Source organism: Actinomadura alba (genome assembly GCF_014323705.1).
GTDB lineage: Bacteria > Actinomycetota > Actinomycetes > Streptosporangiales > Streptosporangiaceae > Actinomadura_C > Actinomadura_C alba.
The window spans coordinates 53,376-111,046 of sequence record NZ_JABVEC010000007.1 but is presented as its reverse complement, the minus strand read 5'-3'; the positions used below and the strand labels follow the sequence as shown (position 1 = coordinate 111,046).

General features: G+C 68.9%; 53 protein-coding genes and 1 tRNA gene (1 of these 54 only partly in view). 26 read left to right on the top strand and 28 right to left on the bottom strand.

Going from position 1 to position 57,671, the window contains the following annotated elements; genetic code table 11:
- Positions 1-492 precede the first annotated feature (492 nt).
- Positions 493-915, top strand: a complete 423-nt coding sequence (locus HKK74_RS11865) for a tyrosine-type recombinase/integrase (RefSeq protein WP_376771523.1) — start codon at positions 493-495, stop codon at positions 913-915.
- A 64-nt stretch (positions 916-979) separates the two neighbouring features.
- Here the strand turns inward: HKK74_RS11865 and HKK74_RS11860 are convergent.
- From HKK74_RS11860 to dnaA, 9 genes are all read right to left on the bottom strand, one after another.
- Positions 980-1,053: transfer RNA gene (locus HKK74_RS11860), tRNA-Ile, on the bottom strand.
- A gap of 101 nt (positions 1,054-1,154) precedes the next feature.
- Complete coding sequence (locus HKK74_RS11855; RefSeq protein ID WP_187243205.1) at positions 1,155-1,703, bottom strand: DUF3566 domain-containing protein; 549 nt, start codon at positions 1,701-1,703, stop codon at positions 1,155-1,157.
- Between the two features lie 879 nt (positions 1,704-2,582).
- Positions 2,583-5,087 (bottom strand): DNA gyrase subunit A, encoded by a 2,505-nt coding sequence (gene gyrA / locus HKK74_RS11850; RefSeq protein WP_187243204.1) that lies wholly within the window; start codon positions 5,085-5,087, stop codon positions 2,583-2,585.
- Positions 5,088-5,146: 59 nt separating this feature from the next.
- The gene (gyrB, locus tag HKK74_RS11845) at positions 5,147-7,087 is read right to left on the bottom strand and encodes a DNA topoisomerase (ATP-hydrolyzing) subunit B (RefSeq protein ID WP_187243203.1); all 1,941 of its coding nucleotides are present in this window, start codon (positions 7,085-7,087) and stop codon (positions 5,147-5,149) included.
- A 271-nt stretch (positions 7,088-7,358) separates the two neighbouring features.
- Positions 7,359-8,117, bottom strand: coding sequence for a DciA family protein (locus tag HKK74_RS39790; protein ID WP_312881428.1), 759 nt, complete (start codon positions 8,115-8,117; stop codon positions 7,359-7,361).
- Complete coding sequence (gene recF / locus HKK74_RS11835) at positions 8,107-9,252, bottom strand: DNA replication/repair protein RecF (RefSeq protein ID WP_187243202.1); 1,146 nt, start codon at positions 9,250-9,252, stop codon at positions 8,107-8,109. Before recF ends, HKK74_RS39790 begins: the two co-directional genes overlap by 11 nt.
- 134 nt (positions 9,253-9,386) lie before the next feature.
- Positions 9,387-10,265, bottom strand: a complete 879-nt coding sequence (gnd, locus tag HKK74_RS11830) for a phosphogluconate dehydrogenase (NAD(+)-dependent, decarboxylating) (RefSeq protein WP_187243201.1) — start codon at positions 10,263-10,265, stop codon at positions 9,387-9,389.
- A gap of 72 nt (positions 10,266-10,337) precedes the next feature.
- Complete coding sequence (gene dnaN, locus HKK74_RS11825; RefSeq protein ID WP_187243200.1) at positions 10,338-11,465, bottom strand: DNA polymerase III subunit beta; 1,128 nt, start codon at positions 11,463-11,465, stop codon at positions 10,338-10,340.
- 490 nt (positions 11,466-11,955) lie between these two features.
- Entirely contained in the window at positions 11,956-14,046 is a 2,091-nt protein-coding gene (gene dnaA, locus HKK74_RS11820; RefSeq protein WP_187243199.1) for a chromosomal replication initiator protein DnaA, read from the bottom strand.
- Positions 14,047-14,518: 472 nt separating this feature from the next.
- Here dnaA and rpmH point away from each other — a divergent pair, with 472 nt between their 5' ends.
- The 5 genes from rpmH (at position 14,519) to HKK74_RS11795 (ending at position 16,969) form a co-directional block, all read left to right on the top strand.
- Positions 14,519-14,656: a 50S ribosomal protein L34 gene (gene rpmH / locus HKK74_RS11815; protein WP_312881427.1), complete on the top strand. Its 138-nt coding sequence runs from the start codon at positions 14,519-14,521 to the stop codon at positions 14,654-14,656.
- Between the two features lie 134 nt (positions 14,657-14,790).
- Positions 14,791-15,180, top strand: a complete 390-nt coding sequence (rnpA, locus tag HKK74_RS11810; RefSeq protein WP_187243198.1) for a ribonuclease P protein component — start codon at positions 14,791-14,793, stop codon at positions 15,178-15,180.
- On the top strand, positions 15,177-15,503 hold the full coding sequence (gene yidD, locus HKK74_RS11805; RefSeq protein ID WP_187243197.1) for a membrane protein insertion efficiency factor YidD: 327 nt from the start codon (positions 15,177-15,179) through the stop codon (positions 15,501-15,503). Before rnpA ends, yidD begins: the two co-directional genes overlap by 4 nt.
- Positions 15,493-16,458, top strand: a complete 966-nt coding sequence (gene yidC / locus HKK74_RS11800; RefSeq protein ID WP_187243196.1) for a membrane protein insertase YidC — start codon at positions 15,493-15,495, stop codon at positions 16,456-16,458. The genes yidD and yidC overlap by 11 nt, the downstream gene beginning before the upstream one ends.
- Positions 16,459-16,486: 28 nt before the next feature.
- The gene (locus HKK74_RS11795) at positions 16,487-16,969 is read left to right on the top strand and encodes a Jag family protein (protein WP_187243195.1); all 483 of its coding nucleotides are present in this window, start codon (positions 16,487-16,489) and stop codon (positions 16,967-16,969) included.
- Positions 16,970-17,147: 178 nt separating this feature from the next.
- On the opposite strand, the gene HKK74_RS11790 is transcribed toward HKK74_RS11795, so the two are convergent.
- On the bottom strand, positions 17,148-17,651 hold the full coding sequence (locus HKK74_RS11790; RefSeq protein WP_187243194.1) for a DUF6458 family protein: 504 nt from the start codon (positions 17,649-17,651) through the stop codon (positions 17,148-17,150).
- 170 nt (positions 17,652-17,821) lie between these two features.
- Here HKK74_RS11790 and rsmG point away from each other — a divergent pair, with 170 nt between their 5' ends.
- From rsmG to HKK74_RS11770, 4 genes are all read left to right on the top strand, one after another.
- The gene (gene rsmG / locus HKK74_RS11785) at positions 17,822-18,508 is read left to right on the top strand and encodes a 16S rRNA (guanine(527)-N(7))-methyltransferase RsmG (RefSeq protein WP_187243193.1); all 687 of its coding nucleotides are present in this window, start codon (positions 17,822-17,824) and stop codon (positions 18,506-18,508) included.
- Between the two features lie 317 nt (positions 18,509-18,825).
- Positions 18,826-19,740, top strand: a complete 915-nt coding sequence (locus HKK74_RS11780; protein WP_312881426.1) for a ParA family protein — start codon at positions 18,826-18,828, stop codon at positions 19,738-19,740.
- A gap of 121 nt (positions 19,741-19,861) precedes the next feature.
- Positions 19,862-20,809: a ParB/RepB/Spo0J family partition protein gene (locus tag HKK74_RS11775; RefSeq protein WP_187243192.1), complete on the top strand. Its 948-nt coding sequence runs from the start codon at positions 19,862-19,864 to the stop codon at positions 20,807-20,809.
- Positions 20,810-21,060: 251 nt separating this feature from the next.
- Positions 21,061-21,678, top strand: coding sequence for a GNAT family N-acetyltransferase (locus HKK74_RS11770; protein ID WP_187243191.1), 618 nt, complete (start codon positions 21,061-21,063; stop codon positions 21,676-21,678).
- A gap of 98 nt (positions 21,679-21,776) precedes the next feature.
- Here HKK74_RS11770 and trxA read toward each other — a convergent pair whose 3' ends face one another.
- From trxA to HKK74_RS11730, 8 genes are all read right to left on the bottom strand, one after another.
- A complete protein-coding gene (gene trxA / locus HKK74_RS11765; RefSeq protein ID WP_187243190.1) occupies positions 21,777-22,091 on the bottom strand; it encodes a thioredoxin in 315 nt (104 codons plus the stop codon).
- A gap of 42 nt (positions 22,092-22,133) precedes the next feature.
- Positions 22,134-23,090 carry a thioredoxin-disulfide reductase gene (gene trxB, locus HKK74_RS11760; RefSeq protein ID WP_187243189.1) on the bottom strand — a complete coding sequence of 319 codons (957 nt, stop codon included), beginning with the start codon at positions 23,088-23,090 and terminating at the stop codon, positions 22,134-22,136.
- A 104-nt stretch (positions 23,091-23,194) separates the two neighbouring features.
- Positions 23,195-23,995: an RsmA family anti-sigma factor gene (locus tag HKK74_RS11755; RefSeq protein WP_187243188.1), complete on the bottom strand. Its 801-nt coding sequence runs from the start codon at positions 23,993-23,995 to the stop codon at positions 23,195-23,197.
- Complete coding sequence (gene sigM / locus HKK74_RS11750; RefSeq protein WP_187243187.1) at positions 23,992-24,618, bottom strand: RNA polymerase sigma factor SigM; 627 nt, start codon at positions 24,616-24,618, stop codon at positions 23,992-23,994. Before sigM ends, HKK74_RS11755 begins: the two co-directional genes overlap by 4 nt.
- Positions 24,618-26,282 (bottom strand): protein kinase family protein, encoded by a 1,665-nt coding sequence (locus HKK74_RS11745; RefSeq protein WP_187243186.1) that lies wholly within the window; start codon positions 26,280-26,282, stop codon positions 24,618-24,620. Before HKK74_RS11745 ends, sigM begins: the two co-directional genes overlap by 1 nt.
- Before the next feature lie 220 nt (positions 26,283-26,502).
- Positions 26,503-28,221 (bottom strand): murein biosynthesis integral membrane protein MurJ, encoded by a 1,719-nt coding sequence (murJ, locus tag HKK74_RS11740; RefSeq protein ID WP_246491467.1) that lies wholly within the window; start codon positions 28,219-28,221, stop codon positions 26,503-26,505.
- Positions 28,187-30,403, bottom strand: a complete 2,217-nt coding sequence (locus HKK74_RS11735) for a DUF6049 family protein (protein WP_187243185.1) — start codon at positions 30,401-30,403, stop codon at positions 28,187-28,189. The genes murJ and HKK74_RS11735 overlap by 35 nt, the downstream gene beginning before the upstream one ends.
- Before the next feature lie 114 nt (positions 30,404-30,517).
- The gene (locus HKK74_RS11730; protein WP_187243184.1) at positions 30,518-31,072 is read right to left on the bottom strand and encodes an aminoacyl-tRNA deacylase; all 555 of its coding nucleotides are present in this window, start codon (positions 31,070-31,072) and stop codon (positions 30,518-30,520) included.
- A 68-nt stretch (positions 31,073-31,140) separates the two neighbouring features.
- On the opposite strand from HKK74_RS11730, the gene HKK74_RS11725 reads away from it, so the two are divergent.
- Complete coding sequence (locus HKK74_RS11725; protein WP_187243183.1) at positions 31,141-32,589, top strand: CCA tRNA nucleotidyltransferase; 1,449 nt, start codon at positions 31,141-31,143, stop codon at positions 32,587-32,589.
- 50 nt (positions 32,590-32,639) lie between these two features.
- Positions 32,640-33,941: an adenosylmethionine--8-amino-7-oxononanoate transaminase gene (locus tag HKK74_RS11720; RefSeq protein ID WP_187243340.1), complete on the top strand. Its 1,302-nt coding sequence runs from the start codon at positions 32,640-32,642 to the stop codon at positions 33,939-33,941.
- A 21-nt stretch (positions 33,942-33,962) separates the two neighbouring features.
- Here the strand turns inward: HKK74_RS11720 and HKK74_RS11715 are convergent, their stop codons facing one another.
- From HKK74_RS11715 to HKK74_RS11705, 3 genes are all read right to left on the bottom strand, one after another.
- Complete coding sequence (locus HKK74_RS11715) at positions 33,963-35,348, bottom strand: MFS transporter (protein ID WP_187243182.1); 1,386 nt, start codon at positions 35,346-35,348, stop codon at positions 33,963-33,965.
- Between the two features lie 149 nt (positions 35,349-35,497).
- A complete protein-coding gene (locus tag HKK74_RS11710) occupies positions 35,498-36,577 on the bottom strand; it encodes an inositol-3-phosphate synthase (protein WP_187243181.1) in 1,080 nt (359 codons plus the stop codon).
- Between the two features lie 47 nt (positions 36,578-36,624).
- Complete coding sequence (locus HKK74_RS11705; RefSeq protein ID WP_187243180.1) at positions 36,625-37,233, bottom strand: PadR family transcriptional regulator; 609 nt, start codon at positions 37,231-37,233, stop codon at positions 36,625-36,627.
- A 187-nt stretch (positions 37,234-37,420) separates the two neighbouring features.
- On the opposite strand from HKK74_RS11705, the gene HKK74_RS11700 reads away from it, so the two are divergent.
- The 4 genes from HKK74_RS11700 to HKK74_RS11685 all read left to right on the top strand — a co-directional run bounded on the left by HKK74_RS11700 (position 37,421) and on the right by HKK74_RS11685 (position 43,149).
- Positions 37,421-37,816: a DUF5318 family protein gene (locus tag HKK74_RS11700; protein ID WP_187243179.1), complete on the top strand. Its 396-nt coding sequence runs from the start codon at positions 37,421-37,423 to the stop codon at positions 37,814-37,816.
- A 519-nt stretch (positions 37,817-38,335) separates the two neighbouring features.
- Entirely contained in the window at positions 38,336-40,525 is a 2,190-nt protein-coding gene (locus HKK74_RS11695) for a transglycosylase domain-containing protein (RefSeq protein WP_187243178.1), read from the top strand.
- 9 nt (positions 40,526-40,534) lie between these two features.
- Positions 40,535-42,013, top strand: a complete 1,479-nt coding sequence (locus tag HKK74_RS11690) for a glycosyltransferase family 87 protein (protein ID WP_187243177.1) — start codon at positions 40,535-40,537, stop codon at positions 42,011-42,013.
- A gap of 11 nt (positions 42,014-42,024) precedes the next feature.
- Positions 42,025-43,149: a mannosyltransferase family protein gene (locus HKK74_RS11685; RefSeq protein WP_312881424.1), complete on the top strand. Its 1,125-nt coding sequence runs from the start codon at positions 42,025-42,027 to the stop codon at positions 43,147-43,149.
- A gap of 89 nt (positions 43,150-43,238) precedes the next feature.
- Here the strand turns inward: HKK74_RS11685 and HKK74_RS11680 are convergent, their stop codons facing one another.
- Complete coding sequence (locus HKK74_RS11680) at positions 43,239-44,126, bottom strand: oxidoreductase (RefSeq protein WP_187243176.1); 888 nt, start codon at positions 44,124-44,126, stop codon at positions 43,239-43,241.
- Between the two features lie 144 nt (positions 44,127-44,270).
- On the opposite strand from HKK74_RS11680, the gene HKK74_RS11675 reads away from it, so the two are divergent.
- Entirely contained in the window at positions 44,271-44,939 is a 669-nt protein-coding gene (locus HKK74_RS11675) for a helix-turn-helix transcriptional regulator (RefSeq protein ID WP_187243175.1), read from the top strand.
- A 163-nt stretch (positions 44,940-45,102) separates the two neighbouring features.
- Positions 45,103-45,570, top strand: coding sequence for a barstar family protein (locus HKK74_RS11670; protein ID WP_222722165.1), 468 nt, complete (start codon positions 45,103-45,105; stop codon positions 45,568-45,570).
- Between the two features lie 40 nt (positions 45,571-45,610).
- Here HKK74_RS11670 and HKK74_RS11665 read toward each other — a convergent pair whose 3' ends face one another.
- Positions 45,611-46,381 (bottom strand): deoxyribonuclease IV, encoded by a 771-nt coding sequence (locus HKK74_RS11665; protein ID WP_187243174.1) that lies wholly within the window; start codon positions 46,379-46,381, stop codon positions 45,611-45,613.
- Between the two features lie 30 nt (positions 46,382-46,411).
- A complete protein-coding gene (locus HKK74_RS11660) occupies positions 46,412-46,714 on the bottom strand; it encodes a hypothetical protein (protein WP_187243173.1) in 303 nt (100 codons plus the stop codon).
- Between the two features lie 132 nt (positions 46,715-46,846).
- Between HKK74_RS11660 and HKK74_RS11655 the strand changes: the two genes are divergently transcribed.
- The 7 genes from HKK74_RS11655 (at position 46,847) to HKK74_RS11625 (ending at position 50,785) form a co-directional block, all read left to right on the top strand.
- On the top strand, positions 46,847-47,017 hold the full coding sequence (locus HKK74_RS11655; RefSeq protein ID WP_187243172.1) for a hypothetical protein: 171 nt from the start codon (positions 46,847-46,849) through the stop codon (positions 47,015-47,017).
- 120 nt (positions 47,018-47,137) lie between these two features.
- Positions 47,138-47,428, top strand: a complete 291-nt coding sequence (rpsF, locus tag HKK74_RS11650) for a 30S ribosomal protein S6 (RefSeq protein WP_187243171.1) — start codon at positions 47,138-47,140, stop codon at positions 47,426-47,428.
- Positions 47,429-47,469: 41 nt separating this feature from the next.
- Positions 47,470-48,039 carry a single-stranded DNA-binding protein gene (locus HKK74_RS11645; RefSeq protein WP_187243170.1) on the top strand — a complete coding sequence of 190 codons (570 nt, stop codon included), beginning with the start codon at positions 47,470-47,472 and terminating at the stop codon, positions 48,037-48,039.
- A 137-nt stretch (positions 48,040-48,176) separates the two neighbouring features.
- Positions 48,177-48,413: a 30S ribosomal protein S18 gene (gene rpsR / locus HKK74_RS11640; RefSeq protein ID WP_187232226.1), complete on the top strand. Its 237-nt coding sequence runs from the start codon at positions 48,177-48,179 to the stop codon at positions 48,411-48,413.
- 17 nt (positions 48,414-48,430) lie between these two features.
- Positions 48,431-48,877, top strand: a complete 447-nt coding sequence (rplI, locus tag HKK74_RS11635) for a 50S ribosomal protein L9 (RefSeq protein WP_187243169.1) — start codon at positions 48,431-48,433, stop codon at positions 48,875-48,877.
- 163 nt (positions 48,878-49,040) lie between these two features.
- Positions 49,041-49,859, top strand: a complete 819-nt coding sequence (locus HKK74_RS11630) for a peptidoglycan recognition protein family protein (protein WP_187243168.1) — start codon at positions 49,041-49,043, stop codon at positions 49,857-49,859.
- 113 nt (positions 49,860-49,972) lie between these two features.
- Positions 49,973-50,785, top strand: coding sequence for a peptidoglycan recognition protein family protein (locus HKK74_RS11625; RefSeq protein ID WP_376771522.1), 813 nt, complete (start codon positions 49,973-49,975; stop codon positions 50,783-50,785).
- Here the strand turns inward: HKK74_RS11625 and HKK74_RS11620 are convergent.
- A complete protein-coding gene (locus HKK74_RS11620) occupies positions 50,782-50,970 on the bottom strand; it encodes a hypothetical protein (RefSeq protein WP_187243167.1) in 189 nt (62 codons plus the stop codon). The two genes, HKK74_RS11625 and HKK74_RS11620, sit on opposite strands and share 4 nt — an antisense overlap.
- 53 nt (positions 50,971-51,023) lie before the next feature.
- The gene (locus tag HKK74_RS11615) at positions 51,024-52,352 is read right to left on the bottom strand and encodes an MATE family efflux transporter (protein WP_187243166.1); all 1,329 of its coding nucleotides are present in this window, start codon (positions 52,350-52,352) and stop codon (positions 51,024-51,026) included.
- Between the two features lie 331 nt (positions 52,353-52,683).
- On the opposite strand from HKK74_RS11615, the gene dnaB reads away from it, so the two are divergent.
- Positions 52,684-55,092, top strand: coding sequence for a replicative DNA helicase (dnaB, locus tag HKK74_RS11610; protein WP_187243165.1), 2,409 nt, complete (start codon positions 52,684-52,686; stop codon positions 55,090-55,092).
- A gap of 132 nt (positions 55,093-55,224) precedes the next feature.
- Here dnaB and HKK74_RS11605 read toward each other — a convergent pair whose 3' ends face one another.
- Together HKK74_RS11605 and HKK74_RS11600 are read right to left on the bottom strand one after the other, a co-directional pair.
- A complete protein-coding gene (locus HKK74_RS11605; RefSeq protein WP_187243164.1) occupies positions 55,225-55,959 on the bottom strand; it encodes a dienelactone hydrolase family protein in 735 nt (244 codons plus the stop codon).
- Between the two features lie 592 nt (positions 55,960-56,551).
- On the bottom strand, positions 56,552-57,671 hold the 3' portion of the coding sequence (locus tag HKK74_RS11600) for a sensor histidine kinase (protein ID WP_187243163.1). It continues 53 nt past the right edge of the window; the window shows 1,120 of its 1,173 coding nt (coding positions 54-1,173); its start codon lies off the right edge, out of view; it ends in the stop codon at positions 56,552-56,554.

Below are 57,671 nucleotides of genomic sequence, written 5' to 3'. Positions count from 1 at the left end.
TAGGGGCGACCGGAGGGAGTCAGAGCGCGTTGGGGTATCGCCACGCCGCAGCCGAGACTCCTACCATGGGGCAAGATCCGCGACGACCGTTGGAGCAGCGATGACCCCATCCGAGAAGCGCATTCCTGGGCAGAGCAACGCCGAGTACGAACGACGCCAGAATCCCAACGCGGACTTCACCGGCACACACTCGGTGCACGGTGGCGGTGACCCTTCCTTTGTGATCAGGATCTCTCAAGCTTTCTTCGCTTGGCTCGGTCGCCGTAGAGGCCGCAAGTCGAGTTAGGCGCAGCGCGACCCGCGGCTGCGGCTCGCGCTGGCAGGGTTGGGGCCGGTCGATGGCCGTCGGCCACCCCGTAAGGACGACCGGAGGGAGTCAGCCGGCGCCGTGTCGGCAATTCCGTCTCAAGCGTCGTCCCGGGTAGAAGCCGCTGCCTGGTTTCGAACCGGCCAACCTCGGCGGCGCGACCCCGCAGCGCGTCGAGAGCCAGCTTGTGCGCACTGAGGTCAAGACGGCGGCGGGATCTGCCGATGCTGCCCCTCGTGTGGGATGGCTTCATCGAGTTGGCCGAACGGCAGATGTTCGCCCGGCGGCGGGCCGGTGATGGCTGGCATGAGACAGGACTCGTCTTCACCACCAAGAGTGGGCGGCCGATCGAGCCGCGCAACCTGGCCCGCGTCTTCGAGCGGATCTGCGTCAACGCGGGACTTCGCCATATCCGGTTGCATGATCTCCGGCACACCACGGCGTCATTGCTCAAGAGGCTTGGGGTTCCGCCGAGCGACGCCAAGGAGATCTTGGGTCATGCTCGGATCGCGGTCACGTTGGAGATCTACACGCACGGAGACAACGAGAGCCATCGGGATGGGCTCGGGAAGGTGGCGGGGGAGCTGTTCGGTGAGTCGGAGAGCTAGCCGTTGCTGTCACCGTTGCTGTCAAAAGCCCCCACCAGTGATCTGGTGGGGGCTTTGAGCTGGGTGGGCCTAGGAGGACTTGAACCTCCGGCCTCATCCTTATCAGGGATGCGCTCTAACCGACTGAGCTATAGGCCCGGGGTGCTGTCGCCGTAACCGGCGACGAGATGGGAGATTACCCCATCGCGCCGGGCAACGGAAATCGGATTACCCGCTACGCAGCAGCATACCCGGCGGTGCTACTCGGCCTCCTTCAAGGTCACCTCGATGCCGCCAACGAGATCGGCCGTCATGTTGTAGATCATGGCGCCGACCGTGGAGAGCGCGGTGATGAGGAAGACGTTCAGCGCGCCGACCAGTGACGCGTAGCCGAAGACGCGGGCGAAGGAGAACCAGCCGGCGGCGTCGAGACCACCCTGGTTGGAGCCCTGCTCCCGGGTGAGGTCGTTGACGGTCGAGCTGATCGCGTCGAAGACGCCGAGGACCGACAGGACCGTGTAGAGCACGATGACCGCGACCAGCAGGACGACGAAGCCGACCAGTGACATCACGAAGCTGAACTTCATCACCGACCACGGCTCCAGGCGAGACAGCTGGAGGTGGGCCTTGCGGGGGGACTTACCGCTCGGCTTGCCGGCCTTGGCGGCCTTCGCCGCTTTGCCGGCCTTGTTGGCCAGGCCCGCCAGCCGGTCCTTCGACCGCCCGGTGGACGGCGGGGCGACCGGAGGGGCTCCGGCGGCCGCGCCGATGTCGTCCCGGGGGTCGTACGACATGGAACCGCCGGACATGCCGCGATCGTGCGACGGACCGCCGGCGTCCGGCGCCGGGCTCCACAGCGGGCTTCCGCCGCCGGGCCGTGGCCCGGGGCCGCTGGCGCCGCTGCCGCTCGTGCCGGGCCTGGAACCGGGGGAGTTCCCGGTGGGTGCGGCACCGCCGGCCGGCGGCCCACCGGCCGAGTACGACCGGTCGGTGGCGGACGGGCTCGCGGGCGACGAGCTTCCTGAGAACGGGCTTCCCCCGGACGGGCTTCCCGGCGAGGAGCTTCCCCCGGAGGGGCTTCCCGGCGACGCGGCTCCTGCCGACGAACTTCCCACGGACGAGCTTCCCGCCGATGAACTTCGTGCGGAGGGGGTTGCCGCGGATGTGGACTGCTCGATGATCGACGACGGGCCGGCTGGGACCGATCCGTCCGGCCCGTCCTCCTCGGCGGGCACGCCGGCCGGGCCAGAGGCCGACTTGCCGGCGGCCGACGCCACACCGGAGGCCGAAGCACCCGAGGCCGGACCGGATGACGGGCTCGAGGTCGCGCCCGAGCCGGGCGAGTCGTTCGACGCGTTCAACTCGCCGGGCTCTGGCTTCTTCTCATTGGTCACTGATTCCCCCGGGACCTGCGTTCCGTTCGCGGACGCGTCATCGCCTGGAGCATCGGCCGTGGGACGATCGGACGCGGGGAGCATGCGCTCCGGAGCCGGGACCTTGATGGTGGCCTCGTCTCGGGCGGAGCTGGCCGCAGTGGTCTTCCGGGGGGGCTTGCGGCCCCCCGACTGGGAACCCCCGGCACCGGACTTGGACGTGCCACGACCACCTCGGCCTTTACCCTGGTTGGGCTGGGCACTCACGCGTCCTCCTCGCCTGATGGGCCGAAGACCTCCTGGGGGCGAGGTGAGTCACTCACCCTCGACCTCTTCGACGGTCTCCGCGTCCACTATCGACTCAACGTTCCTCGCGATGGCTACGATGCTGTCGCCGTCGGCGAGGTTCATGAGACGGACTCCCATGGTCTGTCGTCCGGACTGCTTGATCTCCGCGGCACTGGTTCTGATGACGCCGCCGTTCGAGGTCATGGCGAAAACCTCATCATCCAGACGAACCATGAGTGCCCCTACCAACCTGCCGCGGGTTTGCACGATCTTAGCGGTCAGAACTCCCTTACCCCCACGGCCCTGCAAGGGGTACTGGTCGATCGGCGTGCGCTTCGCATACCCGCCCTCGGTGGCCACAAGCACGTCTTCTTCGCCGTTGTGGACGACGTGCATGTCGAGCATTTCCTGACCATCGTCGAAACGCATACCGATGACACCGCTCGTGGCCCGGCCCATCGGCCGCAGCGACTCGTCCGAAGCCCGGAACCGGATCGCCTGGGCGCCGGTGCTCACCATGAGCAGATCGTCCTCGGGCCCGACGAGCCGGGCGGCGATTACCTCGTCGTCCTCTGTCAGGTTGATCGCGATGATGCCGCCGGAGCGGGGCGAGTCGAAGTCCGACAGCGCCGTCTTCTTGACCCGCCCCTGCTTGGTGGCGAGCACGAGGTACGGCGCCACGTTGTAGTCGCGCAGGTCGAGCACCTGGGCAATGTGCTCGTCTGGCTGGAAGGCCAGCAGGTTGGCCACGTGCTGGCCGCGCGCGTCCCGGCTGCCGTCGGGCAGTTCGTAGGCCTTGGCGCGGTAGACGCGTCCCTTGTTGGTGAAGAAGAGGATCCAGTGGTGCGTCGTCGTCACGAAGAACTGGTCGACGATGTCGTCCTGCTTCAGCTGCGCGCCGCGCACGCCCTTGCCGCCGCGTCGCTGGGCGCGGTACTGGTCGGTCCTGGTGCGCTTGGCGTAGCCGCTGCGGCTGATGGTGACGACGACGTCCTCTTCGGCGATGAGGTCCTCCATGGACACGTCACCGTCGAAGGGGATGATCTCCGTGCGCCGCTCGTCGCCGAACTTCTCGACGATCGCCGTCAGCTCCTCGCCGACGATCCGCCGCTGCCGCTCCGGCGAGGCCAGGATGTCGTTGTAGTCGGCGATCTCCGACATGAGCTTGTCGTACTCGTCGGTGATCTGCTGACGCTCGAGGGCGGCCAGCTTGCGCAGCTGCATGTCGAGGATGGCCTGCGCCTGGACCTCGTCGATCTCGAGCAGCCCCATCAGGCCCTGCTGGGCGGCCGAGGCGGACGCTGATCCGCGGATCAGCGCGATGACCTCGTCGATGCGGTCGAGCGCCTTGAGCAACGCGCGCAGGATGTGCGCCCGCTCTTCGGCCTTGCGGAGCAGGAACTTCGTCCGGCGGACGATGACGTCGATCTGGTGCGTCACCCAGTGACGTACGAACTGGTCCAGAGGGAGCGTGCGCGGCACGCCGTCGACGAGCGCGAGCATGTTCGCGCCGAAGGTCTCCTGCAGTTGGGTGTGCTTGTAGAGGTTGTTGAGCACGACCTTGGCGACCGCGTCGCGCTTCAGCACGATGACGAGGCGCTGCCCGGTCCGGCCGGACGTCTCGTCCCTGACGTCGGCGATCCCGGTGATCTTGCCTTCCTTCACCTGCTCCGCGATCTTGAGAGCGAGGTTGTCCGGGTTGACCTGGTACGGCAGCTCGGTGACGACCAGGCAGGTGCGGCCCTGGATCTCCTCGACCTCGACGACCGCGCGCATGGTGATCAGGCCGCGGCCGGTGCGGTAGGCGTCCTCGATGCCGCGCCGGCCGACGATCAGGCCGCGGGTCGGGAAGTCCGGCCCCTTGACCCGCTCGATCAGGGCGTCGAGCAGCGCCTCGTCGGAAGTCTGGAAGTTCTCCAGGTACCACTCGACGCCGGCCGCCACCTCGCGCAGATTGTGCGGCGGGATGTTCGTCGCCATGCCGACCGCGATGCCGGCCGCGCCGTTCACCAGCAGGTTCGGGAAGCGCGACGGCAGGACGTCGGGCTCCTGGCTGCGGCCGTCGTAGTTCGGCGAGAAGTCGACGGTCTCCTTCTCGATGTCGCGCAGCATCTCCATGGCGAGCGGCGCGAGACGGCACTCGGTGTAGCGCATCGCCGCCGCAGGGTCGTTGCCCGGCGAGCCGAAGTTGCCGTTGCCGTCGACCAGCGGGTAGCGCAGCGACCACGGCTGGGCCAGCCGCACCACGGTGTCGTAGATGGACGCGTCACCGTGCGGGTGGTAGTTGCCCATGACGTCGCCGACGACGCGGGCGCACTTGAAATAGCCGCGGTCGGGACGGTACCCGCCGTCGTACATCGCGTAGAGCACTCGGCGGTGCACCGGCTTGAGCCCGTCGCGCACCTCCGGCAGCGCCCGCGCGACGATGACCGACATCGCGTAGTCGAGATAGCTGCGCTGCATTTCGACCTGGATGTCGACCGGTTCGATGCGGTCGTGCGGGACGCCGCCCTCGGTGGTCACTTCCGTCACGTGGAGAACCTCTTCTTAATAGCGTGGAAGGTCATGCGATCGCGTCTGCCCGGCGGCGACTAGACGTCCAGGAAGCGGACGTCCTTGGCGTTGCGCTGGATGAAGGACCGCCTGGCCTCCACGTCCTCGCCCATCAGGACGCTGAACAGCTCGTCGGCCTGTGCCGCGTCATCGAGCGTCACCTGCAGCAGCACCCGGTTGGCGGGATCCATGGTGGTGTCCCAGAGCTCGTTGGCGTTCATCTCGCCGAGGCCCTTGAACCGCTGCACCTGGTCACGGGGACGCGGGTCGCGCTTGCCGGCCGCGATGCCGGCCTCGATGACCGCGTCGCGCTCCCGGTCGGAGTAGGCGTAGGCCGAGTCCTGCCCCCGGGCATCCCACTTGATCTTGTAGAGCGGCGGCTGGGCCAGGAAGACATGGCCCGCCTCGACCAGCGGCTTCATGAAGCGGAACAGCAGGGTGAGCAGCAGCGTGCGGATGTGCTGGCCGTCGACGTCGGCGTCGGCCATCAGGATGACCTTGTGGTACCGGAGTTTGGAGATGTCGAACTCATCGTGGATGCCGGTGCCCAGCGCGGTGATCATCGCCTGGACCTCGTTGTTCTTGAGGACCCGGTCGATTCGGGCCTTCTCCACGTTGAGGATCTTCCCGCGGATCGGCAGGATCGCCTGGGTCACCGCGTCGCGACCGCCCTTGGCGGAGCCGCCCGCCGAGTCGCCCTCGACGACGTAGATCTCCGACTTGGACGGATCGGTCGACTGGCAGTCCGACAGCTTGCCCGGCAGCGACGTGGACTCGAGCAGGCTCTTTCGCCGGGTCAGGTCGCGGGCCTGCCGGGCGGCGATGCGCGCCCGCGCGGCCTGCAGCGACTTGTTGATGATCTCCTTGGCCTCGCCGGGGTTCCGGTCGAACCAGTCACGCAGGTGCTCGTTGCACGCCTTCTGCACGAACGACTTCGCCTCGGTGTTGCCCAGCTTGGTCTTGGTCTGCCCCTCGAACTGCGGGTCGGCCAGCTTGATCGAGATGATCGAGGTCAGGCCCTCGCGGACGTCCTCGCCGGAGAGCCGGTCGTCCTTGCCGTCCTTGAGCAGCTTCTGGCCGAACGCGTAGTTGTTGACGATGGTCGTCAGCGCGGACCGGAAGCCCTCCTCGTGGGTGCCGCCCTCGGCCGTGTTGATGGTGTTGGCGAAGGTGTGGACCGACTCGGAGTACGAGGAGTTCCACTGCATGGCGATCTCGACCGACATGCCCTCGACCTCGTCGGCGAACGCCACGACCGAGTTGTGGACGGCGTCCTTGGAGGCGTTGATGTGCCGGACGAAGTCCTCGATGCCGCCCTCGTAGTGGTAGGTGACCATCCGAGGCTCGCCGTTGGCATGGCCGGGGCGCTCGTCGCGAAAGGTGATCGACAGGCCGCGGTTGAGGAACGCCATCTCCTGGAGCCGGCGCGACAGCGTCTCGAAGCTCCACTCGACGGTCTCGAAGATCGTGTCGTCCGGCCAGAAACTGACCACGGTGCCGGTCTCGTCGGTCGGCTCGTCACGGGAGATCGGGGCCGTGGGATGGCTGCCCTCGTACGTCTGCCGCCACACGTGCCCGTCGCAGCGGATCTCGACCTCGAGGCGGGTCGACAGCGCGTTCACCACCGAGATGCCGACGCCGTGCAGGCCCCCGGAGACCGCGTAGGACTTGCCGTCGAACTTGCCGCCCGCGTGCAGCGTGGTCAGGACGACCTCGACGGCGGGGCGCTCCTCCCCGGGCACAATGCCGACCGGGATGCCACGTCCGTTGTCACGGACGCGCACCCCACCGTCGGCGAGCAGGGTGACGTCGATGCTGTCCGCATGCCCGGCCAGCGCCTCGTCGACGGAGTTGTCCACGACCTCGTACACGAGATGGTGGAGTCCCCGCTCACCGGTCGAGCCGATGTACATGCCGGGGCGCTTGCGCACCGCTTCCAAGCCTTCAAGGACCGTGATAGAGCGAGCGTCGTACGCCAAAGGAAGATCCTCCTGCCAGGGACACCCGCCGTTCGAGCGTGCCCCGTAACACACGTATGGGCGGCCACCCCTTCGGGCCGCCCACAACGGCGCAGTGTCCTAAGTCAGGGTCCATTCTATCTGGTGAGCGGCCCGAAAGTGGCACTGACCGGCGCTGAAGTCGCGTGTGGCGGCCGAACTGGGCAAGATTGACATCCCCCTACTCATCCTGGGGGCATCTGGGCCGTGTGTGGCGCTCACCGCGAAACTCGGCAGTAGCCGTGCGAACAGGTTAGCGAACGCGCCAAGCGCCGCGCCGACGGGGAGCGGACGCCGGTCCGGTCACCTTGACCCGGCGTACGGTTCCGTCGCCCAGTTCCTCGTTCAGCCTGCGTACGAGCGTGCCGGCGAGCAGCCGGAGCTGGGTCGCCCAGGCGGTGGAGTCCGCGGCCACGACGAGTTCGCCGTCCTCGAACCGCTCCGGCTTGGTGTGCTCGGCGAGCTCGGGCCCGACGATCCCGCCCCAGTTGCCGAACACGCCGCCGACGGCGGCCCGCTGTTCCCAGCCCCGGTCCGCCAGAAGATCGCGGATCGCCGCGCCGAACGCCCGGGGATCACCGCCGCGCCCCGGTTCACGGACGGGTCTCGGCGCCCGCCTGCGCTGCGACCCCGGCACCGACCCGCGCTTCCGCGCGTCGGCCTTGGCCTGGGCGAGCGCCTCGCGCGCCATCTCGATCGCGGTGTTCGCGGCCTCGCTGCGCTGTGTTGAATCGCCTCGCCTCCGGCTCGGCGGCTCGGGACGCTCCGAGGCGGCGTCTTCCCTCGTCGCTCCGGTCGCTCGTTCCTCGTTTTCGTGCCTCGCTCCGCTCGGCGCCTCACGGGCCTTGAGATGCCGTCTTCCCTCGTCGCTCGTTCCTCGCTCCCTGCGCTCCTCAGTCCAGACACCATCGCCCGCTCGGGGGCTCCCTGCGCTCCTCAGTCCAGACACCGCCGCGTCCCTCGCGGCCTCTTCGGCCGGTTCGAACGGGCGCGTGGGGTTCTCATCGGACACGGGTCACCTCTCCGTCCGCCACGTCGTACGCGGCGCCCCTGAGCTCACCCGGCACGTCGGCCGGCACGGCCGCGGTCACCAGGACCTGCTCGGCCGGTGCGACGAGCTCGGCGAGCCGGCTGCGCCGGCCGGTGTCGAGTTCGGCGAAGACGTCGTCCAGGATCAGCACGGGGTCGTCACCGTCGGCTCTCAGCAGCTCGAACGCGGCCAGCCGGAGCGAGAGGGCGTACGACCAGGACTCTCCGTGGCTCGCGTATCCCCGGGCGGGAAGATCACCCAGCCGCAGGTGCAGCTCGTCACGGTGCGGTCCGACCAGGCTGACGCCGCGTTCGAGTTCGGCGCGCCGGGACTCGCCGAGCGCCCTCTCCATCACGGCCACCAGTGATCCACGGTCTGTGGACGGCTCGGCGCCGCCGGCGCCCTCGCCCTCGCCGTGGGCGGAGCTGCGGTAGATCAGATCGGTGGCTGCGCTGGGGGCGAGCGAGTCGTAGGCCTTCGCGACCAGCGGGCGCAGCGCCGCCACCAGGTCGAGGCGGCCGGCCAGCAACTCGGCGCCCGCGCGCGCCAGATGCGAATCCCAGACGTCGAGGGTGGCGAGCATCTCGGCGCCCGGCGCCCGCCGGTGCGCCGCCGCCGAGCGGAGCAGCGCGTTGCGCTGCTTGAGCACCCGGTCGTAGTCGGAGCGCACGCCCGCGAACCGGGGTGCGCGCGCGGTCAGCAGCTCGTCGAGGAATCGGCGCCGCTCGCCCGGATCGCCCTTCACCATCGCGAGGTCCTCCGGCGCGAAGAGCACCGTCCGCAGTATCCCCAGGATCTCCCGTGGCCTGGGGACGGGGGACCGGTTGAGCCGGGCCCGGTTGGCGCGGCCCGGGTTGACCTCGATCTCGATCAGTGCCTTCCGGTCGTCGCGCACCACTCCGGCGCGCACGATCGCCCGTGGCGCGCCGTGCCGCACGAGCGGCGCGTCGGTGGCCGCCCGGTGGCTGCCCTGGGTGGCGATGTAGCCGATCGCCTCGACCAGATTGGTCTTTCCCTGCCCGTTGGGGCCGATGAACGCGCTGACCCCGGGCTCCAGCGGGACCTCCGCGGACGCGTACGACCGGAAGTCCTGGAGGGTGAGGTGGGCGACGTGCACGGGATCGAGGGTAGGGCCTTCGACCGGCCGCGCGCGCGTCGGCTGCGGGCCCGGAAGGCGCACCCCCGCCCATCCCCAGACTGTGGATGATTCTCCACAGTCCTGTGGACGGGGGCGGCCGGCGTGCCGCCGGGTCAGGCCACCGGCTCGACCGGATGGCCTCCGAACTGCTTGCGCAGGGCCGCGACGACCTTCATGGCCGGTGAGTCGTCCTGCCGGGAGGCGAAGCGGGCGAACAGCGACGCGCTGATCGCCGGCAGGGGGACGGCGTGGTCGACGGCGGCCTGCACAGTCCACCGGCCCTCACCCGAGTCGTCCGCGCGGCCGCGGATGCGCTCGAGGTTCGGGTCCTCCTCCAGCGCCCGGTTGAGCAGCTCGAGCAGCCAGGACTGGATGACGGTGCCCTCCTGCCAGCTGCGGAAGGTCTCGGGCACGTTGTGCACGACGTCACTGGCCTTGAGCAGCTCGTAACCCTCGGCGAAGGCCTGCATCATGCCGTACTCGATGCCGTTGTGGACCATCTTGGCGAAGTGGCCGGCGCCGGCCGGGCCGCTGTGGACGAAGCCGTACTCTCCCTCCGGCTTCAGGCTCTCGAAGATCGGCATGAGCTGCTTCACATGGGCGTCGTCGCCGCCGACCATGAGCGCGTAACCGTTCTGCAGGCCCCACACGCCGCCGCTGACCCCGACGTCGACGAAGCCGATGCCCTTGGCCGCGAGCTCCTCGGCATGCCGGCGGTCGTCGAGGTAATGGGAGTTGCCGCCGTCGACGATGACGTCCCCGGGCTCGAGGATTTCCCCAAGGCTGTGGACGGTCTGCCGGGTGGGCTCGCCTGCGGGCACCATCACCCACACCGCACGCGGCTTGGGCAGCCGCTGCACGAGCTCCTCCATGGATCCGACATCACTGATCTTCGGGTCACGGTCATAGCCGATCACGGTGTGCCCACCACGGCGCAGCCGCTCGGCCATGTTGCCGCCCATGCGGCCGAGGCCGATCATCCCCAGTTCCATGCCCGGATCACCCCTTGTATGTACGTTTCAGGCGCTTGATGAGGCTAGTTCCCCATCGATCGTGATGGAGCCCTAACCCGAGAGCCGAACCGGCATGATCAGGTAGCGGTAGTTGGGGTTGGCGCCCTCCTCCGGGGGCTTGCCCGTGAGCACCGCCGGCTTGGTCGGCGTCGTGAACGACAGCCGCGCCGTGTCGGAGCCGATCGCAGACAGCCCGTCGAGCAGGAAGCCGGGGTTGAACGCGATGTTGATGTCCTCGCCCTCCAGCGTCGCCTCCAGGGCCTCCACGGCCTGAGCCTCGTCGCCGGTGCCGGCCTCGAGGACCACCTCTCCCTGGCTGAACGACAGGCGTACGGGGGTGTTGCGCTCGGCCACGAGCGAGACGCGCTTGACGGCCTCGATGAACGGCCCGGTCTGGATCTCGGCCAGACCCGCGTATTCGCTCGGCAGCAGCGACCGGTACTTCACGAAGTCGCCGTCCAGCAGCCTGGAGGTCGTGCGGCGGCCGCCGCCGGTGAAGCCGATCATTCCATCGCCCGGACCGCCCGCACCGCCCAGGGCGATCGACACCTCGGCTCCGGAGGTCAGCGACTTGGCGGTGTCGGCGAGCGTCTTGGCGGGCACCAGGGCCACCGCGGAGAAGTCCGGGCGCTCCGGCTTCCAGTGCATCTCCCGCACGGCCAGGCGGTAGCGGTCGGTCGAGGCGAGGGTGACGGTCTCGCCCTCGATCTCCACACGTACGCCGGTCAGCATGGGGATGGTGTCGTCACGGCCGGCCGCGATCGCCACCTGGCCGACGGCCGCCGCGAACTCGTCACTGCCCACGGACCCCGCCGCCGGCGGCATCTCCGGCAGGCTCGGGTAGTCCTCCACAGGCATGGTCAACAAGGTGAACTTCGCACTGCCACAGGTGAGCATCACCTTGGCGCCGTCGGTCGTCATCTCGACGGGATGCGGGGGCAGGCTTCGGCAGATCTCCGAAAGGAGGCGTCCCGACACCAGCGCCGTGCCGGGGTCCTCCACATCGATGTCCGTGGCGACCTGGGCGGAGACCTCGTAGTCGAACGCCGACAGCCGCAGCCGGTCGCCCGCCTCGATGTGCATACCGGCGAGCACGGGGACCGGGGGCCTGACCGGCAACGAGCGCGCGGTCCAGGCGACGGCGTCGGCGAGTGCGTCTCGATCTATGCGGAACTTCACGGGGACCCGCCTCCTGCTGGGTTTGGACTCAGGTTGTGGTGGAAGAGATCTTGGGACGCTCGGGACGGTTGATCCCCAGGCCCTTACTTGGTACTGGATTTTTTCTTGTAGAGAGAGAAAGAGTAGTCATAGTCATAGGGGCCGTGGACAGTGTGGACAGAGGGTGTTTCCGCAGGTCAGGCCCTGAATTTCTGTCCACCGCCAGTGTGCATGCCGCGTGGACGGCGCGGCTCCGCCTGAGGATGAACAAATTCTCTCCCCCGGTTGTCCGCACGCTGTCCCCCGGTTGTCCACGCCTTGTCCGCAGGTTGTCCCCCACGGTCTTTCCCAGGCCGGCGACACGTGACGAACCGGCCTGTGTCCGTCCCCACGGCGTCCCCAGTCCATCCACGAATTGTCCTCAGGTTGTCCGCAGCTTGTCCCCGGAGTCGTCCACACGGATCCACAGAGTTTTCCCCAGCCTGTGAAAGTCGCGGGAAAGCCGGCGGGTTCAGCGGTTGCGGGCTTGCTGCTTGATCCGGTTGGTCAACTCGGTGACCTGGTTGTAAATGGATCGGCGCTCGGCCATCAGCGAGCGGATCTTGCGTTCGGCGTGCATGACCGTGGTGTGGTCACGGCCGCCGAACTGCTGCCCGATCTTGGGAAGTGACATCTCGGTCAGCTCCCGGCAGAGATACATCGCGATCTGCCGAGCGGTGACGAGGACCCGGGACCGCGACGGGCCGCAGAGGTCGTCGATGGCGATCCCGAAATAGGTCGCGGTCTGCGCCATGATCGTCGCGGCCGTGATCTCTGGGCCGGTGGCGTCGGGGATCAGATCCTTCAGCACGATCTCGGCCAGCTGCATGTCCACCGACTGGCGGTTGAGGCTGGCGAAGGCGGTGACCCGGATGAGGGCCCCCTCGAGCTCCCGGATATTGGTGGAGATCTTCGATGCGATGAACTCCAGCACATCGCGAGGGGCGGCGAGACCCTCCTGTGCCGCCTTCTTGCTCAGAATCGCGATACGCGTCTCGAGCTCGGGTGGCTGCACATCAGTGATCAGCCCCCACTCGAACCGGTTCCGCAGCCGATCCTCCAGCGTTACCAGTTGTTTGGGTGGCCGATCACTGGAGATCACGATCTGCTTGTTCGCGTTGTGCAAGGTGTTGAAGGTGTGGAAGAACTCCTCCTGCGTCTGTTCCTTGTTCTCCAGGAACTGGATGTCGTCGACGAGGAGGATGTCCACATCCCGGTAGCGACGGCGGAATCCGTCCGCCTTGCCGTCCCTGATGGCGTTGATGAAGTCGTTGGTGAACTCCTCGGAGCTCACATAGCGCACGCGTGCCCCGTTGAAGAGGCTCTGCGCGTAGTGACCCACCGCGTGCAGCAGGTGCGTCTTGCCCAGACCTGATTCCCCGTACACGAACAGCGGGTTGTACGCCTTCGCGGGGGCCTCGGCCACCGCCACCGCCGCGGCGTGCGCGAACCGGTTGGACGAGCCGATGACGAAGGTCTCGAAGGTGTACTTCGGATTCAACCGCGCCTGTTCCGGCCGTGCCTTGGGCTCGCCCGACTCCTTGCCCTGGGGCGGGCGGGGCTCTGGCACGGAGGCCCGGCGCGGCGGCTGCCAGGGGGCCGCGGGGTCGATCTCGGTCCGGTCGGCCGAGGTGCCCACCGCGAACGGATCGCGTTCGCCCTGCGGGTGGTCGGACCGGGCGAAGTCCGGCCGCCGGGGCTCGGACTGCGCATAGCCCGGCCGCGGGTAATCCTGCTGCGGGTACTCCGACTGCTGGTACTCCTGCTGCGGGTAGTCCTGCTGCGGGTACTCGGACTGCGGATAGTCCTGCTGCTGGTACTCGGGTTGCGGGTAGTCCTGCTGCGGGTAGTCCTGCTGCGGGTAGTCCGAGCGCGGACGATCGGGCGGGGGAAAGGCGGAATCGTCCGGCCGGCGCGAGGGGCCGCTGCCGAGGGACCCGCCGAGCGTGTGCCCGGTGATGTGCGACGGCGCGTGGCCGCCGCCGGGTTGCCGGCTCGTGGTGGGCCCGCCCTCAGGTGGTGCCGGAGGCCCGGGATATCCGCCGGGCTGGCCCGTTCCGTACGCCGGGGTGTGGTGCTGCGGGTGTTGCGCGTTGTGGTGCGGCGGGTTCTGATGCGACGAGCCGTGGGCGGCCTCACCCTGGTGCTCCTGCTGGAACTGGGGAGGGTAGGGCGACTCGTGGCCGCGACCGTCGGGGACGGGATATCCACCAGGCGGCTGCGGATTGGGGACGGGGTTGTGGATAAAACCCTGCGCAGGCTGGTTCTCGTACCCGGACGGCTCGCCCGTGGGCGCCGATCGCGGCTGATCGGGCTGCACCGTGACCGCGATCCTGATCTCCCGCCCGAGCTCTCGGGAGAGCTCCCGGGTGATCAGGGCGCGCATCCGTACCTCGAACGCCTCCTTGGCGAACTCGTTCGGTGCGGCGAGCAGGGCGGTGTCCTCTACCAGTGCCAACGGGCGGGTGAGGGGCAGCCAGGCGCGGTAGTTCGGCGGCAGCTCACCGGCGGACAGGGCTTCGAGGGTCCGCGCCCATGCCGCCGCGAGGTCCTGACCGTCCATGCGCAAAGTCCCCTCCTGTCACACCGAGATGCGGAGTGACCTACTCTCTCACGCGTCGTCCACAGAGTTGTCCACATGTTGTGCACGACCGTCGAACGGCTGTGTGGTACTCCGCGAGATGGACGAGCCTGGACCGGGGGAAGGGTCCGCATGGCACCGGGTGCCCCGCCAGATGGCGGCAGCGCTCCGTCCGGGTGACGGTAGTCCCTTCTGCAGGGCGCGTGCAAGACTCTCCAGGGCGGGCGCTGGGCGCGATGGGACGCCTTTGCCCGACCGCCTCCAAGGGTACGGATCCCGGCTTCGCCCTGTCCCCGTTTGACCTAACGGGCGGATAACCCGTAGCGTTCTACGGTCGAGTCGCATCGATGCGGTGTCGCATGCCCGAAGCATGGCCCTCGCTGCGGGGGACCTCACGCGCCCCGCGATGCGGCGCCATCCATACGAAGATCTGACCGCAGCACTGGAGCCTCGAGTGAGCAAGCGTACATTTCAGCCGAACAACCGTCGCCGCCACAAGAAGCACGGCTTCCGGCTGCGCATGCGCACCCGGGCCGGCCGGGCCATCCTCGCGTCGCGGCGCCGCAAGGGCCGCGACCGCGTCGCGGTCTGATCGATCCTTCCGGGCGGGCCCGCGGTGTCTGCACAGAGAAGCGACCGGGAGCACGGCATCCCGGCGCGACGGCTCGGCACACCACTGCTGTTCGCTCGCCGGACGCCGCGCGGAGTGCGGCGTGGAGCATAGTCATGCTGCCGTCCGGGCTACGGATGCGGCAGCGGGCCGAGTTCACCTTGGCCGTCCGGCGCGGACGCCGTGCCGGACGGCCGAACATCGTCACCCACCTGCTACGCAGAGATGAGATCGATGCCGAGCCTCTGGCCGGCTTCATCGTCGCACGCACCGTTGGAAACGCGGTCGTACGCAATAAAGTGCGGCGCCGCCTCCGGCACCTGGTCGCCGACCGCGTCGCCCGACTTCCGCGAGGTAGCCTGCTTGTGGTGCGCGCCAACCCCAAGGCCGCATCCGCCGGCCACGATGATCTGGCCGCGGATCTCGACTCGGCCCTCGACCGGCTCCTGCGCGACCAGTCACCCGGCAGGGGCGGTGGGGTCCGAACTGACAAGGGGCGGACATGACAGTGCGGAAGCCGACGCCCGCGGCGCGGGTGCTCATGCTCTTCGTCGCCGTCTATCGCCGCTTCCTGAGCCCCCTGCTCGGCCAGCAATGCCGGTTCCAGCCGACGTGCAGCGCCTACTCGATGGAGGCGCTTCGCGTGCACGGAGCCGCGCGAGGTACTTGGCTCACCGTGCTGAGGATCGGCCGCTGTCATCCGTTCCACCCAGGGGGGCACGACCCCGTGCCACCGCCGAAAGGCACTGTGGCACCGTACAAAGACCTTCAGCCGCGCGGAGAGCGGCACCGTCTCATAGAGCACAAGGAGCTGACCGGTGACTCTTGATCCGCTGTACCGGGCCGTGGCCTGGGTGATCGTTCAGATTCACACCGGTCTCAGCTACATCTTCGATCCCAACAGCGGCTGGGCATGGGGTGGGTCGATCTTCCTGCTCACCGTGCTCATGCGAGTTCTGATCTTCCCACTGTTCGTGAAGCAGATTCACGCCTCGCGGAAGATGCAGGAGCTGAACCCGCAGGTTCAGGCGCTGCGCAAGAAGTGGAAGAACGACAAGCAGCGCATGAACCAAGAGGTCATGAAGCTGTACCAGGAGAACGGGGCCAACCCGCTCTCCGGCTGCCTGCCGCTGCTGGTCCAGATGCCGATCTTCATCAGCCTCTTCCAGGTGCTCAACAAGATCGCCAACGCCGACGAGGGCAATGGCAGCCACGGCATCTCGCCCGCCCTGGTGCACAGCGCCCAGCACGCCGACATCTTCGGTGCGTCTATCTCCACGAAGTTCCTGGACGCGTGGAACGCCGGAACGATCAGTGGCATCGTCGTCTGTGGGGTTGCGGTGCTGATCAGCTCCACCACCACGTACTTCAGCGTCAAGGCGAGCATGAGCCGGCAGCCGGCCATGGACGAGAACAACCCGATGGCGTCGGCCCAGAAGATGATGGTCTACCTGGCGCCGATCTTCGGTCTGTTCGGTCTCGGCTTCCCCCTCGGTGTGCTGATGTACTGGGTGACCTCGAACTCGTGGACGCTGGCGCAGACCCACTACATCCACAAGAAGTACCCGGTCGCACAGAACGGCACGGCTCAGGCGGGTGCCGCCAAGAACGGTGCCAAGCCGGCCAAGTCCACGAAGACCGCGCCCGCACCGGCCGGTGGGCTGAAGGGCAGGCTGAAGAAGGAGCCCGAGCCGGCTCCCGAGCCCGAGGCCAAGCCGAAGGTGATCCGCCAGCAGCCGGTGAAGAAGCCGCGAAGCAAGCGCAGCGGGTCCCCCAAGCGCTAGATTTCAACCAGCGAGGCGAGGAGGACGCGTGAGCCAGGCCGATACCGAGGTCAACGTGCAGGACCTTGAGCAGGAGGGCGAGATAGCCGCCGACTACGTCGAGGGCCTTCTCGACATCGGTGACTTCGACGGCGACATCGACATGGACGTCGAGGGCGAGCGTGCGATGGTCGCGGTCGTCGGCGCGGCTCTCGACGAGCTGGTGGGCAAGCGCGGCGAGGTGCTCGAGGCCCTGCAGGAGCTGACCCGTCTCGCGGTGCACCGCAAGACCGGCAACCGTACGCGGCTGATGCTCGACATCGGCGGCTACCGCGAGCGCCGCCGGGCCGAGCTGACCAAGCTCGGCGAGGACGTGGCGTCCGAGGTCGCGCGCACCGGCGAGCCGAAGCCGCTGGCACCCATGACGCCCTTCGAGCGCAAGATCGTGCACGACGCCATCGCCGCCGCAGCACTCCGCAGCGAGTCCGAGGGCGAGGAGCCGAACCGCTACGTGGTGGTCTTTCCCTCCTGACCCTCGACGACGCGATACGCGTTCCCGACGGCCGCGGCCCCGCTTCGAGCGGGACCGCGGCCGTTCGCCGTTTCAGGACCGGCGCGTCGGGGCTGGAGCGCCGGTACCCCACGCTTCAGTGCCGAAGTGGTACGGGCCGAAGCTGTATGAGCCGAGGCGGTACGACCCGACGCCGCCGTCAGGGCCGGAATCGGCGCCGGGTGGTGGTCTCGCGCACCTGCTGAGCGGGCGCGGCCTCGTCCGGAGGCGTCGTGGGACGCGGCGGCACCGGTTGCCCCGGCTCCGCGGGCTGCGATGACCGCGTCGAGGCCCCGGCCTGCGGCGGAATGGTCTGAGTCGGGTCGGCCTGCGGCGGCACCGGTTGTGTCGGCTGGGTGTGCGGCCGCCCGTCCTGGACGGGCGTATCGACGACCCGCCGCTCGACATGGACGTGCGGCATCGGCTCCTCCGGCCGCACGACATAAAGGGGATCCTCCTGGACGTCGGCGAGCGAGGCCGCGCGGAGCGAGGCCGCGCGCCGGCGTGGGCGCGTGTACATCAGGGTGAAGGCCAGGTTCAACAGGCTGACGAGGATGAAGATCCAGCCGATCATATGGATGTCGATGCCGGGCAGGTCGAAGCGAACGGCAAAGGCGAGGATCGCGCCGATCGCAAAGAAGACCAGGCTTACTCCGAGACCCATTGTGGTGGTCCCTCCTTCTGCACAGTTCGCTGCCGGATGGCCGCGAGAACTCGCCCGCGGCAGCGGACCGTCCCGCTCTCGCCGTCTCGATACCCGGTGTGCGTACGGGAAACCTGCGAGGGCTCCTCACCGAGTGCGCGTGCGGTCCGGTCTATGGGACGATTCGTTCAGTGGGAGTTTCACTACCGGCGCCGCCGGAGGCACGCGAGATCTTCGGAGACGCGCTGCCTGCGGCCGAGCGATATGTGCAGTTTCTGGCCGAAGCCGGAGTAGAACGCGGTTTGCTCGGTCCACGTGAGGTCGACCGTCTCTGGGACCGGCATCTGATCAACTGCGCTGTGCTCGCCGAGGTCGTGCCGGACCGGGCGAGCGTCGTCGACATCGGCTCCGGCGCGGGGCTGCCGGGCATCGTGCTGGCGATCGTGCGGCCCGATCTCTCGATCACACTGCTGGAGCCACTGCTCCGGAGGACCACCTTCCTCACCGAATGTGTCACGATGCTGGATCTCCCGAACGTGACGGTACGGCGAGGCCGGGCCGAGGAGGTCGGCCGGGAGTTCTCGGTCGACGTGGTGACGGCCAGAGCGGTGGCGCCCCTCGACCGGTTGGCGCGATGGGCGCTCCCGCTCCTGCGGCCGGGCGGAGAGCTCCTCGCGCTCAAGGGTGAGCGCGCGGCCGCGGAGTTGAAGGAGGCCGGACCGGTTTTGGATGGTTTCGGTATCCGTACGGCCGAACTGCTACAGGTGGGCCACGGTAAAGTCGACCCGCCGACGACGATTGTGCGTGTGGTCGCCGAACGCGCCCCCCAGCGGGCCGCTGCATCGAAGCGGTCAAAGCGGCGGAAAGGTTTGAAATGAACACGGCACCAGGATTGGGCTGGCCCGACAACCCCGGCGACCCTGTGAACGACGACGTGTCCGGCGTGGGATGGCCGGCCGAACTCGCCACGGAAATGGAACCGCAGACTTCGCCGGTCAAGTCCCCCGGCGAGGCCGCCCCGGCAGCGAAGCCGTCCGGCACACGGTCCAAGAAGTCCGGCGGTCTTCCGCCCGGACACGCGGCGTGGGGGAACACGTCGTCTGGGACCGCTGAGACCGGCTATGTGCCGACGAATGGTCGCGGTGCCAAAGCTTCGGCGCCGCGCCGGGGGCCGAACCAGGGGGAGTCGCAGCTCGTGCGAGAGGCATTGAAGAACGCCACTGTTTCACGGGAAACATCGCCGGAGGAGGCGCAGCCGGAGACCATCGCCGCGGCCGCGCTCAAGGCGATGGCCAAGAGGGGTGACGGCGACTGGCCGCGTCCCGACCACTGTCGTGTGATCACGATCGCCAACCAGAAGGGCGGCGTGGGCAAGACCACGAGTTCGGTGAACCTCGCCGCCTCGCTCGCGATGCACGGCGCCCAGGTGCTCGTCATCGACCTCGACCCGCAGGGCAACGCCTCTACGGCGTTTGGCGTCGAGCACCACGCCGACGTCCCGTCCGTCTACGACGTCCTTATCGAGGACGCTCCGCTCAGCGACATCGTCGTCGCCGCTCCCGAGCTGCCCAACCTCTACTGCGCGCCGGCCACGCTGAACCTTGCGGGCGCCGAGATCGAGCTGGTCTCGAAGGTCGCCCGCGAGTCACGGCTGCGCCGCGCGCTGGACGGTTACGACAAGGGCAAGTTCGACTACGTCCTCATCGACTGCCCGCCCTCGCTCGGACTGCTCACCGTGAACGCGCTCGTCGGGGGTGACGAGCTTCTGATCCCGATCCAGTGCGAGTACTACGCGCTCGAGGGACTGGGGCAGTTGCTTCGGACGGTGGATCTCGTGAAGGCCCATCTGAACCCCCAGCTCCAGGTCTCAACGATCCTGCTGACGATGTACGACGCCCGGACCCGGCTGGCCGCACAGGTGGCCGAGGACGTCCGCAGTCACTTCGGTGAGGTCGTCCTGAACACGGTGATCCCCCGAAGCGTGCGAGTGTCGGAGGCGCCGAGTTACGGGCAGTCGGTCATGACCTACGATCCTGGGTCGAGCGGTGCACTGGCCTACAACGAGGCCGCGGCCGAGATGGCCCATCAGCCCATCGGCCGGACGTCGTGACCGATCCGGTCACCGGTGCGGTGCCTGGAGCGCGGAGCATCGTGAAGGGCGCCTCGCGGGCGTCCGGAGCCGTGCGAACTGAGCGGCGGGCCGAGCGAGCACAACAAAACACGGAGGTGTGGTGAGTCAGCAGCGACGGGGACTCGGTAAGGGGCTGGGTGCGCTCATCCCCACGGGGCCTGTGCCGGGGAGCGAGCCGGTCGGCGGTCCTTCCCAGTCCGCACCTCTGGCGGAGGTGAACGGGGCGCGGTTCGCCGAGCTTCCGGTGAAGTCGATCGCCCCGAACCCACGCCAGCCGCGCGATAACTTCGACGACGATGCGATCAAGGAATTGGCCGCGTCGATCGGCATCGTCGGTCTTCTGCAGCCGATCGTGGTGCGAGAGGCCGGCCCCGAGGACTACGAGCTGATCATGGGCGAGCGGCGCTTGCGGGCGTCGCGGCTGGCCGGCTTGGAGAGCATTCCGGCGATCGTCCGGGAGACCAGTGACACGGACCTGTTGCGGGACGCTCTTATGGAGAACCTGCACAGGCAGGAGCTCAATGCGCTGGAGGAGGCGGCGGCATATCGGCAGCTGCTGGACGACTTCGGCGCCACGCACGAGGAACTGGCGACGCGCATCGGACGTTCGCGTCCGCACATCTCCAACACCCTCCGCCTCCTGAACCTGCCGCCGGCGGTACAGAACAGGGTGGCGGCCGGCGTCCTCAGCGCGGGTCACGCGCGGGCACTGCTGTCGCTCGGCAGCACCGAGGCCCAAGAGCATCTCGCCTCTCGCGTCGTGGCAGAGGGACTCTCCGTACGGGCGGTCGAGGAGATCATCGCCACCCGCGACGCCGAGCCGAAGGCATCGGCGCCCCGCAGGGTGGGATCGCGCAAGCCGGCACCGCCCGTGCTCCGAGAGCTGGCCGACCGGCTGTCGGACCGCTACGAGACGAAGGTGTCGGTCGACCAAGGTAAGCGCAAGGGAAAGATCGTGGTCGAATTTGCCTCCATCGACGACCTCGAGCGCATCATCAAGGTCATGGCGCCCGATGCGGCCGGCTTTGCCGCCGCTGAAGACGACTGATCCGTTCGGCCGGAAACGACCCGGAAGCCCATACGGGCTCCCGGGTCTTTCTTTGCCCGCACCCGGGCAGTCGGCCGTTCGGGCAAGGCCGCACCTTGGCTCGGCACAAGGTTCCACGTGAAACATCGGCGGACGCGCGCGACGCGTGGGAGGCGCGTATGGCGGATGGACTCTCCGATACGATGCCCTTGGACCTGATCGGTTATCGGGAAATTCCGTGAAGGCGGTCCGTACCAGAAGGGTGCCTGCTGGTGTCGCGTCGTCTCGTCAGCGTCACGCTGGACAACCTTGATGATCTCCCGCGTCGTTGCCGGCGTTGTGTCTTCTGGGAGCTCGACCCCGTCAGCGGGGAGCGGGCCGAGGAGGCCGGTGACCCGGCGCTGGAGAAGGAGGCCTGGGTCTCCTCCACGCTGCTGGAGTGGGGGAGCTGCGGGAAGATCGCCTATGTCGACGGCGCGCCGGCCGGCTACGTGCTCTACGCGCCACCGCTCTACGTGCCACGCTCGGTGGCCTTTCCGACCAGCCCCGTCAGTGCGGACGCCGTGCTGCTGATGACCGCTCACGTGCTGCCGGAGTTCGCGGGCGGGGGTCTCGGCCGAATGCTCGTGCAGGGCGTCGCCAAGGATCTGACCCGGCGGGGAGTGAAGGCGATCGAGGCCTTCGGTGACCTCAAGGGGGAGGCGGGCACCTGCATGGTCCCCGCCGACTACCTGCTCTCGGTCGGCTTCAAGACCGTCCGGCCGCACCATCGCTTCCCGCGGCTGCGCCTCGAGCTCAAGTCGGTCCTGTCGTGGCGTGAGGACGTCGAGGTGGCCTTGGAGCGCCTCCTCGGCTCGATGACCCCGGAAGGCGCCCTTCGCCCCGTCTGAGCGGCTCTCAGCCCCTCAGCGACACTCCTCGGCAACGCGAACGGCTCCGCACCTCGCTCGGTGCGGAGCCGTTCGCGTTGCCGGAGGGCGCGGTGTGGTCAGATGAACTCCGCGAGCTCCCGGAGCATCGCAGCCTTGGGCTTGGCTCCCAAGATCTGCTTCACGACCTCGCCGCCGGAGTAGACGTTCAGCGTCGGGATCTTCAGTACGCCGTACTTGGTCGGCACCTGAGGGTTCTCGTCGACGTTCAGCTTCACGATGCTGATCTTGTCTCCGTGCTCCTTGGCGATCTCTTCGAGAACCGGGGCGATCATGCGGCACGGTGCGCACCATTCCGCCCAGAAGTCGACCAGGACCGGCTTGTCGCTCTTGAGGACCTCGGCCTCGAAGTCGGCATCGCTCACGGATTTCATGTCGATGGTGTCTCCTTCACTCGTCGACGACGGGCGTCGCCGTCAAACCTGCTGGCGGGTCAGATCCGCCAGATCCTGATCCTGGAGCCAGCGCTCGGCGTCGATGGCCGCCGAGCACCCGCTGCCGGCCGCCGTGACGGCCTGGCGGTAGATGTGGTCGACCACGTCGCCGCTCGCGAAGACGCCCGGGATCTTGGTCTTGGTCGTGGGCGCCTCGACGATCAGGTAGCCCTCGTCATCGGTGTCGAGCACGTCGGTGAACAGCTCGCTGCGCGGCTCGTGCCCGATGGCGATGAAGAGGCCGGTGACCTCGAGCGTGCGCTCGTCGCCGGTCCGCGTGTCGCGCAACCGGACGCCCCCCACCCGATCCTCGCCGAGGATGTCCACGACCTCGCTGTTCCACGCGAACTTGATCTTTTCGTTGGCGAACGCCCGGTCCTGCATGATCTTGCTTGCGCGGAGGCCGTCGCGGCGGTGGATGACGGTCACCGACCGCGCGAACCGGCTCAGGAAGATGGCCTCCTCCATGGCCGAGTCGCCGCCACCGACGACCGCGATGTCCTGATCGCGGAAGAAGAAGCCGTCACACGTCGCACACCAGGAGACACCGCGTCCCGAGAGCTGCTTCTCTTTCGGCAGGCCCAGCTCCCGGTACTTCGAGCCGGTCGCGATGATGACCGACTTCGCCCGGTGAACGTCGTCGCCGACCTTCACGATCTTGGGAGACGCGGTGAGGTCGACCTCGGTCGCGTCGTCGGTGATGAAATCGGTGCCGAAGCGCTCGGCCTGCTTCCGCATGTTGTCCATGAAGTCGGGGCCGAGGATGCCGTCGGGAAAGCCCGGGAAGTTCTCGACGTCGGTCGTGTTCATCAGGGCCCCGCCGGCGGTCACCGAGCCCTCGATGACGAGGGGCTTGAGGTCGCCCCGCGCGGCGTAGATCGCGGCCGTGTAACCCGCCGGGCCCGAGCCGATAATGATCACATTGCGAACGTCGTTCACTCCTGCGCCTTTCTCTGGATCGAGATCTGATCCTGATGTCTGCCGCCAGTGGCGACAACCGATCCTATGGCGCGGAGATTCCCTCGGGCGGCAGCGCCGCCGATTCAGCGTGAGGCGCTGGTGTGCTTGATGACGTCGGACGTGTCGACGGAGCACTTGGAGCCGACGATCCAGACGTCCAGCTCCGATCCTCCGGCACTGCCCGGCAGCACGATCACCGTGGCCGGCCGGCCGGCGTAACCGGCGACGTCCACGAGCACCGGCTGCTTGCCGGCCGCTACCCGCTGGACGCAGGCGGACAGTTGCCCGGTCGGCTGCGTCACCGGCAGATCGCCACGGCGCAGCGTGTCGGTGATCTGAGTGCCGACCGTGGTGTCCTGATAGTCGGTGCCGGTCCGGGCGACCGGATACGTGCCGGACAGCTTCTGGGGCGCCGACTTCGGAGCCGTCTCGGACTGTTCGCCCGAGGCGCCGGCCGAGCTGGACGTCGATCTGTCGGTGCGCTCCTGAGCCGGGATCTGGTTGTGCGCGTCGGCCGGGACCGAGGGCGATTCCATCGCCGAGCGGCCTACCGCCACCGCGCCACCGACCACGACGATCGCGGCCGCGGCGGCCGACAGCATCCGCAGATGCCGCCGTCCGCGCCGGGCCTGCAGGCTCGCCACAGTGGCCGTCGACACCGACTCGGCCGCGATCGCGGCGTCGATGCGGGCGGCCAGTTTCTCCGGCATCGGCGGCACGGCACTCTCCGCCAGCAACCGGGACACGTCGGCCAACTCGGCGGATCGGTCGCGACATTCCTCGCAGTCCGCCAGGTGCTCGGTGGCGGAGGCGGCCAGGTCGTCGTTGACGATGCCCTCTGCCAGGTCGGCGAGCATCTCGTAGTCAAGGTGAGCAGAGTTCACGTGGGGTTGCCACCTCCTTCCTCCGCAGATTCGACGTTTGTCGCGAGCCGTCGGTTCCTGAGATGGAGAAGTAGCGGTGCGAGACGGGCACGACCACGGGCGCATCGGCTCTTGATCGTCCCAGCCGGCACCTCGAGCACTTTGGCGGCGTCGTCGACCGAGTACCCCATCATGTCTACCAGGATCAACGCCGCGCGCTGCTCGAAGGGCAGTTGCTGGAGCGCCGCCGTCACGTCGAGCGAGAGCTCATGCGCCGAGGTGGGATCGATGGACTTGGGAGCGAGGGAGTCGAGCGCCGCGTCGTCGCCCATGGACACCGCCGGCCGCAGCGTCTTGCGGCGCAGGCGATCAAGGCACGCGTTGACGACGATCCGGTGCAGCCAGGTTGTGACGGCTGCGTCACCGCGGAACCGGCCCGCCGCGCGGAAGGCCGACAGGAACGCGTCCTGCAGGGCGTCGGCCGCCTCCTCGGGGTCGCCCAGCGTCCGCAGCGCCACCGCCCACATCCGGTCCCGGTGGCGATGCACGATCTCGGCGAACGCATGAGGATCGCCCGCAGCGTGCCGGGAGAGCAACTCTTTGTCCGGAACGACCTCGGCCTGCCTGCCCCCCACGAAGGTCATCAGCCGGTCCAGCCGAAGACGTCTACGTCACTGATCTGTGCCTTGAGCCCGCTGGGCAGCTTGGTGAACCAGAGCAGGACATACTGGCCTTCGGTCGGCTGGGTGGGCTTGAGCGTGACCGAGCCGGAGGAGCTCGACCGGTCGACGATCTTGAGCGAAGAGAGCTCGGGCGCGGACCCGACCCGTAGTTGGAGACTTCCTCCGCCAGCGCCCGGGAGGGTCGCGCGGACATTGTCGATCTTCACTGGGCGCCCCATGTCGAGCATGACGCCGAGACCGCCCTTGAGCTTGCCGAAGTCGGCGGAGGCGTACGTCTGAGTGCGCCAGGCGCTCGATGGGCTGCTGTCGACGGCCTCCTGGCCGGTCGACTGCGCGGTGGGGTCCGGATGATTGGGCTGCGTGGGGTCGAACCCGGATGCGCGGGCGATCTGGAGTTTGGTCGGAGCCGGTGGCGCGGAGGTCGCCGAGGGGCTGGTGGTCGTCGTCGTGCCCTGACCGCCGTCGCCCATCGTGGTGATCTTCCAGGCGCCGATGCCGACGACGATGGTCGCGACCGCCGCCGCCACCGCGATGAGCGGCCGGTTGACCGCGGGGCGTGCGGGGGTGGCGCGGTGCCCGGGTGGCGTGCCGTGACCGGCGCCACCGTGCGCCACCGGGGTGGTGCGGGTGGCCGTACCGTGCTCGCCGGAGCCGGGCCCGCCGTGACGGCCCACGGGCCGCTGCGGAGTGCCGGCCCGCGGGGCCGGACGGGGTGGTGGCGGCCGGCGGCGGGCGGGGTCGGCGGCCGGCTGTGCCGGTGGGCCGGCCGGCTGCCGGGGCGGCGGGCCGCTGCGCGGCGAAGCGGGACGGGGTATCGGTGGGGTGGGGTTCGTGCCCAGCCCGGCGAAGAGCGGCAGTGGTGTTCGCGGCACACCGCTCAGTGCCTTCGCCAGCGCGGCGGGTGTCGTCAGTGGCTCCTGCCCGGGCGCCGGCTCGATGCCGAGCGTGCGGCACACGATGGCGTCGAGAGCCTGCGGAACCCTGGCCTGCAGGGTGCGCGGCGCGGGCAGCCGCCCGTCAGCCGTGACGGCGGTGGGCAGGCCGCCCTCGCCCGCCGTGGGCGCGTGCGCCGTGAGCGCCGCATAGAGCATGCGGCCGAGCCCTTGGGCGTCGACCAGTGCCGGAGCGTCGGAGGCGACGCCGTCCAGTGCCGCCTCTACCCCGAGGCCGAGCAGCTTGACGGTGCCGCCGGTGGTCCACAGCAGGTCGTGTGAGGTGAGCTTCAGATGGGCGAGCCCCGCGGCGTGCGCGGCGGAGATCGCCTCGGCCGCCTCGCACAGCAGCGTGGCGGCACGGCCCGGCTCGAGCGGCCCTCGTGAGGACACCATGTCGTGCAGCGTCTCGCCGCTGACCCACTCGCTCACGACGTACGCCAGCTCATCGCTGTCGTCGGCGTCGAAGACCTGCGTCAGGCGTGGATCGGTCAGCCGGCTCGCCGCGCGGGCGGCGGTCACGACCGCGTTGATGTGTGGAAACTCGGGGGCGAAGGTCCGGACGGCCACGGCACGGGCCAGGATCTCGTCGATCGCCTTCCACAGTGTCGAGCCGCCGGCATCGCTGACTCGGCTTTCGAGCCGGTAGCGACCGGCGAGGCGGGTCCCAGGTTCGATAACGGACGTGCTCAAGGCATTATCCTGCGCAGGTGGTCGCGTCCCATTCTCAGTGGCGTGGCAGCTTGCGCCTCCGACCCTCCTTTTCGCGTTCCCGCGGGGGTTGCCCGGCGAGCCAAGGTCACCAACATGGTAATGGCTTGCCCTGTCACTTAACTCAGCTTCTCCCCGGGCCTGCAGCGTCCTTGCCCGAATTGTTGTGACTCGCAGCGTTCTGTAGCTAGATCTAACCGCGTCACCGGCCCAGACGGCCAGCCAGTGTACCGAGAAGTGTCTGGACCTCGCCGACCCTGAGCAGCCGGGCGAAGACGAGATAGAGGACCCCGCCGCCGGCGGTGCCGACCGCCAGCACGGCGAGGGCGGAGATTGTGCCGGACGTGCCGATCCAGGCGTCCACGATCTTGTGTACGGCGAACGCGAACCCGATGAGCGGCCACGCCGCGATCAGCAGCTTGAGATGACCGGTGATGATCCGCCGGCTGTCCAGGCCGTCGAGCCGGGAGCGCAGCACGGCCCAGCAGACGATCGTGCCGACGATGTTCGCCACGGCGAATCCCGCGGCGACGCCGATCACGATCCGCCGGGTCGGCAGCAGCTGGTACATGGCGAACGCCATCGCGATGTTCGTCGAGACCGTGATCAGGCTGATGAACGCCGGTGTCCGGGTGTCACGGAAGGCATAGAAGACGCGGAGCATCAGCTGGTACGTGGAGAACGGCACCAGGGCGATGGCCAGCATCTGCATGACGTGGGCGATGACCAGCGCGTCGGCGTGGGAGGTGTTGCCGTGCGCGAAGAGCACCGTCGCGATCTCAGGGCCGAGCACGAACATCAGCGCGGCGGCCGGCAGCATGATCACAGACGACAGGCGCAGCCCTGAGGAGAAGTCGTCCCGGACCAACCGCCGGTTCCCATCGGCGGCGTGCTCGCTCATCCGCGGTAGCAGCGCGGTGATGACCGAGACCGCGACGATCGCGTACGGGAGCTGGAACAGCTGGTAGGCGTTGAAGTACGGGGTGTACCCGAATCCGTCGCCGATGCCCTCCTCGTGGCCGCGGACCGCCGCGCTGTTGAGCAGGTTGACCGTTACCATGACGCCGATCTGGGTGGAGATGACGTACATCAGCGTCCAGCCCGCCAGCCGGGTGATCTCACCCAACTCGCCGCGCTGGAAGTCGAGCCGCGGCCGCCAGCGGAACCCGGCCGCCCGCAGAGACGGCCACAGCGCGATCGTCTGCAGCACGATCCCGCCGGTGGTGCCGAGGGCCAGCAGGTTGATCTGCGCGTCGGTGATGTTCGCCGGGTCGATCTCGCCGGTGGTGGTGAGCACGAACACGATGCCGATGGCGATGACCACGAGGTTGTTGAGCACCGGCGCCCACATCGGCGCGCCGAAGCGGTGGCGGGTGTTGAGGATCGCCCCGGCGAAGGCGCCCACGCCGTAGAAGAAGATCTGCGGGAGGAAGAACCAGGCGAACAGGATCGCGAGGTCCCGCTGTTCGTCCTTGAAACCGCTGCCGAGCAGGTTGATGAGCACCGGGGCGAGCAGCGTGGCCGCGAGGGTGAGCCCGCCGAGGAAAAGCACGGTGATCGTGAACAGCCGCTGCTCGAACTGCCGCCCGTACTCGGCGTCGCGCTCCCGCGCCCGGACGATCAAAGGCACGATCACGCTGGTGAGGATCCCGCCGAGCAGCAGGTCGTACAGCATGTTCGGGATCGTGTTGGCGGAGTTGTAGGCGTTCGCCAGCAGGCCCGTCCCGAGCGCCGCCACGATCACGGCGGTACGGAGAAAGCCGGTCACCCGGGAGGCGATCGTGCCGATCGCCATGACCAGGCCGGAGCGCATCAGGCTCGACGACCGGCCGGCCGGCGCGGTCTTCGGCTCCTCCTGCGGGCCGCCGACGCCGCCCGCGGAGGGCTCAGCCTCCGGCATGCCCCCCGGGCTCTGCACCATCGGACTCCTCCGCTCCGTTACGCCGCTTGGCCCGCAGCACACGCACCGCGACGCCGATGAAGAGTACGGCAAGCGCGCCCCCCGTGATACGGAGGGCCATCCGCCCGTACCCCGTCGTGTGAACCGTGCTGACGGCGGCGTCGTCGTCCTTCCCGAACTTCCGCTTCGATTGCGGCGCGAGCAGTTCGAGGGAGAGGTTCGTGTAGCCGTTGGCGTTGGCCTCGACCGGTATCTTCACGGTCTCCTTCTGTCGTGGGCTGAGCTTCAGCTGCCATTCGCGGGCCGTCCCGGCCGCCGTGCCGCCGCCGATCTCCAGACGCCCCGGATTCTCCGAGGTCACCCGGAGCACCACGTTGACGGTGCCCTCCCGCAGGTCGTTGGCGACGGTGATGGGGATGAAGCCCGAGTTGCCCGACAGACCGATCCGTTTGTTGGGGACGAGATGGACTTTGTCGATCGTCTCGTCGATGGCGGCGCCGACGGTCTGCCGGAAGGCGCGGGCCCGCCGTTCGCGCCCGCGCCAGTACGTCGACTCCATCCGCAGCACGGACTGCTCGTAGGTGTTCGAGGCGGGCGTCTGGTCGAAGATGCCGGAGAAGCGGTTGGCCCGCGTCGCGATCTCACGGACGTTCTTGAGGTAGGTGCCGCCCAGTTCGTTGTGGTCGTATCCGACGGGATAGCCGGTGAAGGTCCGCCGGATCGGGGTGTCCTTCTGGATGGCGCTGAGGGGCACCTCCTTGAGCCACTGTGCCTTGGCGGTGTACGACAGCAGATTCTCGGCGAACTTCGGCTTCGGGTTCCAGCGCCGCTGCGGCGCGATGATCAGCGTGCGGGGCCGGTTGGGCATCTCCGCGGTGATCATTGCGGTCTCGGCCAGGAACCGCTGCTCGGCCAGCACCGCCGCACCTGGTGACTGGGTGTCTCCGCTGACGATGTCGCTGAGCGTCGCGTCGTAGACGAGGGTGGGCTTGGTGCCCCGCGCGGTCTGCAGCGTCGTGATCGCGTCGGCGGCGTAGCCCTGCGGGGCCGTGCTCAGCAGCACTTCGCTGCTCATCAGGAACGTCCCCGTGCCGTTCCCGGCCATGGCGTCGAGGGTCTGCTGGCGGGCCACGCCGTTGACCGGCCATCCGACGGGGGTCGCGGGCGACCGCCCCAGGATGTCGTTCGCGACCGCCGCGTTGGCGTAGGCCGACTTGAGGTGCCCGCTCATCCCCTGACGGACGAGCGCGACCGTGTCCGGATCCGCGTAGGGCGTCGTGAAGTAGGGGTCGGTCATCGACTTCATGTTCGCCAGCCAGCCGCCGGCGACATTGCTCTTGGGCTTCTTCGTGGCCTTGCGGTCCTTGACCCCTTTGAGCGTGTAGCCGTTGGACATCTCCCGGGCATCGTCGAGGAGCGCGGGATCGACGGCCCAGGTGAGCGGCACGCGGGCGCTCTTTCCGGCCTGGGCGGCGACCTGGGCGAGACCGCCGAGACGTCCGGTGGGCGCCAGGTCCTTCTCGAGCGCGTCGTCGAGGAACGTCGTACCGGTGGTGCGGTGCGGCCGGTCGATCATCGGCCACACCCAGGCGATCTCGGTCGGTTTCGGCCGGCGACCCTGGTCGGCTGGCATGAAGGTGAGGAACGTGGGCTGGGCGACGACGGTCTGGGTCGCGGCGTTCAGAACCTCGATCGAGATGGGGTAGACACCGAAGTCGTTCATGCTCAGATCCCGGGACGTGGTCTCGAGCTTCCATTTGACCTGCCGGCCCGGCGCGAGCGGCCCGCTCAGCGGGACGGCCGTCGTGGCGGAGACGAGGGCGGGGGCGCTGCCGGAGGCGAACTGCGCCAGTTCCGTGCGGCCGTTCACGGGCCGGCTCCGCCACCGCAGCCGCACTGACACTCCGGTCAGCTGCTGGCCCGTATGGTTCTGCACGTAACCGGAGATGCCGATCTTCGAGCCGGGCCGGACCGTCTTCGGTATCGACTGCAGGACGAGGCTCACCCCGGCCCTGCTGCGAGACTGCCGGGACGCGGGGTCGTGCACCGCCTCGGCCGTGGCCGGCTGCCGCGCGGCCGCCTGGAGCGGTACGGCGGACGCCGGCGCCCGCTGGGCGGCGCTCGCGGAACCGGCGGGGGCGGCGGAGAGCAGCACCACCACCAGGGCCACGACTCCGCGGGTTCCCGCCTGGAGGACTCGCATTCTCACGCCGTGCCCGCCAGCGGGCCAGTGGCGATGGTTCGCCGCATCACCTGCCCGATGGTAGTGCCGCGCGCCCACCTCTCGGACGTTCCTCGATCACCTTGTGGCCCTCGATCATCTTGACGCCCGGCGCGGCCGGTGGGACAGGAGGGGCAGTGCCATGGCGGATGTGATGATGGGGCACAGATCGATGGGTTCGGCGCCGCAGGAGGCGTTGAGATCGGCCGTTCTGACGCCGAGCGCGGTCCACGGTTCCCCGGTGGCGGTGTAGACGACATCGTCACCTCGCAGGCGGTCGGTGAGCCGATGGTCGATGAGCACGGTCATCGATTCGGGCAGCATGAGCGGGCAGACGAGTTCGGCGGCGAATTCGGTCACGGTATTGATCAGGTCGGCCCTGGCCGGCCGGACGGTGCGAGCACCTAAGGCGAGGCGCACCGGCTCGGTGCCCACCGTGCCGCCCGCCGCGACGATCACGGCGGCCAGGTACCCCGTCGTCGCCTGCTCACTGCCGGTGAAGGCGAAAACCCGGGTCGCCAGGCACCGGTGGACGGGCAGGCCCGCACCGGGCAGCTCGTCGGCGTTCGCGATGGCGTGGGGAAGCCGTACGATCTCGTGCAGCGTCTCGCGTTCGAGCAGCATGCGATGGATGGCCAGAGCGTCCTTCATCGTCTGCCTCCGTGGTCTCCAACGTGTGCAAATCCTTTTGTCAGCGACCCAGCAAGGACCTACGCTCGATGGCCGTGCCGAACGACGATCTGACCCCGGAGCAGCAGAAGGCGATCGCCGAGCTGCTGCGTCGCGTTGCCCCTGTCGCCGATGAACTCGGCCATCGGTTCGCGGACGCCGGCCATGAGCTGGCGCTGGTGGGCGGACCGGTACGCGATGCTCTCCTGCGCAGGCCGGGTAATGATCTCGATCTCACCACCGATGCCCGGCCCGAGCGGATTCTCGAGATCGTGGATGGATGGGCTGACGCGGTCTGGACGATCGGGATCGAGTTCGGCACCGTCGGTCTGCGCAAGGGGAACTATCAAGTCGAGATTACGACTTATCGGAGCGAATCGTACGATCCAAAGTCCCGCAAACCGGAAGTTTTGTACGGAACTTCGCTCCACGATGATCTGGCTCGGCGGGACTTCGCGGTGAATGCCATGGCAGCCCGGCTGCCGGGTCATGGATTCGTCGATCCCTTTGGCGGATTGTCGGATCTGCGGCGCAAACTGCTGCGCACCCCGGCTCGCCCCCAGGACTCTTTCACCGACGATCCGCTGCGGATGATGCGTGCGGCCCGGTTCGCCTCGCAGCTCGGATTCGCCGTCGACCCCGCCGCGGTGGCCGCGATGCGGGACATGGCCGCGCGGATCGAGATCGTCTCGGCCGAGCGGGTGCGCGACGAACTCTCGAAGCTGCTGTGCGGATCCGATCCGCGGCACGGGCTCGCCCTGCTGGTCGGCACCGGGCTCGCCGCCCACATGCTGCCCGAGCTGCCGAAGCTGCGGCTCGAGATCGATGAGCACCACCGGCACAAGGACGTCTACGAGCACTCGCTGATCGTGCTCGAGCAGGCGATCGCCCAGGAAGAGGACGGTCCCGACCTGGTACTGCGGCTGGCCGCGCTGCTGCACGACATCGGCAAGCCCAAGACGAGATCGTTCGAGGACGGCGGCCGCGTCACCTTCCACCACCACGAGGTGGTCGGGGCGCAGATGACCAAGGTCCGCCTGACGGCGCTGCGTTACCCCAAGGACATCGTCTCGGACGTGTCCCGGCTGGTCGAGCTGCACCTGCGCTTCCACGGCTACGGCACGGGCGAGTGGACCGACTCGGCCGTGCGCCGCTACGTCCGCGATGCCGGGGACCTGCTGCCGCGGTTGCACAAGCTGACGCGGGCCGACTGCACCACCAGGAACAAGCGCAAGGCCGCCAACCTGGCGCGGACCTACGACGACCTCGAACGCCGTATTGCGCGGCTGTCCGCCGAGGAGGAACTGTCCAAGATCCGCCCGGAGCTCGACGGCAACGAGATCCAGGCCGTACTCGGCATCAAGCCCGGCCCGGCCGTCGGCAAGGCGTACAAGTTCCTGCTCGACCTGCGCCTCGACCAGGGGCCGATCGGCAAGGAGGCGGCCACCGCCGAGCTGCTCCGCTGGGCCCGCGAGCAGGGCATGGACCGGTCCTCGTGACCCATTTGCACGGGGATCGCCTTGGGGAGGGGCCGGTCGTGGCAGAGCCCATGGAGGCCGAGGAGATCGAGCGGTTGCTCGCCGTCGACCGGGAGCACGTGTGGCATCCGTACGCGCCGATGCCGGCCACGGTGCCCGTGCATCCGGTGGTCTCGGCGCACGGGGTCCGGCTGACTCTCGCCGACGGGCGGGAGCTCATCGATGGGATGTCGTCGTGGTGGACGGCGATCCACGGTTACGACCACCCCGTGCTGAACGCGGCGCTCACCGACCAGCTGGGCCGGATGGCCCACGTGATGTTCGGTGGGCTCACGCACCCTCCGGCGGTGCGGCTCGCCGAGCTGCTCCTGGAGGTCACCCCCGAGCCGCTGACCAAGGTCTTCTTCGCCGACTCCGGGTCGGTCTCGGTCGAGGTCGCGATCAAGATGGCCCTGCAGTTCTGGCGGTCGCGGGGGCGGCCGGAGCGGCACCGGCTGTTCACGATCCGCAGCGGCTACCACGGCGACACGTTCGGCGACATGGCGCTGTGCGACCCGGTGAACGGCATGCACCACCTGTTCGCCGACGTCCTGCCCACGCACGTGTTCGCGCCCGCACCACCGCCGTGGCGGGCGGGCGGCCCGGACGGCGGCCCGGACCAGGCGTACCTCGACGAGGTGCGCGAGATGGTCGCCGCGCACGCGCACGAACTCGCCGCGATCGTGGTCGAGCCGGTGGTGCAGAACGCCGGGGGCATGCGCTTCTACCATCCCGGCCATCTCGCGGCGTTCCGCGCGCTCGCCGACGAGCACGACCTGCTCCTCATCGCCGACGAGATCGCCACCGGCTTCGGCCGGTCCGGCCCGTGGTGGGGGTGTGACCACGCGGGCGTGGTCCCGGACATCATGTGCGTCGGGAAGGCGATGACCGGCGGTTACCTGACCATGGCCGCGACGCTCTGCACGGACCGGGTGGCCCATGGCATCTCGGCCGGCGAGGCCGGGGCCCTGATGCACGGTCCCACTTACATGGCCAACCCGCTGGCGGCCGCGGTGGCGTGCGCGTCGATCGAGCTGCTGCGCTCCCGCCCCTGGGCGGACGAGATCAAGGCGATCTCGGCCGGCCTGTCGGCGGGGCTGGAGCCGGCGCGCGGGCTGCCGGGTGTCGCCGACGTGCGGGTGCTCGGCGCGATCGGCGTGATCGAGACCACCGAGCCGGTGGACGTGCAGGCCGTGCAGAAGGTCGTCATGGACCGGGGCGTCTGGGTGCGCCCCTTCCGCAACCTCATCTACACCATGCCGCCGTACATCTGCTCGCCGGACGAGATCGGCCAGATCACCGGCGCCATGGTGGCCGCCGCCCGCGCGATCTGACGCACGCCTCGCCCGCGCGGATCAGGCGCCCGCGTCGCCCCGATCGCCCTGTTCGGCGGTGCGGGGTTCCACCGTGCCCCGTTCTCCTGTGCGGCGTTCTCCTGTGCCGTGTTTCCCGGTGCGCCGTTCCGAGGTGACGGCGGCGTGCGCGCGCGTCGCGAGCCGGTACGCGACGGCGGCGCAGGCGTAGACCGCGATCACGACGCCGAGCACGGCGTAGGACTTGCCGGTGGGCGGCACCGTCGCCGCGGCGACCGCGGCGGCCGCGACGAAGGTGGCGTTGAAGAGCATGTCGTAGACGGCGAACACCCGTCCGCGGTAGGCGTCATCGACGGTCTCCTGCACGATCACGTCCACGCTGAGCTTCACCCCCTGGGACACCAGCCCGAGCGCGAAGCCGCCGATCACGAACAAGGTCTCGCGGAACGGCAGCCCCAGAGCCGCCTCGATCACCGCGGCGGCGAGCAGTAGCAGGACGATCCAGCCGTTCTTGCCGGTCAGCCGCACGACCCAGGGCGTGATGACCGCGCCGGCCAGGAATCCCGCTCCGGTGGCCCCGAGGAACAGCGCGAACCGGTCGAGGCCCGTGTCGGCGCTGGTGCTGAAGTAGTTCCGGAACAGCAGGGCCGCCATGATCATCGTGATGCCGTACAGGAATCGGTGCAGCGAGATCGCGGCGAGGGCGAGCGCGGCCGGGCGGCGCCGCCAGATGTGCGCGGCTCCGTCGGCCAGGCCGTGGACCACGTTGCCGAGCGCGTCCCTGGTCTGCGGGAGCGCCCGGTCGAGATCGGGACCCAGCTGGTCCCGGCGCAGGGTGGTGGCGACCAGCGCAGCGAGGAGATAGAGCCCCGCCGTGCACAGAAGGATCAACGCGGTGTCGGCCTGCCCGCCGCCGAAAACCTTGCGCAGCAGGTAACCGACGCCGGCGCCGACGAAGGCGATGATCGTGCCCGACGTCACCGACAGTGAGTTCGCCATGACGAGCAGCTCACGGCCGACGACGCGGGGCAGGGCCGCCGACAGGGCGGAGAGGAAGAACCGGTTGACCCCGAGCACCAGCAGCGCCGCCAGGAAGAAGGGCGCACCGTCCTGCCCGGCCGCGAGCAGGCCGGCCACCGCGGCAACCAGCACGGCGCGAACGACCGGCGCGAAGACCAGGATCTGCCGGCGGGACCATCGGTCGATGAAGACACCCGCGAACGGGCCGATCAGCGAGTAGGGCAGCAGGAGAACCGCGAATGCGGCGGCGGCCTTACCCGCCGTGGTCTGCTTCTCCGGCGAGAAGAAGACATAGCTCGCGAGGGCGATCTGGAAGACGCCGTCGGACAGCTGGGAGGTCAGCCGGGTCGCGTACAGGCGACGGAAGTCCCGGCCCCGCAGCACCGAACCCAGGTCGCCGGTGTTCACATGATCAGCCTACGTCCCGCGTACGTGGGGATCCCACGATGTCCGAACCCCGCATGATCACCCGAAAGGGGAGCGCCCCGGCGGTGGTGACCCGCCGGGGCGCTCCCAGAGTCCGGAACCTGCTCCGCTCGCGAGAGGCGAGCGGCCGGTCAGCGCTCGACGTCGCCGCGGATGAAGGCCTCCACGGCATCGCGCGCCTGGTCGTCGTTGTACTGCACCGGCGGCGACTTCATGAAGTAGGAGCTGGCCGACAGGATCGGTCCGCCGACGCCGCGGTCCTTGGCGATCTTGGCGGCTCGCACTGCGTCGATGATGACTCCGGCCGAGTTGGGCGAGTCCCACACCTCGAGCTTGTACTCCAGGTTCAGCGGGGTGTCGCCGAACGAGCGGCCCTCGAGCCGGACATAGGCCCACTTGCGGTCGTCGAGCCACGGCACGTGGTCGGACGGGCCGATGTGCACGTCGGCCTTGGCCATCTCGTGCGGGATCTGCGACGTCACCGACTGGGTCTTGGAGATCTTCTTGGACTGGAGGCGCTTGCGCTCCAGCATGTTCATGAAGTCCATGTTCCCGCCGAAGTTGAGCTGGTACGTGCGCAGCAGCTCGACGCCGCGGTCCTCGAACAGCTTGGCCATGACGCGGTGCGTGATGGTCGCGCCGACCTGCGACTTGATGTCGTCGCCGACGATCGGCACGCCGGCCTTGGTGAACTTCTCGGCCCACTCGGGGTCGCTCGCGATGAACACCGGCAGCGCGTTGACGAACGCCACATCGGCGTCGATCGCGCACTGGGCGTAGAAGCGGGCGGCCTCCTCGGAGCCCACCGGCAGGTAGGAGACCAGGACGTCCGCCCGAGTGTCCTTCAGCGTCCGCACGATGTCGACCGGCTGCGCGTCCGACTCCTGGATGATGTCGCGATAGAACTCGCCGAGGCCGTCGAAGGTGTGACCACGCTGGACGTTGACACCGGTCGGCGGCACATCACAGATCTTGATCGTGTTGTTCTCGCTCGCCGTGATGGCATGCGCCAGGTCCTGCCCGACCTTCTTCGCGTCGACGTCGAAGGCGGCGACGAACTCGACGTCGCCCACGTGGTAGTCGCCGAACTGGACGTGCATGAGACCGGGCACTCGCGTCGCCGGGTCGGCGTCCTTGTAGTACTCGACGCCTTGGACGAGCGAAGCGGCGCAGTTGCCCACTCCGACGATGGCTACGCGCACCGAACTCATCCGGTTGCTCCTTCTCTTGTGGCGGGGGACGAACGATATGTCCGCGCTCAGCGGAGGTCGTCCTCGGTCCTGTCCTTGCTGTTCTCTGTCGTCGCCTGGGCGCGCTCACGGCCGATGAGCTCGTTGAGCCATCGCACCTCGCGCTCGACGGACTCGAGCCCATGGTTCTGCAGCTCGAGGGTGTAGCTGTCAACTCGTTCCCGGGTCCGCGCGAGCGCGGCCCGTACACTCTCCAGCCGCTCCTCGAGCCGGCTGCGCCGGCCTTCGAGGATGCGGAGCCGTACATCGGCGTGGGTGTGCGAGAAGAAGGCGAAGTGAACGCCGAAGCTCTCGTCCTCCCACGCCGCCGGACCCGCCTCGGTGAGCAGCTCCTCGAGCCGCTCCTTGCCCTCGGCGGTCAGCTTGTAGACGATCTTGGATCGGCGGCTCTGCAGAGCCAGTGGAACGTTCAACGGCTCCTCGGGCCGGTCCTCCACGATCAGCCCCTTGCCGAGAAGCAGCTTGAGGCACGGATAGAGGGACCCGTACGAGAACGCGCGGAACATGCCGAGCAGAGTGTTGAGCCGCTTGCGGAGCTCGTACCCGTGCATTGGGGATTCGTGCAGCAGCCCGAGCACGGCGAGTTCCAGCACGCCCGCGCCCTTCCTACTGCTCATGTCCCCACCACCGATCTATCGCTCGGATGTATCGGCTCAATGTATCGAACCGATACATCGAAAAGATACGTAGCGTTCGGCCCCCTCGCAAGTCCTCACTTCGCGACGGCGCCCGCGCGGCAGTGCCCAGACCCCCGCGGACCTTGTGATCTTCCCCTCGTTATCGACGTGGTCGTACGCTGCAGATGTGTGGTCGCGGCGACTGATCGTGGAATACGGGCTCGCCCGGCGCGCCGCTCTCGCGGAACTGCAGTCCGGGCACCTCACCATGGCCGACGCCTGCGACGCTCACCCCTACCTTCTCCGCGCCGCCAAGTACCATGGCGAGCCGACCGACGAGCGATGCCCCGTCTGCCGCAGGGAGAGGTTGACCCATGTCACGTACGTGTACGGCGACGAGCTCGGCCGCTATGCGGGCCGGGTCAAGACGACCGATGAGCTCGCCGAGATGGCGCACGAATATGGTGAATTCCGGGTCTACGTGGTCGAAGTGTGTCAAAGTTGCGCATGGAACCACTTGACGGTGTCGTACGTCCTGGGACATGGGGAGCATCCCGCCGCCAGCGGTGATGAGCCTCGTTGACGGACAGAGACCAGACGCTGCAGGCCGGTCCACACTCACTCGCCTGCGCAGTACTGTCGTACGACGCACCATGGACGTACCCCAGTTGAACGAGGTCGCGTGAGTAACCCAAGCCAATACGGGCCAGACGGACCGAGCAGACCGGGATCCCGGCCGAATCCCCCTCGACCCGGTCGACCGAACATGCCGGGCGCCACATCCCGCCTGCCGTCAGTCCCCGGAGGGAACACTCCCGGTGGCTCCGGCGGGCGTGGTGCACCTGGTGGCCGCAGTGGCGGCCCGGGTGGTCCACGCGTTGGTCCCGGCGGCCGTGGATCGGCCGGCCGAGGTGGACCCGGTGCTCCCGGTGGCCGCGGCGGTCCGGGTGGCCGTGGCGGACCTGGCGGACCCGGTGGCCGTGGCCGCGGGCCCGGTGGTCCCGGAGGGGGCGGCGGTGGACGCCGTAAGAAGCCCGTCGACGATGCCGAGAAGAAGACCGGCTGGCGGCGTTACGTACCTTCGTGGAAGATCGTTCTCGGCGTGTTCGGCCTGGGCTTCCTCGCCATGTGCACCCTCGTCGGGGTCGCCTACGCGAAGACGCCCGTCCCCAAGGCGGGGAACGAGGATGCGACGAAGCAGACCGCGATCTACTACTACTCGGACGGCAAGACCGAGATCCTCCGAGAGGGTACGAACCGGGAGCTCGTCAAGATCGACAAGATCCCCAGGCACGTACAGGAAGCCGTGATCGCCGCCGAGAACCGGAGTTTTCGCTCCGACAGCGGTGTCTCGCCGACCGGCATCGCCCGTGCGGCCTGGGTCAACGTGACCGGCGGGTCCACGCAGGGCGGGTCGACGATCACCCAGCAGCTGGCCAAGAACTATTACCTGACCCCCGAGCAGTCGCTGAGCCGGAAGTTCAAGGAGCTGTTCATCTCCGTCAAGCTGGGTAAGCAGAAGAAGAAGCCGGAGATCCTGCAGGACTACCTGAACACCATCTTCTTCGGCCGGAACGCCTATGGCATCCAGGCCGCGTCGAAGGCGTTCTTCGGCAAGGACGTCGGCAAGCTGAGGGAGGACGAGGGCGCGCTCCTCGCCGCGATCATCCAGCAGCCCGCGCGCTTCGACCCGCGCAGCCCCGACGAGGACCTCAAGGCGCAGACGCTCGCCCGTTACCAGTACGTGCTCGAGGGCATGGTCAAGACCAACGCGCTCACCCAGGCCAAGGCCGACGAGTTCGCGAAGAGGCTGCCCAAGACCAGGTCCATCAACAGCGACAACATGTACGCCGGGCAGAAGGGCTTCATGGTCCAGCGGGCCAAGGTCGAGCTGGAGCGCCAGGGCATCACCGAGAAGCAGATCGTCGACCAGGGCCTGCGGATCACCACCACGTTCGACGAGAAGAAGATGAACGCGGCGAGGAACGCGGCCGAGAGGGCGGTGCCCCAGGCGGCCCCGAGGAAGCTGACCAGGAACACCCACGTCGGACTGGTCTCGGTGAACACCGCGAACGGTGAGGTCGTCGCCTTCTACGGGGGGCCCGACTACATCAAGAGGCAGCTCGACAACGTCTGGCAGGGCTCCGCGCAGGCCGGCTCGGCGATGAAGCCCTACGTGCTGGCCACGGCGCTGTCCGACGGCTACAGCCTCAGCACCCTCGTGGCCGGGAAGAAGTCCTACTTCGACGGAACCGGCAACGTCGTTCCCGCGAACACGCCCGGTGCCCTGCCGATCCCCAACAGCCACGACGTCGGCGCCACGACCAACCTCGTCAAGGCGACTGCGGACTCGGTCAACACCGCCTACGTCCAGTTGGCGCTCAAGGTCGGCCTGCCCAACGTGATCAAGACGGCGGAGAACGCCGGGGTCTCCAGCGAACTGCTCAAGGATTACAGCGACAAGGCCGGTCTGGCCCTCGGCATCAACAACATCCGGCCGATCGAGCAGGCGGCCGGCTACGCCGCGTTCGCCAACGGTGGCACGTACCACCAGCCGCACGTGATCAGGAAGGTCACGACCACCGACGGGAAGATCTACCGCAAGCTCACGTGGCAGAAGCGCAAGGTCTTCAACGCCGACGTCGCCGCGGATGCCACGTACGCCATGCAGGCGGTCGTCAAGTCCGGCACCGGCACCGGCGCGGCACTGCCCGACCGGCAGGTGGCCGGCAAGACGGGCACCACGGACAAGAACGTCGCCAGTTGGTTCGTCGGATATGTCCCCCAGGTGTCGACCGCGGTGACCATGTACAACGACAAGCGGAAGACCGTGTTGTTGCCCGGGTACGGGGTGGTCGAGGGTGGCAAGGTCCCGGCCACGATCTGGAAGGCCTACATGAGCGAGGCCACCAGGAACCTGAAGGTCGAATCGTTCCCGCCGCCTGTCATGGGGGGTACGAAGCAGCTGTTCGTCACCCCGCCGCCGAAACCCACGGTGTCGGCGACGCCGGAGCAGCCGAACCAGGGCGAATGCAGCCCGCGGGACATGTGGAAGCCGAAGTGCCGGGACCAGCAGGGTTCGCCGCCACCCCAGTCGCCGCCGCCCAACCAGCAGCCGTGCGACATCTTCGGCCGCCCGGAGGGGTGCACGCCGACCCAGCCCGAGCCGGGCTCGAAGGAGTGGTGCGACCTGGAGCAGAACAAGCAGGATCCACGGTGCGGCCGGGGCCAGGGCGGCGACGGCGCAGCGCCGCAGTCGCGTTCGCAGACGCTCGTGCGGACCAGGGACTAGTGTGCGTCCATGTCGCAGTCCTCGTCCGAATCGGACGTGATCGCGGGGTCCGGTGGTGCCACCGGTGACGGTGGCCCCGGGCCCCGCGTCCGGAAAGAGGACCGAGAGCCGGTCGGCCGGCTCGGCCGGTTCGCCCCGGTCCTGGTCGGCGGTACGGTCCTCGTCTGTGTTCTCGGCTACGTCCAGAAACTGCCGTGCCGTTCTGCGGGGTTCGACTTCGCCGAGACGGTGACGCGCGCCTGCTACACCGACGTCTACCCGCTGTACTTCAACCGGGGCATGTCCGACGGCAAGATCCCGTACTTCGACAAGATCCCGGAGCCGGTCGAGTACCCGGTGCTCACAGGCTGGTTCATGCACGTCGTCAACGTTCTGGTGCGTGCACTGGTCGACCCGGTCGGCACCGCACGGGGCATGGCCTTCTACGACGTCACAGCACTGATCCTCGGAGTGTTCGCGGTGGTCGCCGTGCTCGCGACGGCGCACGCCGCGGGACGCCGGAGCACGAGGGCCGGTCTGATGGTGGCACTGTCACCGGGACTGCTGCTCGCCGCGTACATCAACTGGGACCTGCTCGCCGTCGCACTCGGCGCGCTGGCCGTCGCGGCCTGGGCGCGCAGGTGGCATCTGACCGCGGGCGTTCTGCTCGGCCTGGCCATCGCGGCGAAGTTCTACCCGGTGGTGCTGCTCTGGCCGTTCGTACTGCTGTGCCTGCGCGCGGGCCGGCACCGGGAACTGCTCCGCCTCCTGGCCGGTACCGCCGGGGCCTGGCTCGTGCTCAACGTGCCGGTGATGCTGTTCGCCCGGGACGGCTGGTCGCGGTTCTACGGCTTCAGCAAGGACCGCGGCGTCGACTGGGGCTCGGTCTTCTTCTACCTCATGGACCACGGCCTGCCGGCGGCGCGCGACGTCCACGACCTCAACCTCATGGGCCAGGGCGCGTTCGCCGTCCTCTGCGTGGCCATCGGCGTCCTCGCTTTCGCCGCCCCGCGCAGACCCCGGCTGCCGCAGCTGCTCTTCCTGGTGCTGGCCGCGTTCATGCTCACGAACAAGGTCTGGTCGCCGCAGTACGTGCTGTGGCTGCTGCCGCTCGTTGCCCTGGCCCGGCCCCGCCTGCCCGCCTACCTGATCTGGCAGGCCGGAGAGTTCGTCTACTTCCTGGCCATCTGGTGGTACCTGCTCTCGGTCACCCAGCAGGTCGAGGGCGCCGACCTCGGTACGACGCTGTCCGCGCTGTCGCGGTTCGAGGTCCCCGACGACGGCATCAGCGTGAACGTCTACTACATCGGGCTGTTCGCACGGTTCCTCACGGTGCTGCTGCTGGTGGTCCTGATCGTCAGGGACGTGCTCCGTCCCGAGCACGACGCCGTACGGCTGGACGGCGACGACGACCCGGCGGGCGGTGTCCTCGACCGAGCCCCCGACCGGCTCACTCTGCGGACGGTCCGCGGTGGCCTCGCCCGGCCGTCGCTGAAGCCGAGCGGCTGACCGAGCGGTCCGTGAGCCTCCTCAACACGCGTCTCAACCCGCGTCTGGACACGCGCGACCGCGCGGCGCTCGCCACGTGGCTGCTGTCTCGCGCCGGCATGGTGCTCGTCGCGGTCATCGCAGCCCGGACGATGGTGCGCGGAGATCTGCAGGAGCCGTTCCTCGACCGGTGGACGCAGTGGGACGCCGACCACCTCATCGAGATCGCGAGGTACGGCTACGGCGGGGATCCGGCGCAGCCACCCGACGCCGGCCTGCCCGGCTTCTTCCCCGGCTTTCCGCTGGTCGTCCGCGCGGTTCACGTCGTCGTGCCGGACTGGCGGCTGGCCGCCCTCCTCGTGTCCTTCGTCGCGGGCGCGGTGGCGATGGTGGCCCTCGCCCGGCTGGGCGACCACGAGTTCGGCGCCGGCACCGGGCGACGCGCCGTCGTGGCACTGCTGCTCTGCCCGGTGGCGCTCTTCCTGTTCGCCGGTTACTCCGAGGCGCTGTTCCTGGCCTTCGCACTGCCCGCGTGGCTGCTGGCCCGGCAGGGCCGGTGGGCGCCCGCAGCCCTGTGCGGGTTCGCCGCGGGGGGCGTACGGATCACTGGGATCTTCCTGGCCGTGGCCCTCGTCGTGGAGTTCCTGACCGGCGAGCGGCGGCAGTGGCGGCAGGCGCCGTGGCTGGTCGTGCCCTTCCTCGCCCCGGCGGCGTACTGGACGTACCTCTGGCAGTGGACGGGGCACATCAACGCCTGGCAGATCGCCCAGGAGAAGGGCTGGGGCCGCGACACCGTCTGGCCGTGGCAGGCGTGGCAGACCACCTGGAACGCGGCCTTCCACGCCGACAACCAGTTCACCCACGCGTTCCGCGTGGAGCTGGCCGCGGCGGTGATCGGGGTCCTGCTGACCCTGTGGCTGCTCGTCAAGAGACGGTGGGCGGAGTCCAGCTATGTCGGCCTGCAGCTCGCCGCGCTGATGACGTCGGCGTTCTACCTCTCGATCGGCCGGGCGACGCTGGTGTGGTGGCCGCTGTGGCTCGCGCTCGGCGCGCTCGGTGTACGCCGGCCATGGGCGTACGCCGCCCTGCTCCTGCTCAGCGTCCCGCTGCTGGTCGTACAGGTGATCCTTTACACCTCGGGTTCCTGGGCCGGCTGACCGCCGGCGGGCGGCCGCCGGCGGCCAGGAGTTCAAGTGGTCGGGCGATCCAGCGGGTCACGCGATCGAGTGGTCAGAGGGTCGGGGCCTCAGTGGGCGGGGGTCAGCGCTTCGAGCTCGGTGAGATCGCGCGGGTCCAGCCGGAGCGCGGCGGCCGCGACGTTCTCCTCCAGATGCGCCGGTGCGGACGTGCCGGGAATCGCCAGCATGGCCGGGGACAGGGCGAGCAACCAGGCCAGTATGGTCTGTGCCACCGTGGCGCGGTGACGATCGGCGACGCGTCTGATCCGGTCGTCGTCCGGGAGCCCGACTCCGCCGAGGGGGAAGAACGGCACATAGGCGATGTCCTGCCGGGCGCAGATCTCCAGCAGCTCCCTGTCCTCCTGGAGCATGACGTGGAACCGGTTCTGCACGGCCGCCACCGGCGCGATCGCCTGTGCCTCGTCGAGCTGTGCGGCGGTGACGTTGCTGACGCCGAGATGGCGGACGAGGCCCTCGTCACGCAATGCGGCGAGGGCCTCGAAGCGCTCGCCGATCCGCTCCGCGGTCGGCCCTTCGATGCCGCCGACGCGCAGATAGACCAGGTCGAGGCGGTCGCGGCCGAGCTCGACGAGATTGCGCTCCACGGCGGCGCGCAGCTCTGACGGGCCCGCCTCGGACATCCGGCCGTCCGGCGCTCGCTGCGGGCCCACCTTGGTGGCGATCACCAGATCGGCCGGATAGGGGGACAGCGCCGAACGGATCAGCTCATTGGCGGAGAGATCGCCGTAGAAGTAGAACGAGGCGGTGTCGATGTGGTCGACCCCGAGCTCCACCGCGCGCCGCAGCACGGAGAGCGCCGTGTCCCGGTCGCCCGCCGGACCGTTCCAGCCGCGCGCCGGAAGCCGCATCGCCCCGAAGCCCATGCGGGACACCCGCAGGTCACCACCCAGCGCCCAGTGCCCGGACGCGGTGGCCTTGATGTGATCTGTCGTCATGACCTCACTCTGCGATCGCGTACGACACCGGGCGAGCCGGTGGCAGCAAGCTGCCACTCCGGGTGGCGCCGGCCCATTGGATGTGCCGGGGCCGGGTCGGGGCCGTTTTGACCTGGCTCGACGGCGGTCGCACACTGGATCGCGATGAACCTCGATCCGGACCGGAACGTGACTCTGCACGGCGAGAGCGAACTCGTCGAGCGCGCGGGGCACCTGTTCACCAGTGCACGCGAGGAGTACGTCTGCGCGGCCGCCGACCTGCGCACCTGGGCGATGCCCGGCATGCGGGAGCGGATCGTCGCTGCGCGGCGCGCGTCGTCATCGGCGCCCGCCGTGCACAAGCTGTTCAGCCCCCGGGTCCTCGACGACGAGGAGTCCGAACGGCATCTCGCCGGGCTGGCCGGGCGAGGGGTCCGGGTACGGATCTGCGCGGCCGCTCTGGCACATGAAACGATCATCATCGACCGGCGGATCGCGATCCTCGCGGGCCCGCCGGTGCGCGGCGTGCGCGACTACACCATCGTGCGTTCACCGGACGTGCTCAACGGCGTGATCTCACTGTTCTGGGCCACCTGGGAAGCGGCCACGGAGCTGGCCGCCGTACTCGCTGCCGGCCCGATCGCGCTCGACGAGCAGGACCGGCGGATCCTGCGGACGCTCGGTGAGGGTCTCAAGGACGAGACGGCGGCCCGGCGGCTCGGGCTGTCGCTGCGGACCTACCGCCGTAGGGTGGCCGAGCTCATGGCGGCGCTCGGTGCGACGTCCCGCTTCCAGGCCGGCGCCCGCGCCCGCGAGCTCGGTCTGGGCGGGTAGTCGGCGCAGGGTTCCCGGCACCCGGGGCCGTCACCACGGGAACAATGGTGGCCGGTCGGCCGCACTGCCGCGGCTCCCCGACCGGACCTTCCGCACCACCGATCTGCACCACCGATCTGCACCACCGATCTGCACCACCGATCTGAACCATCGAGAGGACAGCATGAGCGAGCTCGGCGGCATCGAGATGTTGCTGACCGGGGCGGCCAAGCCGGGCGTCTACAGGTGGACGGTTCCCGGCGCCACCCGCCGCGGTGACGTGGCCGACGCGGCGGCCAGGGCCGGCCGGCGGCTGTTCTGGCTGGCCGGGCAGAGCGTGACCGATGGAGACGAGTTCCTCGATCTGTGCGCCGAGAGCTTCGCCTTCCCCGACTGGTTCGGCCACGACTGGGACGCCCTCGGTGACTGCCTGACCGATCTGACCTGGGCGGACGCCGACGCCGGATTCCTCGTCGTCTACGCGGGGTGGCAGGCGCTGGCGCAGGAGGACCCCGGTGCGTTCGGCACGGCGGTCGAGATCTTCGAATCGGCCGTCGACCTGTGGCGCGACACGGTCACCCCGATGACCGTGCTGCTGCCGGGTGACGGCGACGACCCGGTCGCCGCCGGGCTGCCGTTGCTCGGCGCGTGACCGGCCGGCGCACGCGACCGTTCGGAGGTCCCCGAGCCCCTCAGAGGTTGTCGCGCAGCCAGGCGATGTCGGCGGCCTGACCGTCTGACGGGGTCTCGACCACGACCGGGGCTCCGGCCGCCCGGACGACCGTGAGGATCAGTTCCGGGTCGATCTCGCCGTTGCCCAGGTTGGCGTGCCGGTCGGCACCGGAACCGAAGGAGTCGCGGCTGTCGTTGCAGTGGACCAGATCGATCCGCCCGGTGATCGACTTGATCCGGTCGACCGCGTCGATCAGTTCTTCGCCCGCCGCGTGCGCGTGGCAGGTGTCGAGGCAGAAGCCGACCTTGCTCTCGAGATCAACGACGCCGTCGAGCGTCTCCCAGAGCCGGGCGATCCGCTCGAACCTGCGGGCCATGGCGTTGTCGCCGCCCGCCGTGTTCTCGATGTAGATGGGGATCGGGCAGTCGTCGAGCCGCTCGAAGACCTTCCGCCAGTTGTCGTAGCCGATCTGCGGGTCGTCGTCCTTGAGCAGGTGCCCGCCGTGCACGATCAGCGCCTTGGCACCGATGGAGGCCGCCGCCTCGAGGTGCTGGGAGAGCAGCTTGCGGCTCGGGATGCGGATCCGGTTGTTCGTGCTTGCCACGTTGAGGACGTACGGCGCGTGGATGTAGACGTCCACGCCGGCATCGCGGACGGCGGCCGCCCCCTCGGGCACCACCGGCTTCTTCCATCCCTGCGGGTCGCCGAGGAAGAACTGTGCGACCTCCGCCTTGCGGGCCGTGGCGGAATCGAGCGGGTTGGTCTGGGCGATGTGGGCACCGATGCGCATGTCCGCAAGCCTACGGGTTCGTCCCGCCGGTCATGGCGTGAAGCCGCCGTGGGCCAGGGAGAGAGCCAGGCCGACGAAGGAGGCGATCATCCCGATGATGTTGAGCCAGCGTTCGCCGCTGGTGACCGAGACCATCTGGGAGTACAGCGCGACCGGGAAGCCGATCAGACCCACGAACGCGCCGAACATGTGCGCCCGCACGATCAGCCCGAGCACGATCGCCGTGAGCCCGAGGAGCATGGAGATCACCGCGAGCGAATTCTCCATCGGATGCCGTGCGCCGTCGGTGTTCAGCATGGTGATGTGCCTGCGGCCGGGGAGTGCCAGTGGCATCGTGCCACCCCCTTGTGACGTGCGAGGAGTACTCCTCCGAGAGTCGTCCTCGGCACGGCTTCCGTCAACCCGCGGTTTGTCGGCCCCGCGCGGTAGTGTCGAACACAGCTTCGATGGGGACGGAGGTGGACCGTGACGGAGACGCACGATCTCGAGGTGATCGGTGACGCCGAGCTGGTGGAGGAGCTGTCCATGCTGACGACCCAGACGGCGCGCATGCGGTCGCGGATGGTGGACATCATCGCCGAGCTTGACCGGCGAAGGAGTCTGGCCACGAGCTCGCACGCTGGAAACTCTTGGTAGCCTGGGTCGGTCCCGTGTGGCAGGGCGAACAGATCCGGTCATGCCCGCGGTGAGACGCAAGAGCCCTCCTGTCACGGAGAGACCGTGACCGCATCAGTCCAGAGGAGGTAGGGACACAGCATGCGTCGCTACGAACTCATGGTGATCCTCGACGCCACTGTCGAGGAGCGCGCCGTAACCCCGTCGCTCGACCAGTTCCTTGGGGTCGTCAAGTCCGACGGTGGCAGTGTGGAAAAGGTCGACGTCTGGGGCCGCCGGCGCCTGGCGTACGACATCCAGAAGAAGTCCGAAGGCATCTACGCGGTCATCGACCTGACGGCCGAGCCTGCAACGGTCAAGGAACTCGACCGGCAGCTCAACCTCAACGAGACGATCCTGCGTACGAAGGTCATCCGTCCCGAGGCCCACTGAGCCCCCAAGGCCACTGAGTCAAGAGCAGCCGGAGCGAGTCCATGGCAGCAGGCGATACCCAGATCACGATCGTCGGCAACCTCGTCGAGGATCCGAATCTGCGCTTCACCCCCAGCGGTCAGGCCGTCGCGAGCTTCCGCGTGGCGTCCACTCCCCGCTTCCTCGACAAGCAGACCAACGAGTGGAAAGACGGCGAGAGCCTCTTCCTGACCTGCAACGTCTGGCGGCAGGCGGCGGAGAACTGCGCCGAGAGCCTCCAGCGCGGCATGCGAGTCATCGTTTCGGGCCGCCTCAAGCAGCGCTCCTACGAGACCCGCGAGGGTGAGAAGCGCACCGTCTACGAGATCGAGGCCGACGAGGTCGGTCCCTCGCTCAGGAACGCCACCGCCAAGGTCAACAAGACTCAGCGGCAGGGTGGCGGCGGCGGCTTCGGCGGGGGCGGCGGAGGCGGTTACTCCGGCGGCGGTGGCGGTGGCGGCGGCGGTGGCGGCTACGCGGGCGGCCCCGGCGGCGGGCCCAGTGGCGGCGGCGCTCCGGCCGACGACCCGTGGGCCACCGGCGGTGGCGGTGGTGGCGGCGGCGGAGGCTACTCCGACGACCCGCCGTTCTAGTCCGCCAACGCGACCAGATCAGCGCGTCCGCGTTCACCTGCCCCTTGGGGCGCGGACATGACAGCGCCCACAAGGGGTACCCGACCACATCAGTGTCATCCCCGTGAGAACGGGGCTCTCCTCAAAGGAGCACCACGATGGCCAAGCCACCACCTCGCAAGCCGAAGAAGAAGGTTTGCCTGTTCTGCCAGGAGAAGATCTCCTACGTCGACTACAAGGACACCGCGCTGCTGCGCAAGTTCATCTCCGACCGGGGCAAGATCCGCGCCCGCCGGGTGACGGGTAACTGCACGCAGCACCAGCGCGACGTCGCGACCGCGATCAAGAACGCTCGTGAGATGGCGCTCCTGCCGTACACGAGCACCGCGCGCTGAGGGGAGTGCGAGAAATCATGAAGCTCATTCTCACTCAGCAGGTGTCCGGTCTCGGCGAGCCCGGTGACGTCGTCGAGGTCAAGGACGGCTACGGCCGTAACTACCTCGTCCCCCGCGGTTTCGCGATGAAGTGGACCCCCGGCGCCGAGAAGCAGATCGACCTGATCAGGAAGGCCCGGTCGGCTCGCGAGATCGCGACCCTCGACCACGCGACCGAGATCGCGAATCGGCTCAAGTCGCTCAACGTGCGCCTGCGCACCCGGGCGGGCGACAGCGGCCGGCTGTTCGGCTCGGTCACGGCCGCCGACATCGCCGGTGCGGTCAAGGACTCGGGTGGCCCTGACCTTGACAAGCGTCGTATCGAGGTGCGCAATCCGATCAAGACGATCGGCGAGCACCGGGTCTCGGTGCGCCTGCACCCCGAGGTCAACGCCACGATCCAGCTTCAGGTGATCGGTTCCTGAATCTGACAAAGTTGTAAACGAGGCCGGACCTGTACAGGTCCGGCCTCGTTCATCGTGCAGCCGCTTTCGCGGCGGTTCGGTTTGGCAGTCATCGACATGGCCGGTTTGGCGGCCTCTTGATACCCATGGGTAACCATCTCGGCCGCTACGAGAGGACCCCGCCATGTCCGATGCTCTGCCGCCGTCTCCGTCACCCGAGCCGTCCGACCCGCCGCCCGCCGACCGGCCCAGCCGGCGGCGACTCCTCGGCGGCGCGGTCACGCTGGGGGGAGCGGCGCTGCTCGCCGGTGCGACCGGCCTCCAGTCCAGCGCGTCCGCCGCGACCCGGCCGTACATCTCGACACGTGCTCAGTGGCAGGCCCGGGCGCCGAGAAGCACTGCGACGATTCTCAGCCGCGTGCCCGACCACATCGTCGTGCACCACACCGCGACGGCGAACTCCACCGACTACTCGGTGAACCACGCGTATGCGCTGTCCAGATCGATTCAGAACTACCACATGGACAGCAACGGCTGGTCCGACGTCGGCCAGCAGTTCACGATCAGCCGGGGCGGCTACCTGATGGAGGGCCGCAACCGGTCGATCTACGCGCTCGACACCCGTACGCACGTGGTGGGCGCGCAGTGCGCGGGGCACAACGAGCACACGGTCGGCATCGAGTGCGAGGGTCTCTATACCTCCGCGACACCGCCGTCCGCGCTGTTCAGCACCCTGGTGCGGCTGTGCGCCTTCCTCTGTGACCTGTACGCGATCCCCCCGTCATCGGGGATCGTCGGGCATCGCAACTATGTCGCGACGGCCTGCCCGGGCGACACCTTCTACAGCATGCTGCCCAGGCTTCGGCAGGAGGTCGCGGCTGAGATGGGGCTGGTCGGAGCGGACGCCACTGAGCATCCGCTGCCCGACCTCGGCCGCGGCCTGCGCGGCCCGCAGCGCGCCTTCGACCACGGCCCCGCCCTCGCGCGGGGTGAGCGCGGGTAGTCCGAGACCCGCGCGAGCGGGCGGTGATCTGAGGCCGCGAGATCCTTGGTGACCACCTTCTCTCCCGCTACGGTCAGTAGTCGGATTCCGTAGCGGGGGAGGAGCGTGGGGAGTTGCAGGGTGATGAACTGCCGAAACGCGGATCGCTCGTCGGGGTGTCACGTCGCCGGTTGCTCAGCGGAGCGATCGGGGTGGGCCTGACCGGGGGGACCGCCGGCGCGGTGCTGTCGGCGGGGCTGGTGTGGAGCGGACCCGCGGCGGCCGACGGAGGCCCTCCGGTCATCCACCCGCGCCGGGCGTGGGGGGCGAGACGGCCGAAGGAGCACGCGCGGGTGCTGCGCGGCGGTCCCGACCACATCGTCGTGCATCACACCGCCACACCCAACTCGGGTGATGCCTCCCTGGCGCACGCCTTCGCGCTGTCGCGGGCGATCCAGCGTTTCCACATGGGCGGCCGTGGCTGGTCCGACATCGGCGAGCAACTGACCATCAGCCGGGGCGGCCACATCATGGAGGGCCGCAACCGCAGCCTGCGGGCGATGCTGTCCGGCCGGCACGCGGTGGGCGCGCAGACCCTGAACCACAACAGCCACACGATCGGTATCGAGAACGAGGGGAACTACATGCGGGCACCGGTGCCGCCCGCACTGTGGTCCTCGCTGGTGCGGGTGTGCGGATGGCTGTGCACGGTCTACGGCCTGGATCCGTACCGGGCGATCGTCGGGCACCGCGACTTCAACGCCACGAGCTGTCCTGGTGATGTGCTGTACGCCAGGTTGCCGGAGTTGCGCCGCCAGGCCGCCGGGTTGATCGGCCGGCCCGGACCGGTGGTGCCCGCCCCGAAGTCCTCGACCGGCACGGGCGGCGATGTGGAGGATGACGAGCAGTTCGATTTCGGAGACTACGACGACTCCGGACCCGTCTAGGATTCCGGGCCGGTGTAGAGGGTGCGACGGCGGGCGATCTCTGGATCGATGCCCTCGACGAGAGACCAGATGCCCGCCACCCGTTCCACCCAGGTCTCCGGTGGCAGCCCGGCCAGACCGTCCGAAGCGAGATCGTCGATTGCCTTCGTCAGCCGGGCCAGCCGCTCGCCATGCGTTGAACACATGTTCGAATTCTAGCGGATCCGCTTGTCATTCGAGTGTGTTTTCGAACAACCGGTCACTGCCGTACCGCGCCGGTGACGAGCCAGGCGTCACCGCGGGCGCGCAGCCACAGGGCGATGAACCGGGCGACCATCCACACCCCGATCGCGCCCCAGAGGGCGACCAGCCCGCCATCGCTCAGATGCACCACGCCGGCGGCGGGCAGGAAGGCGGCCGTCGTGAGCAGTCCGGCCACGGCGAGATAACGCATGTCGCCGGCACCGATCAGCACGCCGTCGAGCACGAACACCACGCCTGCGATCGGCTGCATGAGCGCGATGACGATCAGTGTGCCGAGCAGCAGGTGCCGTACCGCGGGGTCCTGGGTGAACAGGTGCGGGAGCCACGGGCGCACGGCCAGCACGAGGAGTGCGAACAGCACTCCGCACGCGATGCCCCACTGCACCATCCGCTGGGTGGCGGCCCGGGCGCCGGCCACGTCGGAGGCGCCGAGCTGCCGGCCGGTGATCGCTTGACCCGCGATCGCGATGGCGTCGAGCGCGAAGGCGAGCAGTGTCCACACCTGGAACCCGACCTGGTAGGCGGCGATCTCGGCGTCGCCCATGTGGGTGGCGACGACCGTGCCGATGATGAGCACGACCCGCAAGCTCAACGTGCGGATCAGCAGGCTCACGCCGGCCGTGGCGGAGGCGCGCAGGCCAGCGAGGTCGGGGCGCAGGAGAGCACCGTGCTCCCGTGCCCCGCGCAGCACCACCGCGATGTAGACGCCCGCGCCGGCGGTCTGCGCGATGACGGTGCCCCAGGCCGAGCCCGCGATGCCCCAGCCGAAGACTAGGACGAAGAGCACGTTGAGCGCGAGGTTGACCCCGAACATGCCGGTGGCCACGCGCAGCGGGGTCGCGGTGTCCTGCAGCCCGCGCAGGACACCGGTGCCGGCGAGCACGATCAGCATGCCCGGGATGCCGAACAGGCTGATCCTGAGGAAGGTCTCGGCCTGTGCCGCGACCTCGGGGGACGCGCCGAAGGCGTCGATGAGCCAGGGACTCGTGGGCCAGCCGACCGCGACCAGCAGGACGCCGATGCCGAGCGCGAGCCAGATGCCGTCGATGCCCTGCCGGACGGCCTCGCGGACATGGCCCGCGCCCACCTTCCGGGCGACGGCCGCGGTCGTGCCGTACGCGAGGAAGACGCAGACGTTGACGAGAGTGCTGAGGATCTGCCCGGCCACGCCCAGGCCGCCGAGCGGTGCCGTGCCCAGGTGGCCGACGATGGCCGAGTCGGCGAGCAGGAACAGCGGCTCGGCGACCAGCGCGCCGAACGCCGGCACCGCGAGCCGGAGGATCTCGCGATCGTGTGGGTGCCGCAGCACGGAGGGAAGCGCCATGACGGGAGCAGGTTATCAGGCCTGTAATTACCGAAGTGCAACTCGCACATTACGCCAGTGTGGGACGGGCACGCGCCGAGTTTCTTTCGCGCACAGGCGGTGGACGATGTTCTCGCAGTTCACAGCAGGTACGCGGCCAATACTGACCGGGTTGTCCCCAGAGTTCTCCACAGGTCGTGCACAAAGGTCCCGGCGTGTTGCACAGCGGCTCCACAACGCCCTCCACAGATCGTTTTGCCGGTGCTCACGATGGCGCGGAGAATGTCGTACCCGGGCGGTAAACCTGAGGTGGTCGTGCTCCAGGTGGCGATTGCGACGAGGGGGTGCGTGAATGAGCGTGACGGAGCTTCCGCCGCACGAGCGGGAATTCGAGCGCACTCCGCCGCACGACGTCGCGGCGGAGCAGTGCGTGCTCGGCGGCATGCTGCTGTCGCAGGACGCGATCGCCGACGTGGTCGAGACGCTCCGCGCCCCGGACTTCTACCGGCCCGCGCACCAGCTCATCTACAACGCGATCCTCGACCTCTACGGCCGGGGCGAGCCGGCCGACGCCGTCATGATCGCCAACTCGCTCACCAAGAGCGGCGAGATCGGGCGCGTGGGCGGGGCGCCCTACCTGCACACGCTCATCTCGTCGGTACCGACGGCCGCCAACGCGGGCTACTACGCCAAGATCGTTCAGGAGCGCGCCGTCCTGCGCAAACTGGTCGAGGTGGGCACCCGCATCACCCAGCGAGGCTATGCGGCCGACGGTGCCGACGCCGACGCGATCCTCGACTGGGCCGAGGCCGAGGTCCTCTCCATCGCCGAGAAGCGCACCGGCGAAGACTACGTGCCGCTGAGCGAGATCATGCCCGGCGCGCTCGACGAGATCGAGGCCATCGGCAGCCGCGGCGGCCAGATGGTCGGGGTCCCCACCGGTTTCCAGGACCTCGACGCGCTCACCAACGGCCTGCATCCCGGGCAGATGGTCATCGTGGCGGCCCGGCCGGCCATGGGAAAGGCGCTCGCGCTCGACACGCCGCTGCCGACCCCCGACGGCTGGACGACCATGGGCGAGGTGAAGGTCGGCGATCGGCTCCTGGCCGCCGACGGTTCGCCCACGACCGTCGTCGCCGCCACCGAGGTGATGACCGGCCGGCCCTGCTACGAGGTCACGTTCGACGACGGCGGTGCCGTCATCGCCGACGCCGAGCACCAGTGGCTCACCGACACCCACGCGTCCCGCAGGTCCGCGCGGGCGGCGGCCGGCCGGGGCGGGGGCCGCAGGCGCACGTTCGCCTCGGTGAAGACGACCCGCGATCTCGCCGAGACGCTCCGATGCGCCACCGCCGACCGGCGGCTGAACCACTCGGTGACGAACGTGCGGCCGCTCGACCTGCCGCACCGCGAGCTCGTGCTCGGTCCGTACGCGCTCGGCGCGTGGCTGGGCGGTGGCCATCCGGCGTCGGCGCGCATCACCGCCGATCCCGAGGTCCTCGTCCGGATCGAGGCCGAGGGCGTGCAGGTGGTACCGGTGATGGGCGCCACTCACGCGCTCCAGCTCCCCGGTCCGCCGGGCACCCGCGGTCACGGATCCGTTCAGGCGATCCTGCGAAAGCTCGGCCTGCTGGACCGGCGGCACATTCCCGCGGCCTACCTGCGGGCCTCCGTCGACCAACGGCGGGCGCTGCTCGCGGGGCTGCTCGACACGGCCGGTGCGGTGACGCGAGGTGGCCGCATCGAGGTCGGCGTGTCCGGCCTCCGGCTCGCCGAGGACGTCCGCGACCTCGTGCACGGCCTCGGCCACCGGTCCTCCGTACGAGAGAAGCGGGCGAGCCGCCGCTCCGTGGCGTCCGTCGCCACCTACACGCTGAGCTTCTCGACCACCGACGAGGTCTTCGCCCTCGAACGCAAGAAGCTGGCGCACAAGGAGAGCGGTCCGGGCACGCGCGCGCGTATGGGATCGCGCTTCATCACCGCGGTGCGACCGGTGCGAAGCGTCCCCGTCCGGTGCGTGGAGATCGACCACCCGGCGCATCTCTACCTCGCCACCCGGTCGATGATCCCAACCCACAATTCGACGCTCGCCCTCGACTTCGCCCGGGCGGCCTCGATCAAGCACGGTCTCACCTCGGCGTTCTTCAGCCTGGAAATGGGCCGCAACGAGATCACCATGCGCCTGCTGTCGGCCGAGGCGCGGATCGCTCTGCACGCGATGCGGTCGGGCACGATGCAGGACGAGGACTGGACCAGGCTGGCGCGGCGGATGAGCGAGGTGGCCGAGGCGCCGCTGTTCATCGACGACTCCCCGAACATGTCGATGATGGAGATCCGGGCCAAGTGCCGACGCCTCAAGCAGCGGCACGACCTCAGGCTCGTCGTGATCGACTACCTGCAGCTGATGAGCTCGGGCAAGCGCGCCGAGAGCCGCCAGGTCGAGGTCTCGGAGTTCTCCCGTTCGCTGAAGCTGCTGGCCAAGGAGCTCGAGGTCCCGGTCATCGCCCTCTCCCAGCTCAACCGTGGCCCCGAGCAGCGCACGGACAAGAAGCCGATGGTGTCCGATTTGCGTGAATCGGGGTCGCTGGAGCAGGATGCCGACGTCGTCATCCTGCTGCACCGTGAGGACGCGTACGAGAAGGAGTCACCCCGGGCCGGCGAGGCCGATCTGATCGTGGCCAAGCACCGTAACGGCCCGACCGCTACGGTCACCGTCGCCTTCCAGGGTCACTACAGCCGCTTCGTCGACATGGCCCAGTGACCAACAGCAGACACCCGGCAGAGTTCCGTGGGCTTCGCTGAGTAGGCCCGGGGCGCGGTGCCGGGATTGCTCCCAGTCCGTTTCCCCGGAGCTCTCGCCGAACCCGCCGTGCCCGTTACTGGGCAGCGGGCTTCAACTGTTGGCCAGGGTGCGGTGGAGGAGGGGGAGCAGGCGGTCCCAGTGGCGCTGCAGTGCGGAGGGGTTGAAGGCGTCGGTGTCGGACATGGTGAAGCCGTGGACGGTGCCGGGGTAGATCTCGGAGGTGTAGCTGACGCCCGCGGTATCCAGGGCCTGGTTGAGCTCGCCGAGGGCCTCGGGCGTGATGTCGGTTTCGGCGTGGCCGAGGTGGACCTGGGCGGTGAGCTTGGAGAGGCTGTCGGGCCCGTCGGCGCCCACGGGGCCGTGGAATCCGGCGACGGCGGCCACCTGGCCGGGGTGGGCCGCTGCGGTGCGCATCGCCAGGAGGCCGCCGATGCAGTAGCCGGTCACCGCGACCGGTCCGGCGCCGACCTCGGGCTGGGTGGTGAGGTACCTGAGGTAGGCGTCGGCGTCGCGCAGGACACGTTCGGCGGTGTGCGCCTCGATCAAGGGCATCAGCTGGGCGATGACCGCAGGCCGGACCTCTTCTCCGATGTGCTCGGGAAGTTCGATCACCGGTGCCGGGCCGTGCCGGTAGAAGAAGTTGGGGACGAGCACGTAGTACCCGTGCCCGGCCAGTTCGCGGGCCATCTCCCGCAGCACGGGCCGGATGCCGAAGCCGTCCGCGTACATCAGCACCCCTGGGTGCCGCTCGCCGTGGTCGGGGAAGGCGGCGAAGGCATCGGCCTGGCCGTCGGTGGTGGGAATCTGCAGAGTCTTGGTGGGCATGACTTCTCCTGTCGTGGTTGATGTGTCGAGCCTGTGATCAACACGACGGAGGCGGAGCCCGCGCAGCAGCGCAAGATCCTCGATCGAACAGCGGGCCCGCACCGGCCCGTACGGCGCTCAGAAGAGCACCGGGTCACCAAACCGTGTGTGGCGCAATGCCGTCCCGGTAATCATCGCCGCAAAGCGTAGCCCACCGGACAAAGCCGACGCACCCTGGCGGGTGGCCCCCGCGGCGTCTCCGCACGCCAACGCCTCCATTTCTGGACGGCCACCAGAATGGGATCCACCGCGAGTAGATGGACGTCCGGTCACCCGACGTCCATCCGTTGCTCAAGATCCGTGGACGTGAAGCTGCTCAACCAGGCTGGAATCCGCGAAATCCCCAGCAGGCGCTGCTCATCGAAACGTGGACCCTACAGTTCTCATCTGTCTCGGCTACTTGTCGTATTCGACATGGTGTTGAGACCCTCGATGGGTGGCTGGCGATCTGCTCTGGTGTCACCTGTCCGCGTGGTTCGGCGTCGGCCGCTGCCCGGGTGAGGAGGTCGCGGGCGCGGCCGGGATCGTATGCAGGCCGCGTGGCCGCGGGTTGTCAGGTATGTGCGCGTACTGGCACCTGGGCGCGACTGTTTGCGGGGAAGCAGATCTCGACGGAGAGGCCGCCGCCCGGGCGCGCGTGTGCGGTGACGTCAGCGCCGTGCGCCGTCGCGATCGCGCGGACGATCGAAAGGCCGAGGCCGTGGTGGCCATCGCTGCGCGCGGTCCGTTCGCCGAGCCGCTGGAAGGGCTCGAAGAGCCGGCCGACCTGCTGCGGGGGGATGACCGGTCCGGTATTGACCACCGAGACGAACGCTCGCCCGGCCCTGGTTTCGGTCGCGACTTCCACGTGGCCGCCGGTCACGTTGTGGTGCACGGCGTTGTCGACGAGATTGGCGACCAGGCGTCCGGCCAGCGCGGGGTCGCCCGCGGACGGGGCGGTCTCGATCCGGGTATAGATGCGCACGCCGCGTGCGTCCGCCTCGAGGCGTGATGAGTCGAGGGCCTGACTGGCGAGATCGGACAGATCGAAGGGCTCTTGGCGGTCGAGACCACGCTCGCTGCTGGCCAGCGTGAGCAGGGCTTCCAGCAGCCGCCCCTGGTCCTTGCTGATCGCGAGCAATCGCTCCGAGGTCGCCCGGTAGGACTCCAGCGTGGCCCCACGGTCGGTGAGTGTCTCCTCGAGGAGCGCACGCTCCAGGGTGAGCGGCGTGCGCAGTTCATGTGCGGCGTTGGCGACGAAGCGTTTGTGCGCGTTGAGGGCGGTCTCCAGACGGCCGAGCAGGCCATCGACGGTGTCGGCGAGGTCTTTCATCTCATCGCGGGGTCCTGTGACGGCGAGCCGTTCGTGCACGTTACGGGCGGAGATCTGCTGGATCGTGGCCGTCATCGTGCGCAGTGGCCGCAGGACACGTCCGGCGACCAGCCAGCCCAGCGCGATCGAGATCACCACCATGATCGCGAGAGCGATCCCGGACTGCGTCAGTAGCTCGCGCAGCTGTGCTTCCCGGACTCGCTTCAGATGCTCGCGGATTTCCGGCCCACTGTCGTCGTATGCAATGACTACTAGACCCGCCTTGGAGCGGCGCATGAGCCAGTAAGTGATCGTGAGAAGGGCCGCACCGGAGATCGTGAACAGTGCGCCGTACAAGGCCGTGAGACGGATGCGCACGGTC

What these genes read in the sequence shown, in the direction of transcription:
- HKK74_RS11735 (WP_187243185.1), bottom strand. Translation starts at nt 30,403, where the DNA reads ATGCGAGTCCTCCAGGCGGGAACCCGCGGAGTCGTGGCCCTGGTGGTG.
- HKK74_RS11665 (WP_187243174.1), bottom strand. Translation starts at nt 46,381, where the DNA reads ATGCGCATCGGTGCCCACATCGCCCAGACCAACCCGCTCGATTCCGCC.
- dnaB (WP_187243165.1), top strand. Translation starts at nt 52,684, where the DNA reads ATGAGCGTGACGGAGCTTCCGCCGCACGAGCGGGAATTCGAGCGCACT.
- rpsR (WP_187232226.1), top strand. Translation starts at nt 48,177, where the DNA reads ATGGCCAAGCCACCACCTCGCAAGCCGAAGAAGAAGGTTTGCCTGTTC.
- HKK74_RS11720 (WP_187243340.1), top strand. Translation starts at nt 32,640, where the DNA reads ATGGAGGCCGAGGAGATCGAGCGGTTGCTCGCCGTCGACCGGGAGCAC.
- HKK74_RS11605 (WP_187243164.1), bottom strand. Translation starts at nt 55,959, where the DNA reads ATGCCCACCAAGACTCTGCAGATTCCCACCACCGACGGCCAGGCCGAT.
- HKK74_RS11645 (WP_187243170.1), top strand. Translation starts at nt 47,470, where the DNA reads ATGGCAGCAGGCGATACCCAGATCACGATCGTCGGCAACCTCGTCGAG.
- HKK74_RS11710 (WP_187243181.1), bottom strand. Translation starts at nt 36,577, where the DNA reads ATGAGTTCGGTGCGCGTAGCCATCGTCGGAGTGGGCAACTGCGCCGCT.
- murJ (WP_246491467.1), bottom strand. Translation starts at nt 28,221, where the DNA reads ATGGTGCAGAGCCCGGGGGGCATGCCGGAGGCTGAGCCCTCCGCGGGC.
- trxA (WP_187243190.1), bottom strand. Translation starts at nt 22,091, where the DNA reads ATGAAATCCGTGAGCGATGCCGACTTCGAGGCCGAGGTCCTCAAGAGC.
- yidD (WP_187243197.1), top strand. Translation starts at nt 15,177, where the DNA reads ATGACAGTGCGGAAGCCGACGCCCGCGGCGCGGGTGCTCATGCTCTTC.
- HKK74_RS11730 (WP_187243184.1), bottom strand. Translation starts at nt 31,072, where the DNA reads ATGAAGGACGCTCTGGCCATCCATCGCATGCTGCTCGAACGCGAGACG.
- HKK74_RS11620 (WP_187243167.1), bottom strand. Translation starts at nt 50,970, where the DNA reads ATGTGTTCAACGCATGGCGAGCGGCTGGCCCGGCTGACGAAGGCAATC.
- HKK74_RS11680 (WP_187243176.1), bottom strand. Translation starts at nt 44,126, where the DNA reads ATGACGACAGATCACATCAAGGCCACCGCGTCCGGGCACTGGGCGCTG.
- HKK74_RS11725 (WP_187243183.1), top strand. Translation starts at nt 31,141, where the DNA reads ATGGCCGTGCCGAACGACGATCTGACCCCGGAGCAGCAGAAGGCGATC.
- gnd (WP_187243201.1), bottom strand. Translation starts at nt 10,265, where the DNA reads ATGGAACTGGGGATGATCGGCCTCGGCCGCATGGGCGGCAACATGGCC.
- HKK74_RS11675 (WP_187243175.1), top strand. Translation starts at nt 44,271, where the DNA reads ATGAACCTCGATCCGGACCGGAACGTGACTCTGCACGGCGAGAGCGAA.
- HKK74_RS11615 (WP_187243166.1), bottom strand. Translation starts at nt 52,352, where the DNA reads ATGGCGCTTCCCTCCGTGCTGCGGCACCCACACGATCGCGAGATCCTC.
- HKK74_RS11790 (WP_187243194.1), bottom strand. Translation starts at nt 17,651, where the DNA reads ATGGGTCTCGGAGTAAGCCTGGTCTTCTTTGCGATCGGCGCGATCCTC.
- HKK74_RS11670 (WP_222722165.1), top strand. Translation starts at nt 45,103, where the DNA reads ATGAGCGAGCTCGGCGGCATCGAGATGTTGCTGACCGGGGCGGCCAAG.
- rpsF (WP_187243171.1), top strand. Translation starts at nt 47,138, where the DNA reads ATGCGTCGCTACGAACTCATGGTGATCCTCGACGCCACTGTCGAGGAG.
- HKK74_RS11855 (WP_187243205.1), bottom strand. Translation starts at nt 1,703, where the DNA reads ATGTCCGGCGGTTCCATGTCGTACGACCCCCGGGACGACATCGGCGCG.
- rnpA (WP_187243198.1), top strand. Translation starts at nt 14,791, where the DNA reads ATGCTGCCGTCCGGGCTACGGATGCGGCAGCGGGCCGAGTTCACCTTG.
- rplI (WP_187243169.1), top strand. Translation starts at nt 48,431, where the DNA reads ATGAAGCTCATTCTCACTCAGCAGGTGTCCGGTCTCGGCGAGCCCGGT.
- dnaA (WP_187243199.1), bottom strand. Translation starts at nt 14,046, where the DNA reads ATGGACGGTCAGGACCTCGCGGCGGCATGGGCGCGGACCCTCGAAGCC.
- HKK74_RS11705 (WP_187243180.1), bottom strand. Translation starts at nt 37,233, where the DNA reads ATGAGCAGTAGGAAGGGCGCGGGCGTGCTGGAACTCGCCGTGCTCGGG.
- HKK74_RS11690 (WP_187243177.1), top strand. Translation starts at nt 40,535, where the DNA reads ATGTCGCAGTCCTCGTCCGAATCGGACGTGATCGCGGGGTCCGGTGGT.
- HKK74_RS11660 (WP_187243173.1), bottom strand. Translation starts at nt 46,714, where the DNA reads ATGCCACTGGCACTCCCCGGCCGCAGGCACATCACCATGCTGAACACC.
- HKK74_RS11630 (WP_187243168.1), top strand. Translation starts at nt 49,041, where the DNA reads ATGTCCGATGCTCTGCCGCCGTCTCCGTCACCCGAGCCGTCCGACCCG.
- sigM (WP_187243187.1), bottom strand. Translation starts at nt 24,618, where the DNA reads ATGACCTTCGTGGGGGGCAGGCAGGCCGAGGTCGTTCCGGACAAAGAG.